General features: G+C 61.4%; 43 protein-coding genes, 4 pseudogenes and 3 riboswitches. Of the genes and pseudogenes, 29 read left to right on the top strand and 18 right to left on the bottom strand.

Annotated elements, in window-relative coordinates:
- Both VIF40_RS03465 and VIF40_RS03460 read right to left on the bottom strand, forming a co-directional pair.
- Positions 1 to 516 (bottom strand): Plug domain-containing protein (locus VIF40_RS03465; RefSeq protein ID WP_331936128.1); only part of this gene is annotated, 516 nt, incomplete at its 3' end.
- Positions 517 to 638: 122 nt separating this feature from the next.
- Positions 639 to 839: riboswitch (cobalamin riboswitch) on the bottom strand.
- The gene (locus tag VIF40_RS03460; protein WP_331936127.1) at positions 832 to 1,311 is read right to left on the bottom strand and encodes a hypothetical protein; all 480 of its coding nucleotides are present in this window, start codon (positions 1,309 to 1,311) and stop codon (positions 832 to 834) included. Its footprint overlaps the riboswitch before it by 8 nt.
- Positions 1,312 to 1,413: 102 nt before the next feature.
- Positions 1,414 to 1,613, bottom strand: a riboswitch (cobalamin riboswitch).
- An 87-nt stretch (positions 1,614 to 1,700) separates the two neighbouring features.
- Positions 1,701 to 1,906: riboswitch (cobalamin riboswitch) on the top strand.
- 172 nt (positions 1,907 to 2,078) lie between these two features.
- Between VIF40_RS03460 and VIF40_RS03455 the strand changes: the two genes are divergently transcribed.
- The 6 genes from VIF40_RS03455 (at position 2,079) to VIF40_RS03430 (ending at position 7,407) form a co-directional block, all read left to right on the top strand.
- A complete protein-coding gene (locus tag VIF40_RS03455; RefSeq protein ID WP_331936126.1) occupies positions 2,079 to 4,076 on the top strand; it encodes a TonB-dependent receptor plug domain-containing protein in 1,998 nt (665 codons plus the stop codon).
- Between the two features lie 49 nt (positions 4,077 to 4,125).
- On the top strand, positions 4,126 to 4,674 hold the full coding sequence (locus VIF40_RS03450; RefSeq protein WP_331936125.1) for a hypothetical protein: 549 nt from the start codon (positions 4,126 to 4,128) through the stop codon (positions 4,672 to 4,674).
- Positions 4,675 to 4,676: 2 nt separating this feature from the next.
- Positions 4,677 to 5,318: a DUF7676 family protein gene (locus tag VIF40_RS03445; RefSeq protein WP_331936124.1), complete on the top strand. Its 642-nt coding sequence runs from the start codon at positions 4,677 to 4,679 to the stop codon at positions 5,316 to 5,318.
- 56 nt (positions 5,319 to 5,374) lie between these two features.
- Positions 5,375 to 5,956, top strand: a complete 582-nt coding sequence (locus tag VIF40_RS03440; protein ID WP_331936123.1) for a DUF7676 family protein — start codon at positions 5,375 to 5,377, stop codon at positions 5,954 to 5,956.
- A 199-nt stretch (positions 5,957 to 6,155) separates the two neighbouring features.
- Entirely contained in the window at positions 6,156 to 6,653 is a 498-nt protein-coding gene (locus VIF40_RS03435) for a hypothetical protein (RefSeq protein ID WP_331936122.1), read from the top strand.
- Positions 6,586 to 7,407 (top strand): adenosylcobinamide amidohydrolase, encoded by an 822-nt coding sequence (locus tag VIF40_RS03430; RefSeq protein ID WP_331936121.1) that lies wholly within the window; start codon positions 6,586 to 6,588, stop codon positions 7,405 to 7,407. The genes VIF40_RS03435 and VIF40_RS03430 overlap by 68 nt, the downstream gene beginning before the upstream one ends.
- 72 nt (positions 7,408 to 7,479) lie before the next feature.
- On the opposite strand, the gene rraA is transcribed toward VIF40_RS03430, so the two are convergent.
- A complete protein-coding gene (rraA, locus tag VIF40_RS03425; protein ID WP_331936120.1) occupies positions 7,480 to 7,932 on the bottom strand; it encodes a ribonuclease E activity regulator RraA in 453 nt (150 codons plus the stop codon).
- A 20-nt stretch (positions 7,933 to 7,952) separates the two neighbouring features.
- Positions 7,953 to 8,162: a short-chain fatty acyl-CoA regulator family protein gene (locus tag VIF40_RS21380; protein WP_414684747.1), complete on the bottom strand. Its 210-nt coding sequence runs from the start codon at positions 8,160 to 8,162 to the stop codon at positions 7,953 to 7,955.
- A gap of 114 nt (positions 8,163 to 8,276) precedes the next feature.
- Between VIF40_RS21380 and VIF40_RS03415 the strand changes: the two are divergent.
- Positions 8,277 to 8,513: pseudogene (locus tag VIF40_RS03415) on the top strand (acyl-CoA thioesterase); the annotation flags it as partial.
- 282 nt (positions 8,514 to 8,795) lie between these two features.
- Here VIF40_RS03415 and VIF40_RS03410 read toward each other — a convergent pair.
- Together VIF40_RS03410 and VIF40_RS03405 are read right to left on the bottom strand one after the other, a co-directional pair.
- Complete coding sequence (locus VIF40_RS03410; protein ID WP_331936119.1) at positions 8,796 to 10,202, bottom strand: HAMP domain-containing sensor histidine kinase; 1,407 nt, start codon at positions 10,200 to 10,202, stop codon at positions 8,796 to 8,798.
- Positions 10,199 to 10,879: a response regulator transcription factor gene (locus VIF40_RS03405; protein ID WP_331936118.1), complete on the bottom strand. Its 681-nt coding sequence runs from the start codon at positions 10,877 to 10,879 to the stop codon at positions 10,199 to 10,201. Before VIF40_RS03405 ends, VIF40_RS03410 begins: the two co-directional genes overlap by 4 nt.
- A 211-nt stretch (positions 10,880 to 11,090) precedes the next feature.
- Here VIF40_RS03405 and VIF40_RS03400 point away from each other — a divergent pair, with 211 nt between their 5' ends.
- The 12 genes from VIF40_RS03400 (at position 11,091) to VIF40_RS03345 (ending at position 24,965) form a co-directional block, all read left to right on the top strand.
- The gene (locus VIF40_RS03400; protein ID WP_331936117.1) at positions 11,091 to 11,513 is read left to right on the top strand and encodes a hypothetical protein; all 423 of its coding nucleotides are present in this window, start codon (positions 11,091 to 11,093) and stop codon (positions 11,511 to 11,513) included.
- 60 nt (positions 11,514 to 11,573) lie between these two features.
- Positions 11,574 to 13,790 carry a TonB-dependent siderophore receptor gene (locus VIF40_RS03395; protein WP_331936116.1) on the top strand — a complete coding sequence of 739 codons (2,217 nt, stop codon included), beginning with the start codon at positions 11,574 to 11,576 and terminating at the stop codon, positions 13,788 to 13,790.
- A gap of 56 nt (positions 13,791 to 13,846) precedes the next feature.
- On the top strand, positions 13,847 to 15,016 hold the full coding sequence (locus VIF40_RS03390) for a PepSY-associated TM helix domain-containing protein (protein ID WP_331936115.1): 1,170 nt from the start codon (positions 13,847 to 13,849) through the stop codon (positions 15,014 to 15,016).
- Positions 15,017 to 15,113: 97 nt separating this feature from the next.
- Positions 15,114 to 15,587 (top strand): hypothetical protein, encoded by a 474-nt coding sequence (locus VIF40_RS03385; RefSeq protein ID WP_331936114.1) that lies wholly within the window; start codon positions 15,114 to 15,116, stop codon positions 15,585 to 15,587.
- Positions 15,588 to 15,789: 202 nt separating this feature from the next.
- Positions 15,790 to 16,290 (top strand): RNA polymerase sigma factor, encoded by a 501-nt coding sequence (locus VIF40_RS03380; RefSeq protein ID WP_331936113.1) that lies wholly within the window; start codon positions 15,790 to 15,792, stop codon positions 16,288 to 16,290.
- A gap of 41 nt (positions 16,291 to 16,331) precedes the next feature.
- Positions 16,332 to 17,264, top strand: coding sequence for a FecR family protein (locus VIF40_RS03375; protein WP_331936112.1), 933 nt, complete (start codon positions 16,332 to 16,334; stop codon positions 17,262 to 17,264).
- Positions 17,265 to 17,429: 165 nt separating this feature from the next.
- The gene (locus VIF40_RS03370; protein ID WP_331936111.1) at positions 17,430 to 20,000 is read left to right on the top strand and encodes a TonB-dependent receptor; all 2,571 of its coding nucleotides are present in this window, start codon (positions 17,430 to 17,432) and stop codon (positions 19,998 to 20,000) included.
- 162 nt (positions 20,001 to 20,162) lie between these two features.
- Entirely contained in the window at positions 20,163 to 21,398 is a 1,236-nt protein-coding gene (locus VIF40_RS03365; RefSeq protein ID WP_331936110.1) for a PepSY-associated TM helix domain-containing protein, read from the top strand.
- 25 nt (positions 21,399 to 21,423) lie between these two features.
- On the top strand, positions 21,424 to 21,732 hold the full coding sequence (locus VIF40_RS03360) for a hypothetical protein (protein ID WP_331936109.1): 309 nt from the start codon (positions 21,424 to 21,426) through the stop codon (positions 21,730 to 21,732).
- A 21-nt stretch (positions 21,733 to 21,753) separates the two neighbouring features.
- A complete protein-coding gene (locus VIF40_RS03355) occupies positions 21,754 to 23,010 on the top strand; it encodes an efflux RND transporter periplasmic adaptor subunit (protein WP_331936108.1) in 1,257 nt (418 codons plus the stop codon).
- 45 nt (positions 23,011 to 23,055) lie between these two features.
- Positions 23,056 to 23,748, top strand: a complete 693-nt coding sequence (locus VIF40_RS03350) for an ABC transporter ATP-binding protein (RefSeq protein WP_331936107.1) — start codon at positions 23,056 to 23,058, stop codon at positions 23,746 to 23,748.
- Entirely contained in the window at positions 23,745 to 24,965 is a 1,221-nt protein-coding gene (locus VIF40_RS03345; protein WP_331936106.1) for an ABC transporter permease, read from the top strand. Before VIF40_RS03350 ends, VIF40_RS03345 begins: the two co-directional genes overlap by 4 nt.
- A 429-nt stretch (positions 24,966 to 25,394) precedes the next feature.
- On the opposite strand, the gene VIF40_RS03340 is transcribed toward VIF40_RS03345, so the two are convergent.
- Both VIF40_RS03340 and VIF40_RS03335 read right to left on the bottom strand, forming a co-directional pair.
- Positions 25,395 to 26,630, bottom strand: coding sequence for a PepSY-associated TM helix domain-containing protein (locus VIF40_RS03340; protein WP_331936105.1), 1,236 nt, complete (start codon positions 26,628 to 26,630; stop codon positions 25,395 to 25,397).
- A 2-nt stretch (positions 26,631 to 26,632) separates the two neighbouring features.
- The gene (locus tag VIF40_RS03335) at positions 26,633 to 28,888 is read right to left on the bottom strand and encodes a TonB-dependent siderophore receptor (protein WP_331936104.1); all 2,256 of its coding nucleotides are present in this window, start codon (positions 28,886 to 28,888) and stop codon (positions 26,633 to 26,635) included.
- Between the two features lie 843 nt (positions 28,889 to 29,731).
- On the opposite strand from VIF40_RS03335, the gene VIF40_RS03330 reads away from it, so the two are divergent.
- Together VIF40_RS03330 and VIF40_RS03325 are read left to right on the top strand one after the other, a co-directional pair.
- Positions 29,732 to 30,418, top strand: coding sequence for a response regulator transcription factor (locus VIF40_RS03330; RefSeq protein WP_331936103.1), 687 nt, complete (start codon positions 29,732 to 29,734; stop codon positions 30,416 to 30,418).
- The gene (locus tag VIF40_RS03325; RefSeq protein WP_331936102.1) at positions 30,415 to 31,785 is read left to right on the top strand and encodes a HAMP domain-containing sensor histidine kinase; all 1,371 of its coding nucleotides are present in this window, start codon (positions 30,415 to 30,417) and stop codon (positions 31,783 to 31,785) included. Before VIF40_RS03330 ends, VIF40_RS03325 begins: the two co-directional genes overlap by 4 nt.
- Positions 31,786 to 31,932: 147 nt before the next feature.
- Here the strand turns inward: VIF40_RS03325 and VIF40_RS03320 are convergent, their stop codons facing one another.
- Together VIF40_RS03320 and VIF40_RS03315 are read right to left on the bottom strand one after the other, a co-directional pair.
- Positions 31,933 to 32,970 (bottom strand): aldo/keto reductase, encoded by a 1,038-nt coding sequence (locus VIF40_RS03320; RefSeq protein WP_331936101.1) that lies wholly within the window; start codon positions 32,968 to 32,970, stop codon positions 31,933 to 31,935.
- Between the two features lie 36 nt (positions 32,971 to 33,006).
- Positions 33,007 to 34,173 carry an MFS transporter gene (locus VIF40_RS03315; RefSeq protein ID WP_331936100.1) on the bottom strand — a complete coding sequence of 389 codons (1,167 nt, stop codon included), beginning with the start codon at positions 34,171 to 34,173 and terminating at the stop codon, positions 33,007 to 33,009.
- Between the two features lie 98 nt (positions 34,174 to 34,271).
- On the opposite strand from VIF40_RS03315, the gene VIF40_RS03310 reads away from it, so the two are divergent.
- Positions 34,272 to 35,177: a LysR family transcriptional regulator gene (locus VIF40_RS03310; RefSeq protein ID WP_331936099.1), complete on the top strand. Its 906-nt coding sequence runs from the start codon at positions 34,272 to 34,274 to the stop codon at positions 35,175 to 35,177.
- 659 nt (positions 35,178 to 35,836) lie between these two features.
- Here the strand turns inward: VIF40_RS03310 and VIF40_RS21405 are convergent.
- The 7 genes and pseudogenes from VIF40_RS21405 to VIF40_RS03275 all read right to left on the bottom strand — a co-directional run.
- Positions 35,837 to 36,022, bottom strand: a pseudogene (locus VIF40_RS21405) (AAA domain-containing protein); the annotation flags it as partial.
- Positions 36,023 to 36,158: 136 nt separating this feature from the next.
- Positions 36,159 to 36,248, bottom strand: a pseudogene (locus VIF40_RS03300) (hypothetical protein); the annotation flags it as partial.
- Positions 36,249 to 36,568: 320 nt separating this feature from the next.
- On the bottom strand, positions 36,569 to 36,868 hold the full coding sequence (locus tag VIF40_RS03295; RefSeq protein ID WP_331936097.1) for a hypothetical protein: 300 nt from the start codon (positions 36,866 to 36,868) through the stop codon (positions 36,569 to 36,571).
- 920 nt (positions 36,869 to 37,788) lie between these two features.
- Positions 37,789 to 37,941, bottom strand: a complete 153-nt coding sequence (locus VIF40_RS03290; RefSeq protein WP_331936096.1) for a hypothetical protein — start codon at positions 37,939 to 37,941, stop codon at positions 37,789 to 37,791.
- Positions 37,942 to 38,191: 250 nt separating this feature from the next.
- Positions 38,192 to 39,238, bottom strand: a complete 1,047-nt coding sequence (locus VIF40_RS03285; RefSeq protein WP_331936095.1) for a CBASS cGAMP-activated phospholipase — start codon at positions 39,236 to 39,238, stop codon at positions 38,192 to 38,194.
- Positions 39,228 to 39,701: a hypothetical protein gene (locus VIF40_RS03280; protein ID WP_331936094.1), complete on the bottom strand. Its 474-nt coding sequence runs from the start codon at positions 39,699 to 39,701 to the stop codon at positions 39,228 to 39,230. The genes VIF40_RS03285 and VIF40_RS03280 overlap by 11 nt, the downstream gene beginning before the upstream one ends.
- The gene (locus VIF40_RS03275) at positions 39,698 to 40,969 is read right to left on the bottom strand and encodes a nucleotidyltransferase (protein ID WP_331936093.1); all 1,272 of its coding nucleotides are present in this window, start codon (positions 40,967 to 40,969) and stop codon (positions 39,698 to 39,700) included. Before VIF40_RS03275 ends, VIF40_RS03280 begins: the two co-directional genes overlap by 4 nt.
- Before the next feature lie 148 nt (positions 40,970 to 41,117).
- On the opposite strand from VIF40_RS03275, the gene VIF40_RS03270 reads away from it, so the two are divergent.
- From VIF40_RS03270 to VIF40_RS03240, 7 genes are all read left to right on the top strand, one after another.
- A complete protein-coding gene (locus VIF40_RS03270) occupies positions 41,118 to 41,996 on the top strand; it encodes a WYL domain-containing protein (protein ID WP_331936092.1) in 879 nt (292 codons plus the stop codon).
- 25 nt (positions 41,997 to 42,021) lie between these two features.
- Positions 42,022 to 43,590: a class I SAM-dependent DNA methyltransferase gene (locus tag VIF40_RS03265; RefSeq protein ID WP_331936091.1), complete on the top strand. Its 1,569-nt coding sequence runs from the start codon at positions 42,022 to 42,024 to the stop codon at positions 43,588 to 43,590.
- Complete coding sequence (locus VIF40_RS03260; protein ID WP_331936090.1) at positions 43,587 to 44,747, top strand: restriction endonuclease subunit S; 1,161 nt, start codon at positions 43,587 to 43,589, stop codon at positions 44,745 to 44,747. The genes VIF40_RS03265 and VIF40_RS03260 overlap by 4 nt, the downstream gene beginning before the upstream one ends.
- 3 nt (positions 44,748 to 44,750) lie before the next feature.
- Positions 44,751 to 45,593 (top strand): hypothetical protein, encoded by an 843-nt coding sequence (locus VIF40_RS03255; protein ID WP_331936089.1) that lies wholly within the window; start codon positions 44,751 to 44,753, stop codon positions 45,591 to 45,593.
- A gap of 2 nt (positions 45,594 to 45,595) precedes the next feature.
- Positions 45,596 to 47,338, top strand: a complete 1,743-nt coding sequence (locus VIF40_RS03250; protein ID WP_331936088.1) for a GmrSD restriction endonuclease domain-containing protein — start codon at positions 45,596 to 45,598, stop codon at positions 47,336 to 47,338.
- A complete protein-coding gene (locus VIF40_RS03245) occupies positions 47,335 to 50,742 on the top strand; it encodes a DEAD/DEAH box helicase family protein (RefSeq protein WP_331936087.1) in 3,408 nt (1,135 codons plus the stop codon). Before VIF40_RS03250 ends, VIF40_RS03245 begins: the two co-directional genes overlap by 4 nt.
- 260 nt (positions 50,743 to 51,002) lie before the next feature.
- Positions 51,003 to 51,929 carry a hypothetical protein gene (locus VIF40_RS03240; RefSeq protein WP_331936086.1) on the top strand — a complete coding sequence of 309 codons (927 nt, stop codon included), beginning with the start codon at positions 51,003 to 51,005 and terminating at the stop codon, positions 51,927 to 51,929.
- 759 nt (positions 51,930 to 52,688) lie between these two features.
- Here VIF40_RS03240 and VIF40_RS03235 read toward each other — a convergent pair.
- Positions 52,689 to 53,208, bottom strand: a pseudogene (locus VIF40_RS03235) (hypothetical protein); the annotation flags it as partial.

Raw genomic sequence — 53,208 nt, 5'->3', positions numbered from 1 at the left:
GGAGTAGAGCGCCGAATAGGGCCCGTACATGACGTCGATGCGCGACACCTCCTCGGGCACGATCATCGAATATTTGGGCGTATGCTCGCTGGTGCCGAACAGCGCCGAGATGAGCATCCCGTCCTTATAGACGAGCTGCCTTTGCGGTTCGAAAGGCCCGATGGTGCGGCCGGTCAGGCTCTGATAGCGGTCGCCTGGGAATTTTGCCGACATGTCGAGGCTCGGCGCATAGCGCAGCATCTCGATCGCCGTCGTGGCGTTGACCGTCTCCGCGATTTTAGCGGCGGTCACCGTATGGACGACCGCGGGAATATTGTCGGGGACGGCCTTGGAAAATGGTTTCTCGCGAGTTGTTTGCGCAGCCGTCGAAGCCGCGCCACGGCCATCGCCTTCGGCGGCCACTTCGATTTCAGGCAGCGCTTCCTGCGCGAAGGCGCCGAGCGATGAAAGAGCGGCGAGCGTCAACACGGCGACGGACGCGCCGCCTCGATCGAGACGGCAAATTTTGGACGACATGAGAAATAGGCTCGCAGCGAACGTGGACCGTCACTGCGAAAGGTCTCTACCCACGATTCGACGCTCGGCATGCGTCGACACGGGTTTCGACCGCCTCGGGGCACCCCGCCCGACGCTTTCGCGCGTGACCACGAATGATGGCAGGTCTCCTGGCTCGCGGGTCACTGCCTTCGACCGCCTTCCCAGGGAACGAGCCCCAGTGGCTGATTGGTCTTCGGCTCGCCGCTTACAGTTGCGGGGGCAGCTGCGGGATTGCAGGCAAAGCCTACTCACCGCATTCCCATTTTGATCCCTTATCGGGAACCATCGTTGTGATTAAGCACGTAGCTCGTCGGGTATGTCAAGCTTCTCTCTGTTGTGGGCGCCGCGTTCGCCGGGCGTGATTTGGGTGTGGTGAGAACGGCGCAGGAGGAGGTCATGTCGGCTTATCCTTTCGGTGACGGCTAAATGTGATGTTATAACATTACATTTGTCAAGCCGGTTTTGCCTTCGGCGATTTCCGAGGCTCGTCGCGACGCGCCGCGATCGCAGCAAAAGGCGGGCGCAGGCGACGCGCACGAACATGTCCTGGGAGCTTTCGCCCGGAAGCAGATAGCGGTCGTCGAGCGTCGCCTTGCCGAACGACGTCAGCAGCGCGTCCAGCCTGCGATCGAGGCGAAGATCGCCGGGAGCCGGCGGCTTGGCCAGAGGTTGCGGCGGCGCGGAATGCAAGGCGCGAAGGGTCGTGCTTCTGCGCATCGGAGAAATTGCTACGAGATGACCATGCTTGTCGAAATCGAACGCCGCCTGCGTCATGCGATGCCCCGCTCGCGTTTGGACGGGACACAGGAAGCAGCGAGCATCGTCCGCGCAAATTCAATGCGCAGGACCGCCAGCGGCCTTCGGGCGCCCCGCCCGTGGACGAAAATGTTCGCGGCAGGTCTCCTGGCTCGCGGGTCGCTGCGCGATCAGCCTTCCCAGCGCATTCGCGCCGGTGGCGTCTTTGATCGCGCTCGCCGCTCACAGTTGCGGGGGCAGCTCCGGGTTCGCCTCTCGGCTCACCGGATTCCCTCTTAGCTCTGGAAGCGACTCCAGAGACCGAGAACATCTATATGTTGGGGCGCATTCGATGCTACTGTCATTAGCGGGTCAGACAATATTGCGTCGCGCGCGACATCGCGGACTTGACCGATTCCGCAATCGGCGCTTACATCATCGGCGATGGTTCCCTTCGGGGATGAAAAGTGAATGCGGTGCGCGCGTTTTCGAACGCGCAATGCCGCGGCTGCCCCCGCAACTGTAAGCGGCGAGCCGAGGACGAACGAAGCCACTGGGGTCCTCTCGACCCTGGGAAGGCCGTCCGAGGCGACGACCCGCGAGCCAGGAGACCTGCCATCAGTCGTGGTCACGCGCGAAGGCGTCGGGCGGGGTGCCCCGAGGCGGCCGAAACCCGTCGTCGTGCGCGCCTCGAGCGCGCTCGCGCGGGCGGAGACCATTCGCAGTGACGGTCCACGTTCGCTGCTGGTCTTTAACTCATGCACATGCAATCCTCGCGAGTCGTCATCGACGGCTCGTTCGCGCACATGCTGCGCGCTTCCACCATTCTCTCCGCTTTCATTCTTTCTGCTCTCGCGTCTTCTGTGAAGGGACAGGAAGCTCTGCCGGAAATCGATGTCGGCACGGTCATCACGCCGGATCGCGTCGAGGAGCCGGCCTCGCGCACCGCCGCCTCCGTGTCGGTCGTGACGCCGGCTGAAATCGAGAAGCGCGGCTCTCTCGGATTGATCGACGTGCTGCGCGGCGTTCCGGGACTCGATATCTACGGCTTCGGCGGACCGGGCGCGCAGTACAACGTGGTCTTGCGCGGCTCCACGCCGAGCCAGACTCTGCTGCTGATCGACGGCGTGCGCATCGGCGATCCGTCGAGCGGCGGCGGCGAGGCCGATCTCGGCGGCTTCGCGATTCTCGACCTCGAGCGGATCGAGGTTCTGCGCGGCCCGCAATCGGCGCTCTACGGCTCGGACGCCATGGGCGGCGTCATCAACCTCATCACGCGCAAAGGCGCGGGAAAGCCGCGGGGCTCCGTGCTCGCGGAAGGCGGAACCTATGGAACGGCCCATACGCGCGCCAGCGTTTCTGGCAGCGAAGGCGATTTGTCCTACGCCTTCGCGATCGACGCGCTGCATACGGACGGCTTTCCCCGCTATGGCTATCGCATCGCGAGGCCGCTGACGATGGCGGATCGCGTGACCCCTCTGCCGCCTTTGCCGTCTGGCGATCCCACCAATCGCGGCGGCGCGAGCGCGCGCCTCGGCTATCGTTTTTCCAACGACTTCTCTGTCGAAGGCGCGTTCAACGGGCATGACTCGTCGATCCGCTTCGACAATCCGAGCGCGTATAACCCGACGAACGTCTACAGTCCGAACAATCATCAGCACGCGTCATTCGCTCAAGGCTATCTGCGCGCCGATCTCGATCTGTTCGACCATCGGCTGCATAACCGGCTGACGCTGTTCGGTAATGTCACCAACAGAGACGTGTGGGTGACGGAATCCTGCTACGATCTGTCCTGGAACTCTTTCGACTGCCGGCTCGGCTATCGCGGCAGCCGACGCGGCCTCGAATATCAGGGCGATTTGAAGCTCGGCGAGTATGGGCTCGTCAGCTTCGGCGCGCGCAACGAGACCGAGTCGCTGCACACTTCGCAGGACCCGGCGCCTGTCGGAACGTTCACGCCGACCGACGCGGCGCAGACCACGCATTCGGGGTTCGCGCAGCATCAGTTCACGGTGCTGGACCGATTCGACTTCACCTATAGCGGCCGCATCGACGCGGTCGACAACAACAGCACCTTCGCGACATGGCGCACGACCGCCGCCTATCGCCTCGAGGAGACCGGCACGAAATTCCGAGCGACGGCGGGAACGGGCGCACGCGTGGCGTCGCTCTTCCAGCGATTCAGCCAATATGGCGATCCGAAGCTGCTGCCGGAGCGGAGCACGGGATTCGACGTCGGCGTCGATCAGAAGCTGCTCTCGGGGCGGGCGCTGCTGTCGGTCAGCCTGTTCGACAGCCGCTATCAAAATCTCATCGGCTATGGGGCGTCGTCGGGCTGCACGGCGGTGCAGATCGCCGCTTTCGGCGGCTGCTATTACAATGTCGGACGCGCCGAGATGAAAGGCGTCGAATTTTCGGGCGAGGCCGTGATCGTCCCGGACGAATGGCGCGTGCGCGGGTCCTACACGCATCTCGCCGCGATCGATCGCGCCAAAGATCAGACGCTCACGCTGCGCCCACGCGATAAGGGATCGGTCTCGGTCATCTACACTGGCATCCCGAAGCTCGAGCTCGAAGCGCGAGTGGTTGTGACCGGCGCAGTTCCCGCCACCGACTGGGTCTATTCCAAGCGCGTCGCGCTCGCTTCCTATGCGAGAGTTGATCTGTTCGGCAGTTACAAGGTCGACGATCTTTTCTCGGTCTTCGCCCGCATCGAGAATATCGGCGACGCGCGCTATGAGGAAACCAATAATTACGGAACGACCGCGCGGGCGGTCTATGGCGGCGTGAAGCTGACATGGTGACGGGACCTCGATCCGATTTCGTCCTATCGATCAACCAAAGAGGAGAAGAATGATGCTCTACAAAATTCAAGCGCCGGCCTTATGGATCGCGTTGCTGGTCGCGAGCGCGGCGCTGCTCAGTGGCGCTCTCGTCTGCGCAACGCCCTTCGCGGCTTTCGCAGCGCTCGCGGCGATCACTTTGCCACGCCGCGCCGCCGCGCTGGCGGCGGCGTGCGCATGGCTCGCCAATCAGCTGGTCGGCTTCGCGATTCTGAATTTTCCGATCGGCTTCGAATCGATGATGTGGTCGGCGATCCTGCTCGCGTCCATGGTCGCGACCACCGTCGCCGTGCAGAGCGTCTGCGGCGGTCTGGCGCGGTTCGGGACCGCAGGGTCGATGGTCGCGGGCTTTCTCGCCAGCCAGCTCGTCTTCCGCGGCCTCATGATCGTCGCAGCGTCGATCCTCGGCGGGATAGAGGGATTTACGATCGAGAATCTCGCCTTTCTCTCCGCGGTCGATTTTGCGACATTCGTCGGATTGCTCGTGATCGCGGAAGTCGCCGCTTTCGTCGGCCGGTCGGTTCTCAGTCCTGTGCGAATGGCGCAGCCGCGCGCCTGACGATGGACCAAACATTCATCGTCGAGACCGGGGCGCCGCGGCGCGGCGTTCCATCATTCACCGGAGAAAGCGAAATGGTGGTTCCGCCTCCTCGTCACGAGCTGATCGACAATCCAGACGGTTCACAGACTCGCTACAGCTACTTTGACGCCTCGGAGGAAACGCTCATCCGGCTCACGCGCGAGCTCTTCGACGATCATTGGCGGCGACTCACTGTCGGGCCCTGGGTCCTCGGCGCCGTCTTCGAGCTCACCTTCGATCGCGCGCCGAAGGTGACGATCTCGAACGGCTATCTGACCGTGGACGCCGGCGCATGGCATTTTCATCTGTGCATCGCGAATTACAAAGCAAGCGGCTTGCCGGAATCGCATCTTCTGCGTCGCGTATCCAAGGTCGCTTTCTATGATTGGCGAGGCGATGGCTCGATCAAGGAGCGCAGCTCCGGCATCCGCATGTGGAACGGCTATGGCGAGCAGATGACGACCATCTTCTTTCCGCATGTCCTGCTCGGCGAGACGTCCCATACGGTCGGTCCGCCGAACTGGGAGAATCTACGACTCTATTATGAATACCGCCGACGCTATCTCGGCGAGTCGGTTCCGACGGATCTGGAGGCGGCCGGACGCGCGCCATTGCGCGCATAGAGTTCTAGGCGCGGATCAATCGCTTCGTGCGACTGCTAGGGAAAAGGACACAGGCGATGAGCGAATCAGTGTGGGCGACGCCCGAGCGGAGAACGGACTCGGATGGGACGCCGGTCGATGTCTTTGCGTTGCCTGCCGACGCGGCGAGCCTCGAGGCGCTGTTCCGCGACCTGTTCGAGCGTCATTGGGAAGAGATCGTGTTCGGCCCGATCATTCAGGGCGCCGCATTCGAAATCTATCCCGATTGTGCGCCGACGCGGATCGGCCTGCTCGACGGCTATCTGACAGTCGCCTTCGGACGCACGCATTTCCACGTCTGCATCGGCGAAACGAAGGGACCGCGTAGCCGTCCGACGTCGCCCGAGCTCGCGCGCCATAGGCGTACGGCGCGAGCGGAGCTGCATCGCCGCTTCGCCGGAACTTGCGTGCCCATGTCCTGGAGTCTCCAGCTCTTCAACGGCGCGGGCGAGCAACAGCTTACCGTGCTCTTGCCAAACCCCTTCCTCGACCATGAAACGGGCAGATTTCTGAAGGAGCCCGATTGGTCGCGCCTCGCTCTGTGGGATGCGCTGCGCGCGCGCTGGCTCGGCTTGCGAGACGCCGATCCCGTCGATCGGTCGGCGACCCGCGGGCGCTAGCGATCGAACGAATTTTTCGCTGGCGACGCGGAGCCGCCGGCCTTTAAAATACTCGCCCGTACGAAATTGCGTTGGCGAGCAGAACAGAAGACGGAAAGATACGCTCCTTCCGTCGTCCACGTCACATCAGAGGAGACTTGTCATGACTGGATATTCGATTGTTTCGCCGAAAGCGCGCCGTGCTATTTGGATTCTCGCCTTGGTCGTCGGCAGTGTGCTCTTCACCTTCGGCTTCGCCTGCGCCGTTCCGTTCGCCGCCCTGGCGGCGATTTCCGCGATGACGCTCGGCCGCCGCGACGCGCTCGCGACGACCGGCGCCATATGGCTCGCCAATCAGGCGATGGGTTTCGCATTCTTGCGTTACCCGACAGACAGCGAGACGCTCGCCTGGGGCGCGGCGCTCGGACTCGTCGCTCTCCTGTCTTGCGAGACCGCCGGCTTCGTCATGAGACGCCTCGCCGGCGTCGTCGGCGCCTCCGTTGCTTTCCTTGCGGCCTTCGTCGCCTATGAAGGATCGATCATCCTCATCGATGTCGCGATCGGCTATCGGGGCGTCGCGCTCGCGCCCGAGACTATCGCGCGAATTTTCCTGATCAACGTCAGCGCCTTTGGAGTGCTCTGGGCCCTCCATGCGACGACCTCTGTTCTGGGCCTCACTCGCAAGCTCAGAGTCGAGTTGGCTTCGCGTCACATCTGAGAGATGCTTTCAGCGACAAGGGGCTTTTCATGGCCCCTTGTCACCCATCGATTGGATTTGCGGGCGCATGACGCAGCTTCCCTTTCAGTTCGAATCTGGCTCGCGTCTTCTCGTCCTCCGCTTGCCTGAAACCCACGAGACGCTCGGCTGGTCGATCAATCGGCCCGGATTCGCGGAAACGCGCGAGATCGTATGGCTAGAGGTCCGCGATAGAGAACTACCAATTGGTCTCGATCCGATCGCTTTTCTTCGCGCCAGACTGTCGTCTTTCGGGCTCGATGAAAGCGCCGTCGCCTTCATGACGTCGCGCGACATTCGTCGCAGGCATATGGCTCGCGCCGAAGTCGGTGGCGTCACCGCGACTTGTGTAACCACCGTCGGTCTCTCGAACGGCGAGAGAGTTGGCGCTCGCCGCATGGAACCGCCCCGCGAATGGGGCACGATCAACACGTTCGTCCACCTTTCTCGCTCATTGTCGAACGGCGCCTTCGTCGAAGCGATTTCGATTGCGACGCAGGCGCGGACTGTCGCCATATTGGAGGCGCAGAATCGGCCGCCCGAAGCTACCGTGACCGGCACGGGAACCGATTGCATCATTGTCGCCGCGCCGAGGGGCGAGGACGTCGAACGTTGTGCAGGCCTTCACACCGACATAGGAGAGGCGACCGGCCGCGCGGTCTATGACGCGACGTTCGAAGGCGTCCGGACTTGGAGCGCCGATATCGTCGACATACGATCCGGCGTATCTCTGTGAGACTTCATGGGCTGATCAGATTCGCTGGCGCTTCGCCTCGGAGACTCGCGGCCTGCTCACAGCTCAAGGCGATCACACCATCCTGTCGCCTTCGTCGAGATAGACGCCGGCGAAAGAGATGCGCAGATGCGCGACTCCTTCGCCGCGCCGCACGGATTTCCGAGGCGTGATGCCGAGCGCCTTCACCCCGATATCGAGCTCCGCCAATGCGGCGCAGTCCCGAACATAGCCGTGAATAACGACGCCTTCCCACCCATTTCGGACGGCGTCCTTGGCGATCATGTCGCCGAGAACCGCGCAGCGAGCGCTGCCGCCGACGTCGACGACGAGGACTTTGCCGCGCCCGTCAGTCGCGAGCAGCTCCTTGATGCGGGAATTGTCCTCGAAGCACTTCGCGGTCACGACCGTTCCGTGAAAGGGCCTCTTGCCGCCGAAATCCCGAAGCAATGGAGCGAGCGTGCGCGCCTCGTCGAGAAATCGATCGTAGAGGTCGCAAGTGCTGTCGAAGAGAGTGAAGTCGTTCATGATGTCCCTTGTTCCGCGAATCACTTGACGGGATAAGGCGCGAAGCGCCGCTCATTCTCGTCGATGGCGAGGCGCTGGCCGATGTTGGGAAAGGCCCGTTGCGGGCAGCTCGGGCGCTCGCACACCTTGCAGCCGACGCCGATCGGCGTCGCCGCCTCCGGGTCGGAGAGATCGAGGCCTTTGGAATAGACGAGTCGCGAAGCGTGACGGATGTCGCAGCCGAGTGTCAATCCCGATTGCGGCTTGAAGACCCGCAAATGGGAGGAGGTCGAGCCAGCGCTCGTCAATATGGTCGCCGCCGCGCAACGTCTGCGTGACCTCGCCGCCGCGCGGCAGGGTGGTGGATGATGAGCGAGCGAGCAGCGCCGCCGATCACGACCTTGGTCGACATCGTCTTCCCGCAGGACACGAACCACCATGGGACATTGTTCGGCGGCGTCGGTCTCGCACATATGGACAAGGTCGCCTTCATCACGGCGTCTCGTCACGGGCGGGTCGACTTCGTCACCGCCTCCTGCGAGCGGGTCGACTTCGTGGCTCCCGTCCGTCTCGGCGATCTCGTCGAGCTGACGGGCCGCATCGTCCGCGTCGGTCGTCGCTCGCTCGACGGCGAGGTCGATCTCATCGCCGAAGCGCCGCGATCCGGTGAGCGGAGACGTTGCGGGAGCAGCGTCTTTCACATGGTCGCTCTCGGCGGGCTGGAAAGAAGCGGCGGCGTTCTGCCGCCGCTCCGGCCGCAGGAGGCGCGGCCCGACCAAGACGAGCTCCGCATGGTCGAGCTGGTGTTTCCCGAGCAGACCAGCCACTACGGCCTGCATCCGGATTTTCCAACAGGACTTATCAATTCGCTCGCTGTGGCACGGTCATCGAGCGTGAGGATCGGCCATTTCGCCGGGTGCGGCCCCCGCGAGCGGGAGCGATATGCGCAGGGTTGCGCCCCCGCCGGGGGTGTCTTCGACCCAGATGCGTCCTCCCAGCTTGTCCATCAGCTCCTTGGCGATCGCCAATCCCAGACCAGCGCCGGGACTGGCGCTTTCCTTGCGCCAGAAGGGCTCGAAAATAAGCGCGCGGTCGTCGGGAGGGATTCCTGGTCCATGATCGACGATGCAGATCTCGGGCCCGGGGCCGACGCCCACGATCACGGAACCGCCGACTGGCTCTGCGCGCAGAGCATTGCCGATGAGATTGGCCACCACGCTCTCCAGTGCGAGCCGCTCGGCGCGGACCATGATGATGCTCGCGCCCTCTTCCGAAAATTCGAGATGCCGGCGCATTTTGAGCGCGAGCCGCACATGGAGGTCGACCATCGAGCGGCCGAGCTCGACGATGTCGATCATCTCTTCGAGATCGGCGCCGCGCTTTTCGAGACGTGCGCCGGCCAGCAGCTGCTCGACGATATTGCGGATGCGTGAGGCGTCGCGGCGCAGATCGGTCATCAGGCCTTGCTGCTGCGGGGCGTCGAGCCGCTCGAGAAGGATGGCGACGGGCGTGCGCAGCTCATGGGCGGCGTTGGCCAGGAAGCGTCGCTGACGTTCCGCGCCTTCGTCGAGACGCGAGAGCGCGCCGTTCATGGAGTCGACGAGCGATGAGATTTCCGCCGGAACGCCCTCGAGAGGCAAGCGCTGATGGAGTGAGTTCAAATCGATTCGTTCGGTTTGTTGCGCCACTCGCTTCAGCGGCTCGAGCCCGCGTTTGAAGGCGAGCCATCCGACGCCGACGGCGGCGAGAACCTCGAGAACGAAATATCGAAGATAGCTTTGGAACTCGATCTGCAGCGTGCGCAGAAGATCCCACCACTCGAACAAATGACCGTAGGTCGCGACGGTGACGCGTCCAAATGGCGTCTCCATCAGCGAGAGATGGCCTTTGCCGACCTCGAATCCGTCGCCGTCGATCGAGAAATGCATGTGCGTGGTGCGGATCCGGCGCAAGATCACGAGCTCCGCGACGAGCGCAGGAGAGGAGCCGGCGACCGGCGACTTCGTTTCCCAGTCGAAGACTGCGAAGCGCAGATTCGGCGCGCGCATCATCTCGGCGCGCAGCGCTGGCGAAGGGTCGATCGACAATTCGCCGCTCATCGAACGGCGCAACGATTCGACCACGATGTCGTTCGTCCTCGGAACCGCGAGCTCGTTTCTGTCGCGCTCGAGCATGAGCAGCGCGCCTTCCTCGACGAAGAGCTCGATCGCCAGCGTCGTCAGGACGACGCCGACGATCTGCGCCGCGAGAAGATAGAGAACGAGGCGCCGAGACAGAGACGGCGCTCTCACGCCTCGGCCTCGGTCAAAATATAGCCTCGTCCGCGCACGAGGTTGATCTCGACGCCCGCATTCGCTTCCGCGAGATGCTTTCGGAGCCGCGACACCAGAGTGTCCAGCGCGCCGGGCGAAACGGCGTGGTTCACACCATAGACGTCCTCGAGCAGATCGGTTCGCGACGCGACGCGATCTGCGCGCCGCATGAAGGCCTCCAGCAGCACGAACTCGCGCTTGTGAAGGTGAAACGGCCGTCCGCCGACCAGCGCCTGTCTGGCCATCAAGTCGAAGGACAGAGAACCGAGGGCGATCGGCGGCAGCGGCGCGCCGCCGCCGCCCTGGCGCAGGCGGGCGCGCACGCGCGCGAGAAATTCCGGTCCGTCGAATGGTTTCGTCAAATAGTCGTCGGCGCCGGCGTCGAGCCCCGCGACCTTGTCGCGATTGGCGTCGAGAGCCGAGACCATCATCACGCCGATGCGCGGACGCAGCGCGCGGATCTCGCCGATATGAGCGGCGCTGTCGCCGTCGGGCAAGCGCCGGTCGAGCAGAACGAGATCGTAGGGGAATTGGCGCAACGCCTCGAGCGCCTCCCCGATGCTCGTGGCCTTGTCGCAAGAAAAGCCCGCCCGGTCGAGACGTCGTCCGATGAGCAGGGCCATATCCGGTTCGTCTTCGACGACGAGGAGCCGCATCCCCGTTTCCTCCCATAACCCCCACGACGAAAGTCGGGCGCGCCTCGAGAATACGCATTTCAAAGCGAGATGGAAGAACTGTGGCGCCAGCGCAACAGCAGGCGGCTTTTTCGAGGCCGTCCGTGGCGGCAGATCGGTGTAAGACGGAGAGATATACGGTCTAGCGGCAATCAGCGCTCGCCTTCTTTAGGGCGCCCGACCGAGGAGCCCTATGTTCAGTCGATCGAGCAGCCTGCCACGCGACCGCGGAACCAGGGTCTCGGCGCGCGCGATCCTCGCCTTGCTCGTCGCTCTGCTCGCCTTGCTTCAGGTTTCACTGAAGCCAGGGGCGCTCCGTTCGCTGGCGGCGATAGAGGGGTGGAGCCGCGCGATCGTAGCGCCCGCGTCTTCCTGCGATGGCGACGAGGGCGATCGCTCCTCCGGTCACGATCGACGCCATGCACAGTGCTGCCTGCTGTGCAATGGACGCGATTCGAGCGGGACGGCGCCCGATGCGCCGCGCATCGTCTTCGCGACGACGGCGTCCTTGCTCGTTCGGCGTGCATCGATCCGGCGACGAGGCGCGCCGCGCACGCAGCGTCCGCTCGGCTTTGCGACATCCTGGTCGCCACAGGCGCCGCCGACCTTCTCCTGACAGTCGCCGTTCTTTCCGACCTTCGTCGAACGCGCAGAATGCGCGCCAGGAGAATTCCCCATGTCGTCTTCGATGCTATCGCGCGGCGCTTCCGCCGGCGCGTTGACCCTCGCTCTCGTCTCGGCTTCCGCGCTCGCCCAGGAATCGCTCCCGACCATCGATGTCGGCGCGGAGTCCGCGAACGGCCGGCGGCCGGCCGCGGGCCTGCCGGGCGGAGCGACCGATCCCGCCGCCTATCACAAGCCCAATACCACGACGGCGACCAAGACCGACACGCCGATCAAGCTCGTTCCGACCAGCGTGCAGATCGTGCCGCATCAGGTGCTCGTCGATCAGCAGGCGGTGGTGATCGACGATGCGATCAAAAATGTCAGCGGCGTGTTCTCCTCTCCTTATGTCGGCCTGCAGGGCGGCTGGAACATTCGCGGCTTTCTCGACTACGCCTATTATCTCGATGGCGTGCGGGTGAATTCCTTCGCGGCGCTACCGCCGCGCGAAACCGTCGATGTGCAGCAGATTGAGATTCTCAAAGGTCCGGCCTCGATTCTCTATGGCCGCATCCAGCCGGGCGGACTCGTCGAGGTCACCACCAAGCAGCCGCAGGCGGAGCCGCATTACGAGCTGCAACAATTATTCGGCTCCTACGACCTCTATCGCACGACGCTGAGCATGACCGGGCCGCTCGATGCGGAAAAGAACCTGCTCTATCGCCTTGACGCCTCCTATGAGAGCGCCGACTCGTTCCGCGAAGGCTTGCACGGCAATCACGTTTTCATCGCGCCGAAGCTGAAGTGGTCGCCGACGCAGGACACCTCCGCCACCTTCTATCTGCAATATTACAGCGGTCGAGATCCGATCGACGGCCGCATTCCCGGGCTCTACAGCAAGAGCGTCCCGAAATCGTTCAATTTCGTGGCGCCCGTGCCGATCTCCCGCAATTTCGGTTCGCGTGACGCCGCGCTGCTCACGCGCTATGATCTGCGTCTCGGATATCGCTTCGAGCATTCCTTCGACGCCGATTGGAAGCTGACGCATCGCTTCGATATGAACATACGCGACGTCCCCGAAAAATGGGTGGATGTCTTTAATCCAAATCCAGCCGCCTGCTCGCCCGCCGGTTGCCGGGTCGACCGCGACGCTCTCGCGATCACGCCGAACACCGAGCAGAATTATTTCACCAGTCTCGATGTGAACGGACATTTCGAGACCTTTGGCCTGTCGCACACGCTGCTGATCGGCGCGGACGGCTATCACACGAAGAACGATGCGACGCTGACATTCAACTGGTCGAATGTTCCGCCGTCCGACCTGTTCAATCCGGTGAGTCCCCGCGACCTTCTCCCATATACCTCCGTCGTCGACTCGTCCTTCCGGCAGGTGGTTCGCGAGAGCTGGTATGGCGTCTATCTACAGGATCAGATCGCGCTACCGTATGATTTTCATCTGCTGGCCGGGTTCCGCTACGACTCGGCTCACAACTCGACCGACCGGACCAATCGCGTTCCGGTGTTCTCGACCAAATACACCGTGGTCGACGCCGATGCGGTGAAGCCGCGCGTCGGCTTGTTGTGGCAGCCGCTTCCGCAGCTCTCGCTCTATGGAAATTATGTCGAGGGTTTCGGCGTCTCCAGTGGCGTCAATACCGACAATCGGGCTTTGCCGCCCGAGGAGGCGCGTCAATGGGAGGGCGGCGTCAAGCTCGATCTCTTCGACAGCCGGCTGAGCGCCACCGCTTCCTGGTTCGACATTCTGAAGACCAATGTGCGCACGCCCAGTCCGGATCCGGCGCTCAATGCGGCGGGATTCAAGGTCTCCACCGGCGCCGTGCGCAACAGCGGCGTCGAGCTCGACGTCCAGGGTCAGGCGACCGACGAGATCAAGCTCATCGGCAGCTACACGCATATCGATTCGCAGATCGTCTCCGACAACAGCGGCGTGCAGGGCAATCGTTGGTGGGGCGTTCCGCGTGACGCCGGGAGCCTGTGGGCCGTCTACGAGCCGCAATTCGCGCCCTTGCGTGGCGCGGCGTTCGGCGCCGGCTTCGTGTCGCGCGGCCGCGTCGAGGTCGACCGCGCCAACAGCTTCAGCATTCCGGGCTATACGGTCGTCGATCTGATGGCGCGTTACGGCTTCGACTATCTCGGCAGGAAGGTGACCTTCCAGCTCAATGTCGGCAATCTGCTCGATCGGACCTATTACATCTCTTCCGGCTCGACGAGCGGATTCCTGCCCGGGGCGCCGCGAACCTTCAAGGGCTCCGTGAAGGTCGAGTTCTGATTGCAGCCCGCGGAGCGGCCCGACCGCTCCGCGCAAGCCTCTTTCGTGGAAAGCTCATGATGCGCGGATTTTGGCTCCTGCTCCATCGCTGGATCGGCCTCGCCGCGGCGACCTTCCTCATCGTCGAAGGTCTCACCGGCGCATTGCTCGCCTTCCTGCCGGAACTGAATCACTGGCTGACGCCGCAGCTCTATCCGGGTCCTCATGCGGGCGTCGAGCTCGACATGGGAACGCTCGCATTGCGCGCCGAGGCGCTGGCGCCGAATGGTCGCGCGACGACCGTCTATCTCGGCCGCATCGGCACGGCGCGCGTCGGCATGGAGGCGCGTGGCGACTCGGCGCCGCTCGACTTCGACTATCTCTGCCTCGATCCCGTCACGGGCGCGGAGCTGGGGCGGCTGCGATGGAACGAGGCGCCGACCTCGTTCGAGCGCGTCATGCCCTTCGTCTACAGCCTCCACGAGACGTTGGCGATCGGGAGCTTCGGCGAATGGATATTGGGCTTCGTCGCGCTCGCCTGGACGATCGACTGCTTCATCGCCTTCTATCTGACGCTGCCCGCCACGAAGAGCGGCTCCGCAGTCCGATTTTTCGCCCGCTGGCGACAGGCATGGTCGGTGAAGCTGCGCTCGTCCTTCTTCCGCATCAATTTCGACATCCATCGCGCCGGCGGCCTGTGGCTGTGGGCGCTGCTCTTCGTCTACGCCTGGTCGAGCGTCTGCTTCAATATGAATAGCGTCTACACGAGCGTGACGCGACTTCTGCTCGACTATGATCGACCCGTGTGGGCGCAGCCGGTCGACGGGGCCGCTCGAGAAGCTCGCGCGCCGATCGGCTGGAGCGACGCGCAATCCATCGGCGCGCGCCTCATGGAGGAGCAGGCGCGCGCGCACGGCTTCTCGATCGATCGGCCGCTGGCGCTCTATGCGCTGCGCGGGAAAGGGCTCTATGAGTATCGCGTGCGTTCGAGCCTCGACATCGGTGATCGCTACGGCTCGACCGCGCTCTTTTTCGACGCCTATAGCGGCGAGCTGCGTCGGCTCGATCTGCCGGTCGGCCAACACGTCGGCAATACGCTCACGACCTGGCTCCTCGCGCTGCATATGGCGAATGTGTTCGGCTTGCCGTACCGTATTCTCGTCGTCGTCCTGGGGCTCGGGATCGTCGCTCTCTCGGTTACAGGCGTCTACATCTGGTGGAGAAAAAGAGCCGCACGACGCGTATAGCGGCGGTCGTGCGGCGCTTCCTGACCGAGCGGCGTGAGCAGGCCGGTCGGGGCGCCGACCCTGTGGCGTGCATGTGACAGGCGGGCATTCTTTTCATATGCCCGCCTCGCCGCTCTTGACAGCTATGCTTGCGTCCCTCTCAATCGTCGCCATGGACAGGATCCGGATCGGCGTCACGACATTCCCGCGCTGTGCGGCGGTCTGCCTGATCGCTTTTCTGTTTCTCCTCAAAGCGATCGCGCCGGCGAATGCGATCGGTTGGGTGGCCGCCCATTCGTTGGATATGGGCTGGAGCATCGCTCGTTCCGACCTCTCGAAGTCGTGCCGCGGCGCGGACCCGGAAGGGCCCGGCGCGCCGATCCACGGCCACGAGAATCGGGCGGACTGTATCTGCTGCGCTTCGAATGTGCGCGACGGTTCGATCGCCATCGGGGTCTCGCCGCGCGAGTCGAGCCGATCGCCGGTTGTTTCATCGGCTGCTTCGATCGAAGGTTTCAATCGCGAGGTCGTCGCTCTCCGGACCTCGGGCTGGTTGAGCGCCTGGTCGTCGCGAGCGCCGCCGGCCGCCTGAGCCGATCAGGCTGTCCGCCGCCGCTCGAACGGCGAGATATCTCGATCATCGCATTTTCACCGATGAAGATCGCGCGACCTCCGGGCGTCGGCTCGAGAAAGTCGATCAGCGCGGAAGGCCCGTCGACCCGACGGGATTTCGGGAAATCCGTCGAGCGTCGCGCGCCATTCGACTTCCCTTCGCGTCCGTCAGGTCCGTCGCAATGTCCGACAGCAAATTCGGCGTTCTCGCCCAGGCCTTCTTCCTCCGGCAGCCAGATCTGCTCAAATTTCTCAAACGCAGGGTGGGCGCTCAGGACGCGCCGGACCTGCTCCAGGAAACCTATGTCCGGGTGCGCCGTTACGCCGCCAGCGAGGCGATCTCGAACCCGGAGGCTTTTCTCTTCACGACGGCGAGCAATATCGCCAAGAATCATCGCTCTCGGCTCGAGACGGAGCAGAAATACCTCAACGCTGACGGCATCCCCGAGGACGTCCCGGAAGCCCGTCCACTCCCTGACGATCAGCTCGACGGGCGTCGCCGAATGCGGCGTCTCGAGGTGGCGATCCAGGGGCTGCCGCCGCGCTGCCGGGAGGTTTTTATCCTGCTGCGCATCGAGGAGCTGCCGGCCGAGGAGGTCGCGCGGCGGCTGGGCATTTCGCGCAACATGGTCCAGAAGCACTTGCAACTGGCGCTCCAGCGCTGCCATGACGTGCTGGAGTGACGTCGAGCGTCGGCGAGCCCGTTCTCCGAGGGAAGGCAGGAATGGATAGCGACCCCTTGCCGTCCGGCGACCGGGAGCGACGCGAGGCGGCGATCGAGTGGTTGTCGCGGATCAGGACCGGCGCGATGACGCGCGCGGATCGGGACGCGTTCGACGCATGGCTGGCGGCGGACGAAGCCAACCGCGCCGCCTTCGAAAGGGCCTTCGCTCTCTGGCGCGACTTGAAGGGCGTCTCGATCCCGGCTGTCGCGGCGCCGTCGCCACGAACGCGCCGACGGCTGGCGGCGGCCGCGCTGGCGGCGACGCTGCTCCTGGGCTTTTTCGCCGATGATCTCGCGATCCTCTGGGGTGCGGACTTTTCCACCCGCGTCGGCGAGATGAGGACGGTGACGCTGGAGGACGGCTCGCGCGTCGAGCTCAACGCCGATACGGCAGTCGCAAGGCGCTATTCCGGGGGCCGCCGACAGCTGACGCTGCTCAAGGGCGAAGCCTGGTTTCATGTCGCGAGCGATCCCGCCCGGCCTTTCGTCGTCGAAGCCGCGGGCGGGACGACGACGGCGCTGGGCACCAGCTTCGACATTGCTATAACCCACGGCGGCGCTCAGGTCTCGGTGACCGAGCACGAAGTCGTCGTCGCCGCTGCGGGTGGGACGGCGATCGTCGCGGAAGGACAGCAATTGTCCTACGGCCCGGCTCTGTCCGCTCTGGTCGCGCGGCCGGTCGATGTCGAGGACGAAGCGGCGTGGCGGCGCGGCTATCTCATCTTCCACGACAAGCCGCTCGGCGACGTCCTCGCCGCCATCGAGCGCCATTTCCATGGACGCGTGCTGGTCCTGACCCCGTCGATCCGCGCCCGCAAGGTCAGCGGCCTGTTCCAGGCGTCCGAGCCGCTGGAGTCCATTCGCGCGATCGAAGCGTCGCTGGGCTTACGAGCCGCCTATGTTGGAAACTACCTCATAATTTTGTGGGGTTAGAGCCTCCTCCGCCGCTGCGCGGCGCAGGCCGCGCCGAGGCCGACGCGCGACTGGCGGCAAAAAAACTCTCCGCCCAGACATCAACAATGGGCGACGCCGGCTGTCAGACTCATTAGGGGCGGCATTCACACGCCCCGAAATGATGCGATGGGGAGGCGACCGAAAATGACGACCAGGCATGAGCCGCTCGGAGCTGCTGCGGCCTTTGGATTATTGGTGCTGGGGCCGGGAATCGGCGCGCTGGCGCTGGATTCTTCGCCCGCCTGGGCGGCTCTCGAGACGAGGACCTATGAGATTTCGCCCGGGCCGGTCGCCAAGGCGCTGCGCCGCTTCGCCGAGAAGAGCGGCACGATTCTGATCTATGATTCCGCGCTGACGAGAGACCGGAGGACGGCGGGGCTCGAAGGGCCGGCCACGGTCGATGAAGGGCTCGGCAAGCTCTTGTCGGGCACGGGCCTCTCGTACAGCCTGGCGCCGGGCAAGAAGTCCATCGCGATCATGCTGGCGCAGAACGACACGGGCGTGCGCAACGACGCCGGCGCGGAGGCGCTGCCGACGATCGATGTGGGGGCGGAGCAGCAGCGGAAGCCGGGTCGCGGCGGATATGGCGGCGCGGGCGCGGGGCAGGACCCCTACAACACGAGCTATCAGCTGCCGAACGCCTCGACCGGAACCAAGACCGACACGCCGGTCATGAACACGCCGCTCAATGTGCAGACGATCACGCAGCAGGTGTTGAAGGACCAGCAGGTCATCAGCCTGGATCAGGCTGTACGCAACGTCAGCGGCGTCATGCCGAACAATGGCGCCTTCGGCTTCGGCACCTCCTTCGGCAATATCGTCCTGCGCGGATTCAACGCCACGACATTGTATCGAGACGGGGTTCGTCTGGGCGCCAGCGACGGCGGCGGCAATACTCTGTTCATCAATCAGCAATTCGCCAATATCGCGAACATCGAGATCCTGAAAGGGCCCGCGGCGACCCTCTATGGTCTCGTCGAGCCCGGCGGCATCGTCAACGTCACCACCAAGGAGCCGCTGAACGCGCCCTATTATTCGATCAATCAGCAGATCGGATCCTTCGATCTCTATCGCACCAGCCTCGACGCCACTGGTCCCCTGACCACGGACGACTCCCTCTTGTATCGGTTCAACATGTCCTACGAGAGCAATGGCGCGCCGCTCGGCTCGCCCATCGATCTCGTCAGCTCCGAGAGCCTCTTTTTCGCGCCCGTGCTGAAGTGGAACATCAGTCCGACAACCTGGGTGAAATTCGAAGCAGAATACAATGAGAATCGACCCGACTTCTATGTGTCCTATGCCCCGACTCTGAATGGGGAGTTCCTGTCGCAGCCGCGCAGCCGCAATTATTCGGAGAAGACCCCTCAGGCCATGAAGACCGCCTATTTTGCAGTAACCTGGTCGCACCAGTTCGATCCGGACTGGTCCTTCAAGCAGCAGATCGCGTTTCGCCGGGAGCACACGAACGCCCAACAAGTGTTCGTGCTTCGTCCATCGCTGGCCGGGTCGACCATATCCGTGCCGCGCTATGGCGTAATCGGGTATAAGTGGTCGTACTCATATTATTCCGTGAACAATGATATTGTCGGTCATTTCGACATATTCAACACGAAGCACACGCTTCTCATGGGTGGAGACGTGTATCTGAAACGGCATAGTATTTTTGAAAATAACTGTCCAGACGGTCCTCTTTCGGTAGTGGATTTTTACAATCCGAGTCATCCCGGCGCGCCGCTCGCATATCCGACTGTCCCCTGTGCCGCCGGGAGGGCCACTCAAGACACGGCTGGAGTATATCTTCAGGATCAAATCGATTTGCCGCATAACTTCCACGTCACGGCTGGCGCGAGGTGGCAGTCCATCAATGAAGCGAACGCTTTCGACTACACGTCTCTTTCGAACTTGCAGTCGACGGCCGCTCCGGTGACGGCCGAGGCCGTGACGCCGCGTTTCGGATTGCTCTGGAGGCCGGAAAGCTGGGTGAGCTTCTACGGCAATTATTCTGAAAACTTCGGCGCCAACAGCGCCAAGGTCTATCCCGGCGCTCTCGCTCCGCCGACGAGCGCGAGCGCATGGGAAGCCGGATCTAAGCTCGAGCTTTTCGACGGACGGCTCCGCGCCACCGGGACCTATTTCGATCTGACCAAGACGAATATTGCGACTTCCGATCTGGTCCATCAGGGGTTCAGCATTGTGACCGGCGAGGCGCGCTCCAAAGGCGTCGAGCTCGACATTCAGGGCGAAATCCTGCCGGGGTGGAATGTGATCGCTACTTATACAAATCAAGATATTCGCGTCACGAAGAGCAATAATGGCGATGTCGGCCAGCGCGTCCCGCACATGCCGAGAAATGTGGCGAGCCTCTGGACGACCTACGACTTTCAGCAGGATGCGTTGAGAGGTCTGAAGATCGGCGGCGGCGTCTACTACTACGACTCGCGCCCGGTGGAGGACCTCTCGTCGCAGAAGCTCTCGCCTTTCATCCGGCCGCTCCCCGCCTACGCCACCGTCGATTTGATGACGGCCTACAGCTTCGAGCTCCTGGACAAGAAAGTGACGGCGCAGCTCAACGTCTCCAACCTGCTCGACACCACTTATTACACGGAGGCGATGCTGGGCTTTTTTTCATCGGCCTTCGATCCGGGCTTGTCGGCCGGCTTCCGCCGCTACGGCGCCCCGCGCACCTTCCGCGGCTCGCTGCGGGTGGAGTTCTGAGCCGCGTTCCGCCGCCGTTCGCCGTCATCGCGAGGAGCGCCGCGACGAAGCAATCCAGACGCCGCCACGCGACGGAAGGCTTGCTTCGCTTCGCTCGCAACGATGCGGCGCGTCTTTCATGATGATGGCGGCGGCCTCACGCGCAGCGCAGGAGAGCATCGAGTGATCCGGCATATTTGTGTACGGCTGCATCGCTGGGCTGGATTGACGATGACGATCTTCCTCGTCGTCGTCGGCCTCTCCGGCGCCGCGCTGGCTTTTCGCGAGGACATCGACGTCTGGCTCAACGCCGATCTCATGGCGATCGAGCCGCGCGACGCGCCGACGCTCGATCCGCTCGATCTGCGAGAGCGGGCCGAAGCCGCCCGCCCCGATTTGCGATTCGACAGCGCCGAGCTGCGCATCGACCCCGACCGCACATTCGCGATCCCCGGCCATTCACGGCAAGCGTCGACGCAGGACGCCGAGCCGACGCAGTTTTTCCTCGATCCGTACACCGGCGCCGTCGTCGGCGAGCGCACGCCCGACATTGCGCCGTTCTCGCGACGAGGGATCGTTTCCTTCCTCTATCGGCTGCATTGGTCGCTCGCGCTTCCGGAAGCGACGGGCGCGCTCGGTCCCTATGTCCTCGGCGTCGTCGCGCTCGTCTGGACGATCGATTGTTTCATCGGCGTCTATCTCACCCTTCCGCTTCCGCGCCGCGCGCCTTCCGCGAAATCCTGGTGGGCGCGATGGTCGCCGGCCTGGCGCATCAAGCGCGGCGCCGACGCCTATCGGATCAATTTCGATATCCATCGCGCTTTCGGCCTGTGGGCATGGGCGATGCTCTTGGTCTACGCCTGGTCCGGCGTGATGTTCAATCTGCAAGAGGTCTACAGGCCCGTGACCGCCGGGCTGCTCGGCCTGTCGCCACAGCAGGAGGAGGCGGAAGCAGCGCGCATCGATGCTCCCGCTCTCGGCTGGCGCGACGCGCGCGAGAAGGGCCGCGCGCATCTCGAAGCAGCGGCGCGTGCGAACGGATTCTCGATCGACGCGCTACAATGGCTGGTCTTCGATCGAAAGCGCGGCGTCTATCAAATGTTCGCGCGCAGCTCGCTGGACACGGAGCGACGAACGCGGACATTCGTCGATCTCGACGCGGAGACGGGCGCTCTGCGCCGCGTGTCCTGGCCGGGGCGGCCCGGCGAGCGCGCCGGAGACGTCGTGAGCCGCTGGCTCGACATGCTGCATACCGCCGTGGTGTTCGGCCTGCCCTACAAAATTCTGGCTTGCGCGATGGGCTTCGTTATAACGGCGCTCTCCCTCACCGGCGTGTGCATCTGGTGGAAGAAGCGTTCGGCGCGCGATGCAAGCGAACGTCGCGGCCGTCACGCCGAGACCCGAGTTCTCTCGCGATGAATTCGTAGAGCCCGGAGAACCGGATATGAATCGAGCGGAAAGCCTCGAAGAAAGCCTGCTTCTGCAGCTGCAGCGCGCTCTACCGCTCGTCGCCCACGGCCGCCCGTCGCTGCTCGCCTTTCTGCGCGCGCGCAGAGCTGTCGCGCGCGGCTCGCCCCGGTTGACGAGCGTCGGCGTTCTCCGACCGTTCGACGGCGGCGATCTCATCTGTCGATTCGTCGTAGAAGGTCGTCGAGGCGATCGATCCTTCCTCGCGCCCCTCGCCGAGCTCGCGCTCGACCGCTCGCATCCGCTGGCGCGAGAGGCGGATCGGCGCCGACGCCAAACGCGGTGAGAAAATAGGAATTCGCTCGATATGGAGACAAAGCCGACACCGAACGCCGGGCTAAAGTCGCGGCCGGCGCGTTCTCGCAGCACGCCGGGGCTACGGAAGCTGCTGCTCGCCTTCGGCCTCTGCGTCGCGCTCGGGCTCGGCCTGTGGCTCTGGATCGCGCCTCGAGATGCATCCGATGCGACGATCTATGAGACGCGATCCTTGACTCTCGGAACGGTCGAGCGAACGATCTCCGCAACCGGACCTGTGAAGGCGCTCGTCACCGTCGACGTCGGGTCGCAGCTCTCCGGACCCATCGCGGAAATGAAAGCAGACTTCAACGATCGCGTGAAGGAGGGCGACCTGCTCGCGGTGATCGACCGCGGCCCTTTCGAGGCCGCTCATGCATCCGCCGTCGCCGATCTCGCCATCGCGCGCGCCGAGATCGGCCTGCGGCGAGCGGCGATCGCGAAGACGCGGCATCAGCTCGCGCAATTCGAGCGCGACGCAGGCCGCTACAAGCGTCTCACGCCGTCGGGCTCGGCGTCGCGGATGCAGCTCGAGCATGCCGAGACCGACATCGCCACGACAAAAGACGATCTCGCCCTCGCCGAGGCGCAGCTCGAATCAGCCGAGGGCCTGGTGGCGCGACGGGAGGCCGTGGTCAGGCAGGCGCGGATCGACCTCGACCGCACGATGATCCGCTCGCCGATCGACGGCGTCGTCGTCGACCGCAAGATGCAGCCCGGTCAGACGGTCGCCGCGACCTATCAGACGCCGATCCTGTTCCAGATTGCGCAGGACTTGTCGCAGATTCAGATCTGGGCGCAGGTCGACGAGGCGGACATCGGCATCGTGCGCGCAGGGGCGTCGGCGAGCTTCACGGTGGAGGCGTTTCCGGAGAAGACGTTTACTGGAACGGTCGATCAGGTCCGCCTCGCTTCGACGAAGACCTCTGGGGTCATCACCTACACGGTCATCGTCAGAGCGGAAAATCCGCAGCTCGAGCTCTATCCGGAAATGACCGCCACCATCCGTATCGTCGGCGCGAAGCGCGAGAACGTGCTCCACGCGCCGAACGACGCCCTGCGGTTCCGTCCGCCCGGAGTCGAGGCGAGCAAGGGCGCGCAGGATCAATCGCGAATCTGGACGCTTGGGCCGGACGGCGCGCTCCAACCGCGAACGATCCGGGCGGGACTGAAGGGGGACGCCGTGACCGAGATCGCCGAAGGCGATGTGCACGCAGGAGAGATGGTCGTGGTCCGCGCGAGGCGCCGGCCGGACGCTGGGAAGCATTGAATGCCGAGCGAATCAGCCTCGCGTCCCGTCATCTCCTGCAGGGGCTTGACCAAGACCTACGACCTCGGCGCCGAAAAGGTTCGCGCCCTGCGGGACGTCACCTTCGATATTGCTCGAGGGGAGCTGGTCGCCGTGATGGGCGCGTCGGGATCTGGGAAATCGACGCTCGCCAATCTGCTCGGCGCCCTCGATACGCCGACATCGGGACGGCTCGAGATCGATGGCCGGGAGATCTCCGGAATGTCGAGCGACGCGCTCGCGCGTTTGCGCAGCGAGGAAATCGGCTTCGTGTTCCAACAGTTCAATCTGTTGCCGCGGATGACCGCGCTCGAGAACGTCATGCTTCCTCTCCTCTATTCTTCCCGCGGCCGCGCGGGCGGCGCCGAGATCGCGCGCGAGCGGCTCGAGCAAGTGGGGCTCGGCCATCGCCTCGACCACAAGCCTACGCAGTTGTCCGGCGGCCAGCAGCAGCGTGTCGCGATCGCGCGTGCGCTGATCAACGACCCGCCTATCGTGATCGCCGATGAACCGACAGGCGCGCTCGACACGCGTACGTCCTACGAGGTCATGGATCTGCTCGGGGGACTGCACGCACGCGGGCTCACGGTGGTGCTGATCACTCATGAGCCGGACATCGCTGCTTACGCAGAGCGGGTGCTGCGCTTTCGTGACGGCGCGCTCGTCGAGGATCTGCGTCAGAGGCCGCGCTGCGCGGTGGATAGCGGGGTAGCGCAATGATCTCATCGGCGCTTTTCGAAGAAGCGATCGCCACGCTGCGCCTCAACGCGCTGCGCAGCGCCCTCACGGCGATCGGCGTGATCGCCGGAGTCGCGAGCATCGTCGTGCTCGGCGCCGCGAACGGCGGAGCAAACAAGAAAATCCACGAGCAGCTCGAGGCGATGGGGGCGAATAGCCTGGTCACAAACGCGATCAAGGCGGAGGACGTAGGCGAGCGTGGCCCCGTGACGTTCTTGACGGACGAAGACGCTGCGGCCATCGGCGATCACGTGTCTGGTATCAAATACATCTCGAAAGAAATCTGGACACATGTCACCCTCGTCGCCGGGAGCAAGAGCTGGACGACGGGGTCCTATGGCGTCGAGTCTTCCTTCGCCGATGTCTTCGATCTCGAATTCTCGGAAGGCCGCTTCTTTGACGAAGACGAGGTTCGATCCAGCGCAAAGGTTGTCGTGCTCGGCGTGACGGTCGCGGAAAAGCTCTTCGGCGACGAATCGCCGATCGATCGAACCCTCCGAATGGGCGGCGTGCCGGTTCGGGTCATCGGGGTGCGCAAGAAGTTCGGATTTGTTGGTGGCCAGGACCACGACAATGTCGTCTACGTTCCCATCACCATGTCACGTTCACGCCTGCCCAAACCACAGCGCGCGAGTCCCCGCGAAATCGACTATGTGAATCTCAAGGTCCTCTCCGGCAGGGATCGCACCGCGGTCAAAGACGAAATTCTCGCCGCGCTGCGCGAGCGCAAGCATATAAAGGACGGAGAGCAGGATAGATTTCGTGTCTTCGACGCGAGCCAATATGTCGAGCTGATGAATGCGACGCATTCGACTCTGAGCTGGCTGCTCGCGGCCACGGCGGCGATCTCGCTCGTCGTCGGCGGCGTGGGGATCATGAATATCATGCTCGTGTCGGTCAGCGAGCGGACGCGCGAGATCGGCTTGCGCCGCGCGATCGGCGCGCGCGAGCGCGATATTCTCGCGCAGTTTCTAGCGGAGGCGATCATGCTCTGCGCAGCCGCAGGATGCATCGGACTCGCGTTGGGCGTCGCCGGGGGCTACGTCGTCTCGAGAGCCTCCGACTGGCCTTTGGTCATCTCGGCGCAAAGTGTGGCGCTGGCTCTGGTGGCGTCGGTGGGAGTGGGAATCGTCTTCGGCTATCTGCCGGCGCGCCGCGCCGCGACGATGGATCCCATCGACGCCTTGCGACGTGAATGAGACGAGCAGCGGAGATTGCCCGCAGCAGGCTTTGGTCGATCGGGCATGCTGGAACGCACATTAAAAACCTTCGCCCGGACCGGCACGCTTTCCCAGTACGCATTTGCTGTAGATGAGGAGGGTAGTCTCGCTTGGCGAGGCCGTAGAGCAGTTCGCCTTCCGTCACGGCGGATATGGCGATCTCCTCCGTCAGGAGCGAAGCCAGCCGATCGCCCCGGATGACGTGGCCGACGATGTTGGTGTCGAGCAGATATAAGGTATTCATCCGCCGAAGCGCCGCCGGACCAATACGTTTGACTTTCACGTAACTCTCATCGAGTCGCCAGCTTGATCCGACCGCGCACTGATCGGCATGAAGCTGTGTTTCCGATACAGCCGTATATTCGACGCCCCCGCAGCGTTTGGAATCTTCGGCGTCATGACCGAGCGTTACACTCTACAAGAATTGGAAACTGAGCGCGTAGGACGCCGTCGCGCCTCGCGCTTCCGCCACCATATGTAGACGCCGGTGACGGAGAGCGTCGCGATTGCCAAACCCATGGCGCAGACGAAAATCTTCATCGGCAGACCGAATACCGCGGCCGTATGCATCGAGGCGAGCCAACGGTCGATCACATCACCGGCTTGTTCCGAAGTGCTTCCAGCGCACGCCGCCCCGCGCAGAACACCCGTGTCGGCGTCGAAGGTGACCGAGGCTCCAGCGCGCTTCCCCATGTCCAGCGAACGATGCGCGGAGATTATGTAAACGCCGTGCTCGCGGTCGAAGGCGATAGACTCCAAGCGCTCGATCGCGAAGCCATTCTGGCGCGCCTGCTCGTCGAGGAGCGCGCGACCCAAGTCGCGCGCCTCGAGCCAGTGGAGCCGTGGTTGGTCGAGCGGATTCGCGCGCATGGCCAGGTTCCCGTTCGCCCGTGAAAGGCCAAACAGCGCGCGCATCGTCGGCGCGTAGACTTCATCGAGGTTGAAGCCGACGCTCGACCAAGCGAACACGAACAGCATCACCCAGGTCCAAAGTCCGAAAGCGCGATGAATGTCGAAATTTATGCGATATTTGCCGGCGTTGAATTTGATTAGCCAGGCCGGCCTCCAGCGGCTCCACCAGGATTTGGCCGAGGCGACGCGCTTTTCACGCCGCCGCTGCGGCAAGGTGAGACAGGCGGACACGAAACAGTCTATCGTCCAGACGAGCGCTGTGACGCCGAGCAGATAGGCGCCGAGGCCGCCCGCGCTCGCCGGTAGCGCCAGCGTGTAATGCAAACGATAGAGAAAAAAGATGACGTCCTGTCGCGCCAGCGAAACCTCGCCCCAATCGCGGGCGCCGAGTCTCTCTCCTGTATAAGGATCGAGCGAAACGAAGGTCGTGAGAGCGCCTCCTTCGGGCGCTCGTCGGTGGATCCTGATTTCGAATGAGCGGCCCGCCTCGATGCTAAGGGGAACGGCGTCGATCCGGGCGTCTGGATAGAGCGCTGCGGCGCGTTCGCGCAAGACGAGCGGATCGAGCATAGGCGCGTCACGCGGCGTGACGGTCGCCAGCTCCGGGTTGAGCCAGACGTCCAGTTCCTCGCGAAACGCGAGCACGCTGCCGGTCAGCCCGACAATGACGAGAAATCCCGCCATCGCCAAGCCCGCCCAGCGATGCGCTCGCACCCAGAAGGCGCGGGACATCGTCAGAACTCCACGCGGATGGAGCCCTTGAATGTTCGAGGCGTTCCGACGTTTACCTGAAGCGGTCCACGAAAGCCCGTCGGATAGTACCGAGTATCAGCGAGATTATCGACATTGAGCTGAGCCGTCAGCTTTTTGCCATCGACGTCCCAGCTGTAGGCCGCGAGCACATTGACGATCGCGTAACCGGGTACATGGAAACTATTTATGCTATCGGCATAGGCCTTACTACGGGCGTTCGCGCCGCCGCCGAATTTGAGGCCTTTCCAATCGCCACTCTGAAACTCGTACGTTGTCCAGAGATTGCCCATGTGACGAGACACATCCGGCAGCGAAAGTCCCTTGAAGCCGCTGACGCTGACGATATTTCCGAAGGGGTCGCTGACGACGCCATTGTCCTTCGTCACCAAGGAATCGATATAGGAATAGCCGCCGATGACTTTCCATCCCGGTAATATCTCTCCCGCGACGTCCAACTCGATTCCCTTGCTTCGCGCTTCTCCGGTGGCAACCCGATATCCAGCCGCCGCACGCATAGGATCCGGATCTGATGTCGCGACATTCTGTTTGGTAAGATCGTATAGTGCGAGCGTTGCAGTGAAGCGTTTGTCGAAGAAGTTTGTTTTAACGCCGAATTCCCACTGTCGGGCGCTCTCCGAAGGCAAAATCTGCTGTTGACCGACAGGCCCGGAAGTTCCGCCGCCGGCGCCGTAGTTCTCCATATAACTGCCATAGACGCTCAGTTCCGCAATCGGCTTCCATAGCAAGCCGACGCGCGGCGTTACGCGTTGCGAATTATTGCCGAGTGTCTCGCCGTTGCCGTCGAACGCGTTCGTATGATTGAGGCCCCTGTCGTAGCGCGCTCCTGCGAGAAGGAAGATGTCATACGGGAGTCGTATATGATCTTGTACGTAGAATCCAAACCAGTTTTCGCGGAACACGAAGAGTTTACCGGGATTCCAATTGTTGTAGAAGGCAACATTCGTAGGGGTGAAGGTGTAGACCGGAAAATTATAATCGAGGTTCGGCTGCTGAATTTTAGAACCGCCGAAAAAAGTGCCGAGCGACCGGTTCGACAAAAAGTCCGCCCCGACCAGCAGCGAATGACCGATGCCGAACGTGTCGACCTTTCCCGTGAGGTCGAGATTGGCGCTGACCATGTCGAGCGGGCCATTATTCCCAATCGCGATCCGATTCAATTGACTCGGATTGACGGCGTCGAACGCGTAAGGAACGACCAGAAATGTCGTTCCATGATTGAGCACGCCCTCGAGCCGATTAGTCAGAGTCCAGTTTTCGGAAAAATTATGCGACCAATCATACCCATACTTCAGCGTATCGACACGGCTCCCCGAGTTTGGATCGTTGAAAGTTCGTCCGCGCGGCAGGAAAGAAACCGGCCCCTCGCCAAAAATTCGCGAAAGTGGATCGTATTTCGTGTAGGCGATCGTCCCGGCGTCGAAAGGGATGACCTGGTGATTGTATTGCAAATTTATCGTCAATCGCGTCGCCGCGTCAATGTTCCATTGAACGACGGGCGAGATGAAATAGTATCTGGAGACATCGTTTTGGCGGAACGAATGAGCGTTGTCGGCCTCTGCCGTCACTCGATAAAGCAAGGTCTCGTCCCTGGTCAGAGGACCGGTCGTATCGACCGTCGTGCGATAAGAGTCCCACGAACCGAACTGCTGCTGAACGATATAGTGCGGCGTTGACTGAGGCTTCTTGGTGACGATGTTCACGATGCCGCCGGGATCCGCGCGTCCATACAGGATCGAAGCCGGACCTTTCAAAATTTCGACTCGATCAATATTGACCAGAGAGGAAGTTCCTGGAAGGCCGCCTTGCAACCGCAGGCCGTCGATATACACAAACGAGGTCGAGAACCCTCGAATTTGAAACTGATCATTACCGCCGACATAGGTCGAATCATATGAGCGAACGCCGCTCACATTGTCGACCGCCCGCGCCAGAGTCGTCGCCTGTTGATCCAGCAGCACCTGCTGCGGCACGATTTGCACCGAAACCGGCGTCTCTATGATGGACGCATTGGTCTTGAGCGCGGTTGTCGCGCTTTCGGGATGGTAGCTCGTCTTCTCCGAGTCGGCGCGCGTCGATTGCGTCGTCGGGCGAGCCGGCCCCGTCGCCGCGCCGATCTCGATCGCAGGCAGCGGTTCCTGCGCCAGCGCCGAGTGGGAGAAGGACAAGGCGGTGAGCGCGCCGGCGGAAGCGCCGCGCAGCAGGATGGAACGAAGCATGAGATATTCTCCTTGCGCGGCGATCGACGCCCGCAATAACCGTAACGAGGGGATTTGGCCCTAGGGCCCTCATTCAGCCAGTCAGGAGAAATATGGCGGCGCCTGTGACGACCAGGAGCTGGCCCAGCCCGTCAGCGGGCGGACCCGTGTCTCATGCTGCCAAGCCCTCGGGGCGACGAGCAGCGGCGGAGGCGTGAACGCCTCGTTCCTGTGAATCGCGCCAGCGAGCGTCGCGCCGTCGAAATCGCGCGCCGCGCAGATGACGCAGCACTGGGAATGATCCCCATTGCGTGCTGGCGGCGCATCCCCCCTATGCCCGTCGGCCATGCAAGGCGCGCCGCGAAAGGAGACAGCGAGACCAGCCTCGTCGCTCCGCGCAAGAGACGTGACCGAATAAGGTACCGCAGCAAGACTGAGGAATACGAAGGAGAGCGCCAGAATGCCGAAGAGGACAGAGCGCGCTAAAAGCGCCGGTCGTCGGCGCCTTCCCGCTTGCTGGCCGTCTCGTTCGATCATCATGACTGCCCGTGTCCAAAAAGACCGACTCGGCCAAGGCTTTCGCACGTTTCGCATCCGGCTTTCGCCGGGGCGGCGCCTCGGGTCGTAAGCTCGAGCATTAAGAGGCGAGTGTCTCGCGAACCTCGCAGACTGAAAAATACATAAAAAAGCTGGAAACTGTGGCAATGGCGCCACAGTTCAAAAGCCAAAGTGTATGAGGCTCTCTACATTGCGCAGCGTAATGAGCGCTTGCCACGCGCGTCTTCTTCGTTGTGAGATAAGCGCCGCCGATTTTTGGCGCTTGGCGCTCGAAATCGGAGTAGATCAAATCCGGGAGCGGCGCCCATGCGTATTCTTTTGGTCGAAGATCATGCGGCCTTGGCGTGTGAAGTGATGTCCAGGATCGAGCGAGCCGGCTATGGCGTCGATCGAGTCGGCACGAAAGAGGATGCCGTCATCGCGCTCGAGGATCACGCCTATTCACTCGCCTTGCTGGATAGGCGACTACCCGACGGAGACGGCATCTCTCTGATTGCGTCGCTACGAAAGAAACAGCCGGCCATCCGCATTCTGATGCTGACCGCGCTCGACGCGATAGACGATAAGATCGACGGCCTGGAAGCCGGAGCAGACGATTATCTGACCAAGCCGTTCAACCTCGACGAGATGATCGCCAGGATTCGCGCGCATCTTCGAAGCCGCCGAGGCCAGCCGACGCCGCCGATCGAGCTCGGAGCGCTGTCCCTCGATTTGGACGAGCGCACAGTATCGATCTCCGGTCGGCCGGCTGTGTTCTCGCGCAGCGAGCTGATCCTTTTGGAGACATTGCTGCGGCGCGCCAATTGTGTCGTTTCGCGAGAAGCGCTGAATGGTCAGCTCTATGGGAACAGTCTCGAGACGCAGGACCATGCGCTGACCTCGCAAGTGTCGCGGCTGCGCGTTCGTCTGACCCAGTCGAAAGCCGGCGTGGAGATCCATTCGGCGCGCTCCCTCGGCTATATTATCCGGGAAGTGAGCGAGGAGGAGGCGTGACAAAAGCGCCGTCGCTCGCGTGGCGCGTCACATTTCTGCTGGCGGCGGCGCAGCTTCCTGCATTCGTGCTCGCTTGGATCGTGACATTCGTCCTCGGGCTCGCCAATGTCGGCGGATTCGATGCGTCATTCGACGAGATGGCGTCGGTTCGCGTGACCGCTCTCGTGAATACGTCATTGGTTCGCGGAGACGATGGTCTCGGTAAGATCGTGCCGACGCGTGAATTGCAGGCCGAAATGCAGCGCGTGCCGGGTCTGCTCTTCGCAGTGTTCGATCCGGTGCGGATGCAGCCTCTGGCAGGCTCGTCCACGAAGCTCGTCTCGAAATTGGCGAGCCTGGCCGAGGTGAGGGCCAATCATCTGCATTTCACCATGGGCGATGACCCTTGGCCCGGCAGCTCCGGTCATTTGATGTTTTTCGAGACGCCGATAGGGTTGATGCAGGTTGCGCTCTATGGGCAAAAATTTCGTCCGGAGGATATGCTCTTTTCCATTTGGAATGATCTCGCCTGGGTCAGCACCTATCTGATCGTCGGCATGCTGACGACAGTCGTGCTCGCCTGGTTCGTCGTTCGGCGAGGCCTGACGCCTTTACGCGCGGTCGCCGGCGAAGTCGCGCGCATCGACATGAACTCGCTACGTCAGCGTTTGCCGACGAGCGGCGTCCCCATTGAAATCGCGCCTTTGGTCGAGGGCATGAACGAGGCGCTGATGCGTCTGGACGCGGGGGTGGAGAGACAGCGGCGTTTCACTGCAAATGCGGCGCATGAGCTGCGCACGCCGCTCGCGATCATGCGTGCGCGGCTGGAGAATGCGAAGGCGTCCACGCTCAAGAGCGAATTGCTGGGCGAGGCGAGCCAGCTTCGATCGATCGTCGAGCAGATGCTCGTCGCCGCGCGGCTGACCGAGGGCCAAACCACGCTCGATCAACGCATCGATCTCGAGCAATCGGTCCGACAAATCGTCTCCAACTTTCTGCCGCTCGCCATGGATTGCAAACGATTCATCGATTTCGACAGCAGCGCGGCGTCGGCGATCATCCGTGGAAATCAGCGCGCGATCGAGTGCGTCGTGACAAATCTCATCGACAATGCGCTTCGCGCGGAGCCGAAGAACGGAACGATTCTGGTCCGCATCGACGATCAGGGAGTCATCGCGGTCGTCGATCATGGAGAAGGCGTTGCGCCTGCCATTCGCGAGATGGTTTTCGAATCCTTCTGGCGAAAAAGCGAAACGACGTCCGGCACGGGGCTGGGCCTCGCGATCGCCAAAGAAATTATGGACGCTCATGGCGGCCGCATCTGGGTCGAAGACACTCCCGGCGGCGGCGCGACGTTCAAGATCGCGCTGACATTATCGCAGGAATGACAGCCCGCCGCCCGGAGCGACAAGTCGGCGATGGGTCACAGTTCCCCCTTCGCCCTCGGGAACGGCCAAGGGCTTCGACGTCTTCGTCGAGAACCCCTGCAAGCCGTATGACGCGGCGAAGAATGGCTACGTTCGGCAATGCCTTCTCTATCCTGTAATTGGCGGATTGCGTCGGGCGAAGCCCTCCTGGATCCGATAGGGAAAATGGGGGTACGGCGGCATGACGGCGCTCGCCGCGTCGAGCCGCGCGATCTGGTCGGGGGCCAGCGTCCAGCCGACGGCCCCCAAATTCTGCCGGAGCTGCGCTTCGTTGCGCGCGCCGATAATGATCGACGAAACCGTTGGACGCTGGATCAGCCAATTGAGCGCGATCTGCGGCACGGCCTTTCCGGTCTCGTTGGCCAGCTCGTCGAGCACGTCGATGACGCGATAGAGGCGTTCCTCGTCGACCGGTGGGCCGAACTGTGCCGTTTCATGCAATCGGCTTTCAGCCGGCAGCGGCGCGCCACGCCGGATCTTGCCGGTCAGCCGTCCCCAACCGAGCGGGCTCCAGACGAGGGCTCCGACGCCCTGGTCGGCTCCCAGCGGCATCAGGTCCCATTCGTAGTCGCGGCCGACGAGCGAATAATAGACCTGATTGGCGACATAGCGCGGCCAACCGTGGGCATCGGCGACGGCCAGCGACTTCATGATCTGCCAACCCGCGAAATTCGACACGCCGACATAGCGAACCTTGCCGGAGCGAACGAGCGCGTCGAGCGTCGCCAGCACCTCCTCCACCGGCGTCGCGGCGTCGAAGGCATGGAGCTGCAAGAGATCGAGATAGTCCGTGCCCAGCCGCTTCAAGGCGCGCTCGACCGAGCGGACCAGGCGAAGCCGCGACGTGCCGGCGTCATTCGGCCCGTCGCCCATCGGCAGGCCGATCTTGGACGAGATCAGCACGGCGTCGCGTCGGCCCTTGATCGCGGCGCCGAGCACTTCCTCGGAAGCGCCATTGGAATAGACGTCGGCCGTGTCGAACAGGTTGACGCCCGCCTCGAGGCAAATGTCGACGAGGCGGCGCGCCTCGATGGCATCGCTCGTGCCCCAATTGCTGAAGAGCGGGCCGCTGCCGCCGAACGTGCCGGCGCCGAAGCCGAGGACCGGGACCTCGAGCCCCGAGCGGCCGAGAAAACGAGTTTCCATATGGCATGTCCTTTCTTGGATTTGGAAAAGCGGCTTTCAGCAGGTGAGGCGCTTGGCCGCGCGCTCCTCGCTGACCGCGACCCCCGCGACGAGGATCGCCGCGAGCGGAAATAGCGCCGCCCACAACGGCACGGCGGCGAGACCGGCGCCGTGATCGATGACGAAGCCGCCGGCCCAGGCGCCGATGGCGTTGCCGAGGTTGAAGGCGGCGATATTGAACGAGGAGGCGAGGCTCTGGCCGGCGCCTTCCGTCTTCGACAGCACCCACATCTGGAGCGGCGCGACGGTCGCGAAGGCGGTCGCGCCGAGCAGACCGACGAGGACGACGGCGGCGATGGGCGACCGCAGGCCGGGCGCCATCATGACCAGCACGACGGCGAGCGCGGCGAGCGTCGCGAAGACGGTCGGAACCAGCCAACGATCCGCCAATTTGCCGCCGAGGAGGTTGCCGGCGACCAGCCCGCCGCCGAAGACCAGGAGGATCGGCGACACAGCGGCTTCCGGGAAGCCGCTGATCCGCGTCAGCATCGGCGCGATATAGGTGAAGACGGCAAAGACGCCCGCATAGCCGAGAACCGTCGTCGCAAGGCCGAGAAGGACGGGCAATCGCAGAATGGCGACGAGATCCGCCCGCCAGTCGTTCCCCTCGACGGGGCGGCCGTCCTCGGGTACGAGGGCAGCGATGATGGCGAGCGCGATCAGTCCGACCACGGCCACCGCCCAGAAGGTCGCGCGCCAGCCCAGATGCTGACCGACGAGCGTGCCGAGCGGCACGCCGAGGATCGTGGCGACAGTCAGGCCGGTGAACATCACCGCGATGGCGGAGGCCTTGCGATCCGCAGCCACGAGACCGGTCGCGACCACCGAGCCGACGCCGAAGAAGGCGCCGTGCGCGAAGGCGGTCAGCACGCGCGCCGCCATGAGGAAGCCATAGCTCGGCGCGATCGCACAGGCGGTGTTGCCGGCGACGAAGATCGCCATCAGCAGGATGAGCACGGTCTTGCGCGGCCAGCGCGCCGTGACGACCGTCAGGACCGGCGCGCCGATGACGACGCCGAGCGCATAGCCGGAGATGAGCAGGCCCGCCGCGGCGATCGACACGCCGAAATCGGCGCTGACCTCCAGCAGAAGCCCCATGATGACGAATTCGGTGACGCCGATGCCGAAGGCTCCGGCCGTCAGTGCATAAAGCGCCAAGGGCATGATTTTGTCCCGCGATGGTGTGTCGGGACAACAGATAGATGTTCGGCTCTAGATGATATAGCATGCTGATAGGAACATCATTTGTGAATTGAAAGACAATGGCGCGACCTGAGATCAATCGCTCCAGCGAGATGGAAGTCTTCACCCGCGTGGTCGAGCACGGTGGCTTTTCCGCCGCCGCCCGCATCTGCCGCATGACCCCCTCGGCCGTGAGCAAGCTCGTCGCCCGATTGGAGACGCGGCTCGGCACGCGCCTCGTCAACCGTTCCACGCGCGCCTTCCAGCTCACGCCGGAGGGCTGCGCCTTCTATGAAAGGGCGACCCGCATTCTGGCGGATATCGAGGACGCCGAGCGCAATGCCGGCGCCGGCGAGCAGCCGGTCGGCCGCATCCGTCTCAACACCAGCGCGTCCTACGCCACCCATATCCTCGCGCCGATCCTGCCGCAGTTCCTGGAGCGCTGCCCCGGCGTCACGCTCGATCTCGTGCAAACCGATCAGATCGTCGATCTCCTGGCGGAGCGCACGGATGTGGCGGTGCGCGCGGGTCCGTTGAAGAGTTCGAGCCTCGTCGCACGCAAGCTCGGCGACACCGCGATGGTGATCGTCGCCGCGCCATCCTATCTCGCACGCTTCGGTGAGCCGAAGACGATCGAGGATCTCGACGGCCATAGTCGCCTCGGCTTCGGCTACGTCCGCACCGTCGACGGTTGGCCGTTGAAGAAGGGCGATGAAACGGTCGTGGTTCCGACCGTCGGGCGTGTGCAGGCGAGCGACGGCGAAGCCTTGCGGCGTCTGGCCCTCGGCGGCAGCGGACTTGCCCGTCTCGCCGCCTTCACGGTGCGCGACGACATCGCCGCCGGCCGTCTCGTGCCCGTGCTCGGTCACCTCGACCCTGGCGACCGCGAAGCCTTCCATGCCATCCATATCGGCCAGGGCGGACCATTGCCCTCACGCGTCCGGGCGCTGCTCGATTTCCTCGCGGAGTGGGGGACGGTCGAATAGCGCGCGACAGGCAGAAAGAGAGGCCTAGGCTTATAGCGTGGACGTCGAACTCATCCGGGTCCCGCGTTGCCTGGTGGACGAGTTTCGAACTGCGGTCGTCTGAATTGTCTGCTTTCGGCGTCAGCAGACGTCGTCTATTCGGGAAAGACACGCCGCGATGGGTCATAGTTCCCCGTTCGTCATCCTGAACGGGGAACTGGCGCCAAGAACGGTCATTCGACCTCGACCAGGCGAATGGCGCCTTTCTGTGGAATTCGCAGACATTCGCAGCGCTCGATCGGCCGGGCATAGATTTTCGAATCCAATTGCTGTGATCAGCTATGTCCGAGAGTTGGATGGAAAATCGACGGGAGCCTGATAGATGTCACATCGTCGCCTTGCCGCAGGCGGAACGCGACGGCGCCGCGACCAAATCGAAGCCTCCCCGCGTTGTCGACGAAAGCGCGACGTCCACTGTCGCGCGCCGTGTCGTTTTCATCGGAGGAAATGAGGACAGACTCGTCCTGATCGACCCGCGGCCTCGAGATTTTTTGCCGAATCCTCGGCCGGGCCGCTCACGCTCGCCGTCGCCCCGACGTGAGGTTCAATTTTCGGGAGCGCGAAGTCGGGCGTCGCTGCCAGCCAGCATCTGCGATCGATTTGGCCACGGTTAGAGAGTGATCCGTCCGTCGAGCGCCGTCATCCTCATCGTCATCGTCGACAGCGCCGGTCATTTTCGAGAAAAAGGCTGTCGGGGGCAATTGTTTCGGATCGCCGACCACGACGACTTGCTTCGCGCGCGCGATGGCGCCGAGCGCGTCGACAGGTTGGATCTGGCTCGCCTCGTCCATCACCAATAGGTCGAAATCGAACACGGGTGAACACGCCGCGCTCATCCGCTACATCGTCTTCGGGCTGGGCGAGGTCCGATATTTCGTCGCTTTTCGCCTCCGGCTCGCCATCGCTCGTGCGCGCCGCCTTTCCGGCGACGAAGGTGAAGACCTTGCCTTCTCGTATCAGAAGGCGAAAGACTTCGGCGCTCTTCTCATCCAGGATTTCGAGCGATCGTCCCGCCTTGGCGGAATGCGGCATGTTGAGCAGCCGATTTCGCGCCGAGAGGTCAAGCAGTTCCATGCGCGCGCGATCGAGCTTTTCAACGATCGGGAGATTACTTTGAAATACTTAGACATTTTGGTCTTCGGGATGAACAATGGCATCCATCGAAATACACGTCCCTCATTCAGGATGAAATAAATTCTATTCGGAGCTCGATCGAGCTCCGACCGCCCTCGCAATGACCGGGCAGGCCGCTGCGCTCTGGCTGGTGACGATATTCGGCAAAACGCGATCAGCCAAGCCAGCCCGCGAGAAAAACTCATAGCGAGTTACCGGTTTTGCCAGTTTACCAGCTGTCAGTTCCAGAGCGCTTTGACGACCGCCGCCGCCTCGACGAGACGCTTCGCAGTCCGCTCCATGCAGGATGCGATCATCTCGCGGTCGGGATTATTCGCCGCGCCGCGACGCGGCTCATCGCCCAATCCCTTCAATGACCGCATCCATTCGATGAGCGCCGACAATGGAGCCGAAGCGGAACGGTCGCTCCTCCAGTCCGAGGCGAAAACTTTCCGTCCGAAGTCGTCGTCGCTCTCGATCAGCCGCTTGGCGGCTTGCCCCCTGTCGAGCGCATCGAGCTGCGCGAGCGTATCCGCCAATGGCTGATCCGGACTACGGAGGACGGAGCGAGCCAAGCCGTTAGCGTGTCGCCACTCGCCGCTCAGAATCTTGAAGAATCCGTCGCATCCGCAAGCTCATGGAGAAGGCCGGGCCGGCGGTGCAGGCGCTCAAGCCGGTCTTCATGATGAGCCCGCTCTCCGTGGCCCAGTTTCTCGTTCCGAAGGAGGAGCGCTGACGATGCAGGCCGGCGTTCTCATGGGTGTCGTGGGCGATGAAACGTCGAATGAGGAATTGGTTCGAGAAACATAGTGCATATCGGGTTTCACGCCTCCTGTATGCTTGGAACGAGAAAGCGATCACTCCTGGTTGCAATGTGGAGACGCCAACAATACGGCACAGAGTCTAGGTGACTAGGTTGCTTGCGACACCCGTGGGACGCATTCGACCATGCTGTCTATTTCATTGTTTTGTCGGGCTCGACGATCGGCCTCGTCGAGGGCGGCGCTCTCGATCGCACGGACTGGCGAACTCGGCGGCGCGGTAGACGTGGGCGCCGAGCCGCTCGCGCACCGTTCATAGGCACGCGGCGGCGACGCCGTCGTTGCCGTGCGCGGGATCGTGGTCGCGACAGTAGGAGCCGTCCCGCGGCAGGCAGACGAACTGGTGCGGATCTTTGCGAAGGGACCGTGCGATCGGATCGCACCGGTCGGCGCCGGGCGCCTGGACGACGACGGCCACCGTGGCGCCGCGACGGATGAGCCGGCGCAGATCCGCCGGCAGGGCCGTCCCGAGGCAGGCCCAGGCCAGCGCGTCGGCGACGCCGCTCGGCGCACGTCGTCGTCATCGTCGAGGCGGTCGAAGAGGTCGTCTCGGAGATGCGAGAGCTTGCTCATTGGTCCCTCCCACGCGCCGCGCCGCCGGGACGGCCGAGGCGATAGAAGCGGCTCGTCGTACGCGCCTAGCCGGAGTCGGCGTCCAGCGCGAACAGGTCGGAGGTGATGATGCTGCGATCACCGAGCGCGGGATGGCCGGTCGTCAGGCCCGCGAGCGCGGGTCTCGCTCGCGCGATGACCACCCAATGATGGAGGGATCGGAGCAGCGCCGAGATCATTGTCCGACGGGCGTCCCTCTTCGAGGAGGCGCTCTATATCATCCGCAAGAAGCCGCGCTCTCCGTATGATTTCGGCCAGATCATGACCCAGAAATAGCGTGATTTTATTGGTAGCGGAGGAGGGAACCGCTACCCCGAATGGAGTTTTTCAAGCCGAGCCAATAGATTGCGTCTATCCCAATCTCATGGAGCTGAAAACTAACGTACTCCGGGCACGTAACGCAACGGTTTAAACCGCAGCGGCGACTCGCTACCTCATTGCTGGGCTATAGTTGAATGGCCAGACAACTGGGGTGATGACGCGATCAGCAAAAAAGCTCGCTGCTATCCGATGCCCACTCGCTTCCACGAGCGAGCGGGCCATTGCCGGAAGCTCTGCCCGGGCACGACGGTAATCATCAAGCTCAATCGGCATTGCGCTCTCCGGCGCATCGAGGCGAATAACTTGGTCTTTCCCGACCAATAGAAATGCTTGGCCAAGAGCATTCAGCGATTGCGCGCGCATAGCGGCCGAAATTCCTTTGCGCCACTGCCAAAGGCCACCAAATGACTTCGCAGCGTCAACTTTGAAACTTGTTTCTCCGCATCCCAAACTGAGAACTTGAATTTGCCTCCTGTTGATTTCAAAGCAAGCCATTGCGTCGACAACCGCGTTCATTATCGGATTGTTGGCCCACAGTCCGCCGTCGACCATTGTGTAGCCGTTGTTCGGGAGGGCGGAAAAAAATGTCGGAGCGGCGGCGGTCGCGAGTCCTACCGTTACCATCGCGGCGAATCGGTCCCGTTTATAGTCGGGATGGTGAGGTGTCTTATAAATCCATGGCTCGCCATATGTCCCTTCGAACGCGGGGATACAAAGTCGTACTCTCGCCTCATCCAAAGCGGTGTCGCCGAAAATTCTCAACAGCTCATTTTGGAGGGGTTGCCGTTCGTAAACATAACGTTGGAGACGGCGCACACGCCGCCACGCGCGACCAACGAGATTTGTCGGCGGGAATATTGAACCGCCCCGTTCAACATAAACATCGCGAATCTGAGCAGCGGTCAACCCCTTCGCCAAGCCGAGCGCGATTATCCCGCCGGTAGAGGTTCCCGCGATCATGTCGAAATGATTGACGATCGAAGAGCCGCCTAAAAATCGGCTTTCAAGTTCAGCAAGTATTGACGCGGGCAATATTCCGCAGATTCCGCCGCCATCGATCGACAATATGCGGAACGGCCTATCTTCAGGCCACGGAAGGGGCACGCGCATATTTTGAATGGTGCCGTCGGAGCGCCGAGGCGGACTAAAGTTCATCGGTTTTGTCCCTCAAGAATCGGCGACCATGTCTTCCGCCGCCATACCATCGCCCTGTCGCTAACCAACCCTCGTAGCAGGCCAGCCAATCCGCCGCCCACGGCACTGTCGTTTCGGCCAACAAGTCATTGTGAGACCACTCGTCACTTTCGGGATCAAAGAGACACAAGGGAGAAAGCGTTATGTTTTTTGGGTCGAAGTAAACATGGGGCAAAGGGGCCTCGTCCGTCGCATTGGGCGTCAGAATCAGTCGCGGCGATAGGACGCGAACAATCGGATAATGTGTTGACGCAGGGTCATCCGTATCAGCGCCGGGAAGGTTGAACGCAATCGAAAGTCGATGCGTTGTCTCCAAGCCGATCAACGATCCAAACCAAAGTGCAAATTCTGGCGTCGCTTCGGCCAGTTCAAACTGCGGCCAACGTCGCTGCATCGCCAGAATTTGCTGACGTACCGATTTCATGACTGCTTCCAGCGCGAACCGTAGAAAGTATGCGGGCGCGACGAAGCGGGTGTGCTGCGCGCGATCGTCGGAGCACATACGCTCGCGACCGGGACGACGCGCCCTACTTGTCCGATGTTTCGCGCTCCGCTCTTCACAGCGAGCCCAATCTTTTCCGCGAACTCGTCTACCGTCGATTGGGCAGGCCCTTCGCCAAACATTTGCACCAACAGATCGCGTTTCTGGTCAAGCATCAGCTCCGCAGACATCAGGACGGCTAACTGCTGTCGAAACCGCTTGAGGTCGTCGATGTAAATTTGTTGCGCCTGACGATTTTCCGGCCAACGGTCGGTGAATTTTTCACGGTCGCATTTCGGGTTCTTTATTTCAACGAGCGCACCTCGCCGTTCCGCTTCTTCAAGCGCCGAGAGAATCGAAGCTGCGAGCGCGTCCAGAGCACCAGATATGCTGTTCCCCGGCATCGAACTCTCACACGCAAATTTAGCCAGCATCACCGACGGCGGCATGCGCTGCCCGCTTCGCTTTTCGTAACGGATGTTGCGATTTCGCTTGAGTAGTTGCAATGCAACTACAGCGGCGGATTTTCCGCCTTCTTTCGTGGAATGCGCAGGAACCGGTTTCACCTCTGCGTCCGCACGAATGCCCGCCATGTCAAAATTCAAGGCGCGAGCTGCGTAAGCCGCCGCAAAATCGATATCGATCGGCGTATTTTGATTGAACATCTCGCAGAACGCGAAGCTATTCATGACGAGTTGGCGATGAGACGACTCGGGCTCCTCAGGTTTTGCGTGAGAAAGGAGGCTAAGACGCGGGTCCGCCTCGTCAACCAACAGCGTCGGCGTCACGTCGAGATGCATGCCGTCTGCATAGTAGACCGTAACGCAGCGCGTCTGTCGCTCCACCATTCCATGATATTGGGAGCCGCGCGGACCGTTGATTGCGTCGAACAGCAAATCGAGAACGTCGCCCGGCTTCGTCGTATGGGGCAGGATAAGTTCAGCGATAATGTCGATGTCAAAGCCGTCCGCCCGCTTGCGTGACTTAATCGTCGCGCGGATCGCCATCGAGCCTTGCGGGTAGAACATCCTCACGCGATCGTAGAGCGGGCTGTCCGGTCGCTCGATATGCTTTCGCACGGCCTCATATCGCTCAACGGCCAATTGATGTTGGCTCGGCGGCAGTTCGATTCGAATCGCCGTTCCCGCAAGGAGAATTTCCCCGATCGGGGCGGAAGGCCCAAGCGGCGGGTTGTTCCATCGATCTTTCATAGCGAATAGCCTCTCAATTTGCCCATGCGTTCCCTGTAAGTTCACCCACGGCCGCGTTGACCATGGGGCCTTGGAACGTGTATAGTTTCATTATGGGTCGTGTTTTTATACCCGTCAAGAAACTATCCTCATGGGGGAGAGGACGCCTGTGGATAACGAGGGCGGAAAGATTCGGTGGGGCACAGAGCGGAGGCTTGAATTTATCGAGTTTCTTGCTTTCTGGGAGGGCGGCGTCCGACGTGCCGACATAGCCGAACGCTTTGGCGTGTCCGTGCCTCAAGCGTCGAATGATTTCACGCTTTATCAAAAGCTTGCGCCGCTGAACCTCAAATATGATTCAAGCGAGAAGCGCTATGTCCCAACGCCGGAATTCGCGCCCCGATTTATGTCGCCGGACGCTGACCGGTATCTGAGCGAGCTTGAGGCGTTGGCAGATAGCGAGATTGATACGCGCGATACCTGGATCACCAAGCCGCTGAGTGTGGGCGTCATGCCTGTTCCCGCGAGGCGTATTGACCCCGCCTTTCTGAAGCAATTTGTCGGCGCGATCCGAGCGGGGAATTCGGTCGAAATCAACTACCAGTCCATGAACCAGAATCGACCGGGGGCACTCTGGCGACGCATCACGCCGCACGCCTTCGCGCATGACGGACTGCGCTGGCATGTGCGGGCGTTCTGCCACATCGACAGCAAGTTCAAGGATTTTATCCTCTCGCGCTGTCAGGGCCTTCGTTCCGAAGGCGCGCCGGGCGCCAGCGCGTCGGATGACCGGCGATGGAATACGTTTTTTGACGTCATTCTTGAACCCAATCCCGCGCTCCCGGAAAGCCACCGAGAAACGATCGCGTTGGATTACGAGATGAAGGACGGGCGCGCGGTCATTCCGGTGCGCTGTGCGCTTCTCTACTACTTCGAAAAGCGCTTGCGGCTCGATATCGACGAAAAGAAGGATCGTCCGGCGGAAAAGCCGGTGCGCATCGCGAACCTGAAAGAGTTCATCGAAGCCCGCGACGCGGGCAAGGCGTGAGAAACCGGGGAAGCGCAGGGACATCATGATCGTGGGCGAGATCAAGAGCCAAATCGACAGCATCTGGAACGACTTTTGGTCGGGCGGGCTGTCGAATCCTTTGAGCGTGATGGAGCAAATCACCTATCTGCTTTTCATCAAGCGTCTCGACGAATTGCATACGCGCGAAGAGGCGAAAGCCGCGACGCTGCAAATCCCGATGGAGCGGCGCATTTTTCCCGAAGGCCGCGACGGACGCGGCGACGAAGAGATGCGCAAATTGGGCGGCAGGCCCTATGACGATCTTCGTTGGTCCCGCTTCAAGATGTTCGAGCCCAAGGAGATGTTCAAGATCGTTGACGAACACGTCTTCCCCTTCCTTCGCGAGAAGGTCGCGGCGGAGGGCTCGTTGGCCAGACATATGAAGGAAGCGCGCAACGCCATTCCTTCCGCCGCCTTGCTCGCGAAGGTCGTCGACAAGCTCGACAAAGTGAAGATGGACGATCGAGACACCAAGGGCGATGTCTACGAATACATGCTTGGCATGATCGCGAGCGCCGGCCAGAACGGCCAGTTCCGCACGCCGCGCCACATCATCAAACTCATGGTGGAGCTGACTGAGCCGACGCCCAAGGATATCATCTGCGATCCCGCGGCCGGCACATGCGGCTTTCTTGTCGGCGCGGGAGAGTTTTTGCGCGACAAACACCCGGAAATTTTTCGCGATCCAAAATTGCGGAAGCACTTCCACGACGAAGCATTTCACGGCTTCGATTTCGATCCCACGATGCTGCGCATCGGATCGATGAACATGATCCTTCACGGCATTGAGAATCCCGTGATCGAGGCGCGCGATTCATTGTCCGAGGATATCGCTGACGAGAAAGAGCGCTACAGCCTCATTCTCGCCAATCCGCCGTTCGCCGGGTCGCTCGATTACGAGGCGACGGCGAAGGACCTGCAACAGACGGTCAAGACCAAAAAGACCGAGCTGCTTTTCCTCGCGCTGTTCCTGAGACTGTTGCGCACCGGCGGGCGCGCGGCCGTCATCGTGCCGGACGGCGTTCTGTTCGGCTCTTCCACCGCGCATAAGGCTATCCGCAAATTGCTGGTGGACGACAACAAGCTCGATGCGGTGATTTCCCTGCCGTCGGGCGTTTTCCGCCCCTATGCGGGCGTCTCCACCGCCATTCTCGTCTTCACCAAGACCGGCGTGGGCGGCACAGATCACGTCTGGTTTTACGACATGAAGGCGGACGGTTTTTCGCTGGACGACAAGCGTCAGGCGCTTTTGCCAGAAGAGAAGCAGGGTCCGACGCCGGCAACGACGCTTTCGGACGAAGAGCACGACAAAAACAATCTCCCCGACGTGCTGATGCGATGGGAAGAGCGCAACGGCGCCGAACGCGAACGCCCGCGCACGGCGCAGAGCTTTTGCGTGCCCAAGGCGGATATCGCGAAGGACGGCGCCTATGACCTCTCGATCAACCGATACAAGCACGCAATTCATGCCGAGGTAATTCACGAGAGCCCGGCTGAGATCATCGCCAAACTGAAATTACTGGAAGGAGAAATTTCTGACGGCTTGGCCAAGCTTGAGGAGATGGTGGGATGAGTTATCCGACCGTTCGCCTTGGTGCTGTCGCAGAGCTTGTGCGCGACGCCATAAACCCGGTGACGATTCCTGCTTCCACCAATTATGTGGGCCTTGAACACATTTTCGGTGATGGGTCATTTTCGGAAATTTCAAAGGTCGAGCCCGGCGATCTTGCCAGTACGAAATTTGCGTTCTCCGAAAAGCACGTGCTGTTCGGTAAGCTGCGTCCGTATTTGCGGAAAACGGCTCGCCCAAACTTTTCGGGCATATGCAGCACTGATATTATCCCGATACAGCCATCAAAGCGCCTGACTCGGGACTATCTGTTCCACTTTCTTCGCACTGACGACGTAGTCGCACGTGCAACCTCGATGTCATCAGGCGCTAACCTGCCCCGAATTAGCCCGAAGCATCTCGTCGAGTTTGAAATCCCACTGCCGCCGCTCGATGAACAACGGCGGATCGCGACGATCCTCGATCAGGCCGATGCCTTGCGCCAAAAGCGGGGCGAGGTGCTAAGTCTCCTAGAACATTTGACTGGTGCGCTGTTCGACGAAATGTTTTCCAGCGCTGGCAATGATTGGGCGGTTATGTCGATCGGTGAGTTGTCGACCGACATTCGCACTGGTCCATTTGGCAGCCAATTACTTCATTCTGAGTTCGTAAGCGACGGAATTGCTGTGCTGGGTATCGATAACGCTGTAGCGAACACATTTCGTTGGGGCGAACGCCGATTCATCACGCCTGAAAAATACGCTCAGCTCAAGCGCTACACCGTTAAGCCTGGCGATGTCATCATCACAATCATGGGCACATGTGGAAGGGCCGCAATTGTGCCCCAGGACATCCCTGTCGCTATAAATACGAAACATCTGTGTTGCATCACACTCGATACGTCGAAAATCCTCCCTGAGTTCATGCACGCTGCATTCTTGTTGCATCCCCAAATTCTGAAGCAACTCGGTCTTCAGACCAAAGGTGCCATCATGCCGGGCTTGAACATGGGCATTATAAAGGCCCTGACGCTGCCTGTGCCTCCGATCGAACGGCAACTTCGGTTCCGATCAAAGCTTGAAGCGCTTGCGACCGTGAGAAACAAGGCCCTACGACAGCGTGATCATTTCGAAGCACTTATTGCATCTCTCCAACATCGCGCGTTTCGCGGGGAGCTTTGACCGATGCGAGGCGAGTTTCTTCCTGTTTGGGCCGAAACATGGCGCGATATTTGGGCGAAGCTCGCCAAGCATCCTGACGCGCCGGAAGACTTATTTTCGGAGCTTTATCGTGAACTTGTCATCGCGTGCAGCGCCCCGGTGACCCCCGAGGTGCTGGCCGATATTGTCGCTGTCCCTGCGCGCGCGAAGACGAAGTTCAGGCAAGTCACCGCTGACCGATTCGTCAACGAGCAAGCACTGACCGAATTCCTTGAAAGGGCGCACGCCGTCGTCGTCGACCTTGGCGGCGATCCGCTCGCCAATCGCTATTTCGTGCTGGTAGACGCCTTTCTGACGAAATTCAGCCTTCGCTATGACTTGCGCCGCCCCTTTACGCTCCACCCGACGCTGTCGGGCGTTTTCGCGCGCATGGTGACGGAACTCAAGGCGGTCACGCGAGCCGATGCTCATCTCCATCAATTGATGGGCGATTTCGAAGAAGCAGTTCGCGACCTTCGCGCCGATTCATCGTCGACCCGGATCAAGACCTGCATTCAAAAGCAGGTGAACTTGGTTGAGGCCATTGCGCGGTTTTACCCTGCCGTCACCGGGACAACGCTCGGGCGGATATGCGATGAACTCGGCGTCGCGCCAAACGCAGTGTGGCCGCACGATAATGTTCGAGACGCGATGAAGAACCTATACAAATTCGCGTCCGACTATCCCGGAATCAGACACTCCGGGACGCCCGCGAACGCGCGGCGCGATATCGACATGCGGGACATGGTGGCGATATCGATATTGCTGGCAGGATTCACGCCTTACCTCTCGCATCAGGTCGATTCCAACATCATCTACCGAGGCTGATTATGCAAAAATCCGATTACTCAATCAGTTCGTTGGTCGATATGTATAAGCGCGGCGAATTGCGGCTCCCGGAAATTCAGCGTCATTACGTCTGGCGCGCAACGCGCGTTCGCGATCTATTTGACTCCCTCTATCGCGGATATCCGTCCGGCTCCATTCTGATGTGGGAAACGGATGAACCGATCCAAACACGCGATGCAGCAATCGAGCAATGCCCAACAGCCTTCGCCGGGCGCAAACTCCTTCTCGACGGACAACAGCGCCTCACGTCGCTGACCTCTGTGTTGAACGGCGAACCTGTCAGCGTCCGGGGGCGCAAGCGACCGATCGATATCCTATTCAATCTCGATCATCCCGACGGCCCGCCTGTTGACGGCGTAGAAGTCGACAGCGACGAAGAAAGCCCGATCACGCCGGATGATGAATTGGCGGACGAAGCCGATGATCCAGAGGCGGAACAGGACAATGCGCCGGCGCTGGCCGAACGCTTCAACAAGCGAACATTCGTCGTTGCCAGCAAGGCGCTCGCGGCTTTGCCCAATTGGGTTTCGGTGAGCGCGGTTTTCAGATCATCCGATCCATCCGAGTTTCTTGAGCGGGCGGGAATTACCTCGTTCAAAGACCCCCGCGTCCAGAAATACAACAACCGTTTGGCGAAGCTACGTGACATCGCCAAATACCAATATGTGGTTCATGTCCTTGAGCGCAGCATGAACTATGAAGAGGTCACCGAGATTTTTGTGCGCGTCAATTCTTTGGGCGCGAAGCTGCGATCGTCCGATCTTGCTTTGGCGCAAATGACCTCGCGATGGCCGAATTTGTTGAATGAGTTGGAAGCATTCCAAGAGGAATGCGAAAAGAAGAGCGGGTTCACCGTTGATTTAGGACAGCTTGTCCGCGCGATCGTCGTTTTCGCAACTCGGCAATGTCTCTTCCGTCCCGTGAGTTCTACGCCTATCGAGACATTGAAGCAGGGCTGGAAAGAAGCCAAGGAAGGTTTGAATTTCGCAATCAATTTCCTGCGCGCAAATGCTGGAATTGAAGACGAATCCTTGCTGTCTTCGCCGATGTTTTTGCATACGCTCGCGGCACTCAGTCACGTGCGCGACAACAAGATTGCGAAGGACGAACAGAACGCGATTTTGAGGTGGCTTCTTGTCGCCAATGCCCGCGGGCGCTACTCGCGCGGCTCCACGGAAACGCTGCTCAACGAAGACCTGAAGGTGATCTTCAGCGGCGGCCACGCCGATGAATTGATCGAGATTTTAAAGCGCCAATTCGGCCGGCTGGAAATTGAACCGGGCGACCTGCAAGCTCGCGGCGCTGGCAGTCCGCTTTTCTCTCTCGCCTATCTCGCGCTCAAGGATGCAGGCGCGAAAGATTGGTTCAGCGGTCTTGGCCTTTCGCTAACGCACCAAGGTCGGCTCCATTTCATCCAATGGCATCACATCTACCCGAAGGCGCTGTTGCGTGAGAACGGCTTTGACACCGCCGAAATCAATGAAATCGCCAACATGGCGTTCATCACGGGGCAAACCAACCGACGGCTCGGGCGCACGCCGCCCGCCGACTATCTCGACGGAATTGCGTTGAAGCAGGGAATCGACGCCCTTTCAGCGCAGCTTGTGCCCAGCGACTACAAATCGCTGACCGTTGAGAACTATCGCAAGTTTCTCGCGGATCGTCGGATCGCTCTGGCCCAATGCATGAACAGCTTTATCGATAAAAAGGCGGGCGTCGGATGACATCGCAATTCTCTTTCCTCGCCGCCGACTTCTCCGAAGTTCATGAACACGCCGCCAAGGCGGAGAGCCTTGCTCACGCCGATCCGCGCGCGGCATGCTTCTATTCCCGCTTCGCGTTGGAGGTCATCGTCAAATGGCTCTATCGCCATGACGCGACTCTTCGCGACCCTTATGAGACCACGCTTTCAGCGCGCATTCATGAGCCAACATTTCAGAAGCTTGTGGGCGCCGCTCTTGTCGCCAAGGCGCGGATCGTCAAGGACCTGGGCAACAGCGCCGTCCATGACGCCAAGCCGGTAGCGTTCTCGCAGGCCGTAACAGCCCTTCGCGAGCTTTTCCACCTCTCCTACTGGTTCGTCCGTTCTTATGGCCGAGCGGCCACGCCTGAGGCGGGAATCGCCTTCTCGGCGGACGCCTTGCCGCGCACGTCGTCCATACCGGTTTCGAACCTCAAGCAACTACAGGAAGTCGCCAAGCGATTTGCCGACGCGATTGCCGCGCGCGATGAAGCTGAGAAAAAGCGCCTCGCGTCGGAAACCGAGCGTGGTAAGCTCGAAACCGAGATTGCCGCGCTTCGTGCTGAGGTCGCCAAGGTCAAAGCGGTAAACGCTAAGACAGCGGATACCCACGACTACAATGAAGAGGCGACCCGCGACGCTTTCATTGACCTTCTCTTGGCGGAAGTTGGATGGAGCTTCACGCAACCGGGACGAGACACGGAATATCCCGTTAAAGGCCTGCCCAATAATTCCGGCCACGGCTTTGTTGATTATGTGCTTTGGGGAGACGACGGAAAGCCGCTCGCGCTTGTCGAAGCCAAGCGAACGAAGCGCGATCCGCGCGTGGGCCAGCAACAGGCCAAGCTATATGCCGATTGCCTCGAAGCTGAGTTCGGGCAACGGCCGATCATTTTCTACAGCAACGGATATGAGCACTGGCTTTGGGATGACCAACGATATCCGCCGCGCGAGGTTCAAGGTTTTCTGACCAAGGATGAGTTGGAGTTGGCGATCCGCCGGCGGTCAATCCTGAAGCAGCTCAATTCAGTGGAAATGAACGCTGATATCGTCAACCGATATTACCAGACGCGGGCTATCCGTCGCGTCGCGGAAGCCTTCGAGAAAGATCACTTACGCCGAGCGCTTCTTGTCATGGCGACGGGCGCGGGCAAGACGCGCACGGTTATCGCGCTTTGTGATCTTCTCATGCGCGCGAATTGGGCGCGCCGGGTGTTATTCCTTGCGGATCGCGTTGCGCTGGTCAATCAAGCGGTAAGCGCCTTCAAGAAGTTCCTGCCAGCGGCGTCGCCGGTAAATCTTGTCACCGAAAAGGACGCCACCGGGCGCGCCTATGTTTCGACATATCCGACAATGATGCGGCTGATCGACGAAGCCAAAAACGGAAAGCGGCGGTTTGGCTCCGGTCATTTCGATCTCATCGTGATCGATGAGGCACATCGATCTGTCTACCGAAAGTATGGCGCGGTCTTCGACTATTTCGACAGCCTTGTCATTGGGCTCACCGCGACGCCCAAAGACGAGGTTGATCGCGACACATACCGCTTGTTCGACTTGCAGCGTGGCGTGCCGACCGACGCTTATGGCCTTGATGAAGCAGTCAAGGACGGGTTTCTTGTCCCGCCTCGGGCCGTATCGGTGCCGCTGAAGTTCCAGCGTGAAGGTATCAAATACGATGACCTGAGCGACGATGAAAAAGAGATGTGGGACTCCCTCGAATGGGACGAAGACGGCACCGTGCCCACCGAGGTCGAACCGGGGGCAATCAACAAGTGGCTGTTCAACGCCGACACGGTCGATAAGGTTCTTGAACATCTGATGATCAACGGCCTCAAGGTCGCCGATGGCGATCGTCTCGGCAAGACCATCGTGTTTGCCAAGAATCATGAACACGCAGAGTTCATCGTCAATCGGTTCGATTCGAATTACCCTCACCTCAAGGGCTCATTCGCGCGCGTTGTCGACTTCAAAACTGAATATGCGCAATCGCTCATTGATGATTTTAGCCAGCCCGACAAAGCGCCTCACATCGCCGTTTCGGTCGATATGTTGGACACGGGCATCGACATCCCCGAGGTGGTCAATCTCGTGTTCTTCAAGATCGTTCGGTCCAAAACAAAATTTTGGCAAATGATCGGTCGCGGAACGCGGTTGCGGCCTGACCTTTTCGGTCCCGGGCGCGACAAGGAGTTCTTCTTTGTTTTCGATTTTTGCCAGAATTTTGAATTCTTCAATCAGAACCCGAATCTTGCCGAAGTTGGGTCAAACGCATCGCTTGCGCAGCGCCTATTTGCTTCGCGCGTTGAGCTCATCGCCGAACTTGACGGCGCCACTTGCGCCGGGGAAGGCTCTGTCGAGATTCCGGCCTCGCATCGCGAGCTTAGGTCTGCCGTTGCGCAAATTTTGAGAGAAGAAGTTGAATTGATGAACGTCGACAACTTCATTGTTCGGCCGAAGCGGCGATATGTGGAAAAATACGCGGCCGAATCCGCTTGGGCAATCATAGGCGTTGAAGAGCGGTCAGAGCTAATTCAGGAAGTGGCGGGATTGCCTTCTGCGCGCGCAGACGACGACGTGGCCGCCAAGCAGTTCGACTTGCTGATTTTGCGAACACAGCTCGCCGTGCTTTGTTCTGATCCCACCTTCAACGGCCTTCGCACGAAGCTCGCCCAAATTGTGAGTTTGCTCGAAGAGATGGCCAATGTTCCGATGGTGGCAAGGGAGATGGCCCTTATCGTCGAAATGCAGACGGACGAATATTGGCAAGATATCACTGCGCCGATGCTCGAAACTGCGCGCAAACGCCTTCGCAGCTTGGTTAAGCTGATCGAACTGAAGCAGCGGCCGATCATATATACGGACTTCGAAGACGAGATTGGGCTGAGCGCCCAAATCACAATTCCCGGAGTGAGCGTCGGAACCGATATGGACCGCTTCCGCGCAAAGGCGCGACACTTTCTTGCGGAAAACTCGAATCACATCGCTATTTTGAAATTGCGGCAGAATGAGCCGTTGACAGCTACCGACTTGGCGGAATTGGAGCGGATATTCGTGGCCGCTGGCGCAGCGCCGGAGCAAATTGATCGCATCCGCGCCGAAGGCGGGGTTGGGCTATTCGTGAGATCGCTTGTCGGCATGGACCGCGAAGCTGCGAAGGCGGCGTTTGCATCGTTTCTTCTCAACAAGGCCGCCACCGCAAACCAAATAGAATTTGTGAATATGATCATTGACCATCTGACCGAGCGGGGTTCCATGGATCCAAGGTTGCTCTATGAGAGCCCATTCACCGATATCGATCCAATGGGCGTCGAGGGGATTTTCGGCCAGCGTGAGACCGTGGAAGTTGTGGCGATCTTGGCCGATATCCAACGCCGGGCGGCGGCCTGAAACACAAGCTGGCCACAAGACACAAGAAAACAAGGTGTTAATCGGCTTGGGATCCCGACGCCGATCGGAGCGGCGAATACTTGATTTTATGCGACTGTCGACAAGGCGCGCAAGATGGGCATTCCGTTGTGGCGTTTCGGCGAGGGCGGCGCGTGATGCGCCGCTTTCATGTTATTTTTGTTTTCACTTTGAGGTGTAGGCTCAAGCACTAATCACCTGATAATTGCCAACAGGGGCGATGACTGGTTTGCGGGATGCTCATGTCGATCGAACGGATTTTCAACATCTTCGTCTACTTCGATTGTGGCGTTGTGAAGGAGTACGGCGTTCGTCACCATACTGTTGGCGGGAGCGATCAAGAGAAAACCGACTACCTGCTTTCGCACATCGCCCAGGACCACCCGATTGCACATCGCTTCAGCTTCACCCGCCGTTTCAACCCGCCAGAATGGCTCGCTGCACAGCGACATGGAAATCAACTCGGATATTTCGAGGAGGCATTCGATCTGTTCCGAGCGTCAGCTATGCCCGTCTTCTGCACTACGTGTATCGTCGATGGAAAACCCATTGTAGACAGGCAAATTGGGCCTGAACCTTTCCGAGGTGAGGAGGTGACAGCGCAAGAAGGATGGGGATCGGTTCCTGATTACCTCGTACACTACACCAACGAAGATGGGCTTCGCTTCACCGATCTGATCCATGATGATTATTTCAAAGCCATACGCGTACTATTCAACGAGAGACTCTACGTCTCTTGCTCCAAGCTACTTATGTCGTGCATTGATACGATTGCATTTGTCGAATACGGCGACGTTTCAGGAAATTTCACTCAGTGGGTCGATGCATACGTCAAGCTTCATTCCCTCGGTATTTCAGCAAATGAGCTATGGGAATTTCGTAATTCTATCCTCCACATGACAAATCTCTCTTCAAGAAAGATCATGGCTGGCAGCGTCTCTCCGATCATGCCGTATGTGGGTGGCCCGCGATCCATGTCGTCAATCGCACCCGGTGGGCTAAAGCCGTTTAATCTCCATGAATTGATCAAAGCCGTGGGTAGCGCGATCGGGAAATGGGCTGAAACCTACAGCACCGACCGCGATAAGATTCTGAAATTCATCGAGCGATATGATTCGACGATCTCGGATAGCCGGATGGTCTGGGTTCGCCATCAGGAGAGCGAATAACATGGGTGCCCGCGCGGGGATGAACCCCGCGCGCCGGGCTGTCGTGCTGCGCACCAAGCCGGCCTTCGTCCGTCTTGACCAGAGTCTTCCATCCCTGGCGCTTCCGCCCCCTTCGTGGGCGTCTCGGCGGTTCAACGCCAACTATCCCAAACGCCTTGGCTGAGGGGACGCGGGCGGTGCTCTGTGCAACGCCGATGCAACGGTGATGAATCCTTTGAGCGCGATGTCGTGCCGTTTTCGACGCCTCCACCATGACAGCGGTTCGCGCGTCCAGGGCCGATGATGAGCGCCGCATACGCAGTTTAAAGCGATCCGCCTGTGGCCTCGATCGCCGGAGCCCGGCGCGGATTTCGACGGTGCCGCACCGCCCGCATGCGACTCGCGTCGAGCGTTGCGACCACGCTCATCGGCCGGAGAAAAATGAGTTGGGTGGCGGCTTTTTCGTTCAAGACGACCGGCAATGCCGTCATCTGTCGCGTTGAGCGGCTGCGCGGGATAGCCATTCGTCTCCTTCGCTTGGGGTCGCGCCAAGTAGGCTTTGCATCATAAACCAGAGGGGAATGATTGTCCTTCTCCCGTCGCGCGCCCCGCGGGAATCGCAGGATCACATCGGAAACGCGTGCCATACCGGCGCGCCTCTCCGCCTCATCGAGGACCGCGACCGCAACAGCGTGCTGGGCTCGCGGCGGCGCGTTAGACTCGGCCGCGGACCGTCAACAGGCGCGCGACGACGTCGTGGAGGAAGTCGGCATCCCGGGCTCATGCATTCCTTGCGCGAATCCTCGAGCCCCCCTTGGCGTTCTTCGCCCTGCTTTTCGCGCCGCCGTTGCGGACCGTCCGCTCCAGCAGAGCGGCGATGTCGTCCCCGGTCAGGAAGCGACGGTCGAGCAGTGCGTCGGCGATGCGCTCGACGTCGGCGCGGCGGTGGCGGATCAGGTCGAGCGCGCGGGCGTGCAGCCGGGCGAGATCCGCGTCCACGGCGGCGCGCAACGCGTGGTCGAAGGACAGGGACGCCGCCGGGTCGGGCCGGTGCCGCAGCGTGTCGCCCAGCCCGTGGGAGCCGTGTCCGTCGGCCAGCGCGCGCGTCGCGACTGCCAGATCGACCACGGCGCCGGTGGACGCCGCGCCGAGGACGACTTCCTCGGCGGAACGTCCCGCGAGTAGGATCACGACGCCGGCGTCGAGATCGGCGCGCGTCGGGAACATCGAGGGACGCCCGGCGGCGCGGGTCTCCCCGCCGGAGTCGCCGCGCGCGACGATCGACGTCGAGGCGATGGTC

This window comes from Methylosinus sp., assembly GCF_036560965.1.
Classification (GTDB): Bacteria; Pseudomonadota; Alphaproteobacteria; order Rhizobiales; family Beijerinckiaceae; genus Methylosinus.
Note: the sequence above shows the minus strand (reverse complement) of the source record. Positions and strands in the feature narration are given on the sequence as shown.

What these genes read in the sequence shown, in the direction of transcription:
- VIF40_RS03460 (WP_331936127.1), bottom strand. Translation starts at nt 1,311, where the DNA reads ATGACGCAGGCGGCGTTCGATTTCGACAAGCATGGTCATCTCGTAGCA.
- VIF40_RS03455 (WP_331936126.1), top strand. Translation starts at nt 2,079, where the DNA reads ATGCTGCGCGCTTCCACCATTCTCTCCGCTTTCATTCTTTCTGCTCTC.
- VIF40_RS03450 (WP_331936125.1), top strand. Translation starts at nt 4,126, where the DNA reads ATGATGCTCTACAAAATTCAAGCGCCGGCCTTATGGATCGCGTTGCTG.
- VIF40_RS03445 (WP_331936124.1), top strand. Translation starts at nt 4,677, where the DNA reads ATGGACCAAACATTCATCGTCGAGACCGGGGCGCCGCGGCGCGGCGTT.
- VIF40_RS03440 (WP_331936123.1), top strand. Translation starts at nt 5,375, where the DNA reads ATGAGCGAATCAGTGTGGGCGACGCCCGAGCGGAGAACGGACTCGGAT.
- VIF40_RS03430 (WP_331936121.1), top strand. Translation starts at nt 6,586, where the DNA reads ATGCGACGACCTCTGTTCTGGGCCTCACTCGCAAGCTCAGAGTCGAGT.
- rraA (WP_331936120.1), bottom strand. Translation starts at nt 7,932, where the DNA reads ATGAACGACTTCACTCTCTTCGACAGCACTTGCGACCTCTACGATCGA.
- VIF40_RS03405 (WP_331936118.1), bottom strand. Translation starts at nt 10,879, where the DNA reads ATGCGGCTCCTCGTCGTCGAAGACGAACCGGATATGGCCCTGCTCATC.
- VIF40_RS03400 (WP_331936117.1), top strand. Translation starts at nt 11,091, where the DNA reads ATGTTCAGTCGATCGAGCAGCCTGCCACGCGACCGCGGAACCAGGGTC.
- VIF40_RS03395 (WP_331936116.1), top strand. Translation starts at nt 11,574, where the DNA reads ATGTCGTCTTCGATGCTATCGCGCGGCGCTTCCGCCGGCGCGTTGACC.
- VIF40_RS03390 (WP_331936115.1), top strand. Translation starts at nt 13,847, where the DNA reads ATGATGCGCGGATTTTGGCTCCTGCTCCATCGCTGGATCGGCCTCGCC.
- VIF40_RS03385 (WP_331936114.1), top strand. Translation starts at nt 15,114, where the DNA reads ATGCCCGCCTCGCCGCTCTTGACAGCTATGCTTGCGTCCCTCTCAATC.
- VIF40_RS03380 (WP_331936113.1), top strand. Translation starts at nt 15,790, where the DNA reads ATGTCCGACAGCAAATTCGGCGTTCTCGCCCAGGCCTTCTTCCTCCGG.
- VIF40_RS03375 (WP_331936112.1), top strand. Translation starts at nt 16,332, where the DNA reads ATGGATAGCGACCCCTTGCCGTCCGGCGACCGGGAGCGACGCGAGGCG.
- VIF40_RS03370 (WP_331936111.1), top strand. Translation starts at nt 17,430, where the DNA reads ATGACGACCAGGCATGAGCCGCTCGGAGCTGCTGCGGCCTTTGGATTA.
- VIF40_RS03360 (WP_331936109.1), top strand. Translation starts at nt 21,424, where the DNA reads ATGAATCGAGCGGAAAGCCTCGAAGAAAGCCTGCTTCTGCAGCTGCAG.
- VIF40_RS03355 (WP_331936108.1), top strand. Translation starts at nt 21,754, where the DNA reads ATGGAGACAAAGCCGACACCGAACGCCGGGCTAAAGTCGCGGCCGGCG.
- VIF40_RS03345 (WP_331936106.1), top strand. Translation starts at nt 23,745, where the DNA reads ATGATCTCATCGGCGCTTTTCGAAGAAGCGATCGCCACGCTGCGCCTC.
- VIF40_RS03340 (WP_331936105.1), bottom strand. Translation starts at nt 26,630, where the DNA reads ATGTCCCGCGCCTTCTGGGTGCGAGCGCATCGCTGGGCGGGCTTGGCG.
- VIF40_RS03335 (WP_331936104.1), bottom strand. Translation starts at nt 28,888, where the DNA reads ATGCTTCGTTCCATCCTGCTGCGCGGCGCTTCCGCCGGCGCGCTCACC.
- VIF40_RS03330 (WP_331936103.1), top strand. Translation starts at nt 29,732, where the DNA reads ATGCGTATTCTTTTGGTCGAAGATCATGCGGCCTTGGCGTGTGAAGTG.
- VIF40_RS03320 (WP_331936101.1), bottom strand. Translation starts at nt 32,970, where the DNA reads ATGGAAACTCGTTTTCTCGGCCGCTCGGGGCTCGAGGTCCCGGTCCTC.
- VIF40_RS03315 (WP_331936100.1), bottom strand. Translation starts at nt 34,173, where the DNA reads ATGCCCTTGGCGCTTTATGCACTGACGGCCGGAGCCTTCGGCATCGGC.
- VIF40_RS03310 (WP_331936099.1), top strand. Translation starts at nt 34,272, where the DNA reads ATGGCGCGACCTGAGATCAATCGCTCCAGCGAGATGGAAGTCTTCACC.
- VIF40_RS03290 (WP_331936096.1), bottom strand. Translation starts at nt 37,941, where the DNA reads ATGATCTCGGCGCTGCTCCGATCCCTCCATCATTGGGTGGTCATCGCG.
- VIF40_RS03285 (WP_331936095.1), bottom strand. Translation starts at nt 39,238, where the DNA reads ATGAACTTTAGTCCGCCTCGGCGCTCCGACGGCACCATTCAAAATATG.
- VIF40_RS03280 (WP_331936094.1), bottom strand. Translation starts at nt 39,701, where the DNA reads ATGAAATCGGTACGTCAGCAAATTCTGGCGATGCAGCGACGTTGGCCG.
- VIF40_RS03275 (WP_331936093.1), bottom strand. Translation starts at nt 40,969, where the DNA reads ATGAAAGATCGATGGAACAACCCGCCGCTTGGGCCTTCCGCCCCGATC.
- VIF40_RS03265 (WP_331936091.1), top strand. Translation starts at nt 42,022, where the DNA reads ATGATCGTGGGCGAGATCAAGAGCCAAATCGACAGCATCTGGAACGAC.
- VIF40_RS03260 (WP_331936090.1), top strand. Translation starts at nt 43,587, where the DNA reads ATGAGTTATCCGACCGTTCGCCTTGGTGCTGTCGCAGAGCTTGTGCGC.
- VIF40_RS03255 (WP_331936089.1), top strand. Translation starts at nt 44,751, where the DNA reads ATGCGAGGCGAGTTTCTTCCTGTTTGGGCCGAAACATGGCGCGATATT.
- VIF40_RS03250 (WP_331936088.1), top strand. Translation starts at nt 45,596, where the DNA reads ATGCAAAAATCCGATTACTCAATCAGTTCGTTGGTCGATATGTATAAG.
- VIF40_RS03245 (WP_331936087.1), top strand. Translation starts at nt 47,335, where the DNA reads ATGACATCGCAATTCTCTTTCCTCGCCGCCGACTTCTCCGAAGTTCAT.
- VIF40_RS03240 (WP_331936086.1), top strand. Translation starts at nt 51,003, where the DNA reads ATGTCGATCGAACGGATTTTCAACATCTTCGTCTACTTCGATTGTGGC.